Source organism: Amycolatopsis sp. NPDC114484, assembly GCF_055633755.1.
The window spans coordinates 168,817-215,209 of sequence record NZ_JBVKDQ010000016.1; the positions used below are offsets into that span (position 1 = coordinate 168,817).

A 46,393-nucleotide genomic window follows, 5' to 3' on the forward strand; every position below is an offset into this window, starting at 1 on the left:
GCTGGCGAATTCGCGCACGGTCTTCGCCACGCAGGAACGGCAGGCGCAGAACATCACGGCGTTCGCGTCCGGGTTGAAGACGATCGCCGGTCAGCTGAAATCCTCGGACCCGGCTATCCGCAAGGTGATCGACGAGGCTCCGCAGCTGAGCCGGCAGATCAGCGACGTGCTCGCGACGTCCGGGACCGACCTCGGGGTGCTGTTCGCAAACTCGCTCACCACCGCGCAGGTCACCTCGATGCGCAAGGACGCGCTCGAGGAGCTTTTGGTGGCGTACCCGGTGATCTCGGCGTTCTCGCCGACGACCTCGCCGGACGGCACCGGGCATCTGGGCGTGGTGTTCAACTTCTTCGACCCGCATTCGTGCACGAAGGGGTATGAGGGCACGAAACAGCGTCCGGCCAACGACACGAGCGAAGCACCGGTCAACATGAACGCTTACTGCGCGGAGCCGCCAGGCAGCCCGACTGAGGTGCGGGGCGCGCAGAACGCGCCGTACGCGGGGAAGCCGCCCGCGATTCCGGCTGCGCCCAAGGCTTCCGCGCCTTCGGACCAGGGTTCGCAGCAGCTGCTGCCGGGTCTGCTGGGGCAGCTGACCGCGCCGCTGAAGGGCGGGCTCGGGGCGTTGCTGGGCGGTTCGTGATGGCTGACTCGGCTGAGGTTTCCGAGCCGCCCTTCCTGACTGCACGGGTGCTGACCGCACTGGCCGTGGTCGCGGTGCTGGCCGCCGCGTGGTTCGGCTGGTCGTGGTGGAGCGCGGCGCAGGACGACAGCCTGGCCCGCGGCCGCGCCCGGGACGCCGTGCTGGCCGCCGCGAGCACGGATCTGGTCACGCTCAACACGATCGACTACCGCACCAGCGCGGTCGACGTGGGCCGCTGGATCGACGTGACAACCGGACAATACGGCAAGGACCTGTCCGGTGACCGGCAGATGCAGATCGACCGCGCCAAACGCACCAAGACCGTTTCGACCGCTTCCTTGGTGCAGGCCGCCGTCACTGACCTGAACCCTTCGGCAGGCACGGCAAGGCTGATCGCGGTCTTGAACGTCCGCGTGAGCACCGGCGATGGCGCGCCTTCGGCGAAACAGGCCCGGCTGGCCGTGGACTTCGCGCGAGACGGCGACGTGTGGAAGATCGGCGGCATCCAGGCGGTGGGCTCGTGAACCGGCGGACGATCGCCGCTGGCGTGACCGCGGTCGCGCTGGCGTGCGCGGTGTGGTTCGGAGTGCAAGCGTCGCTGCTGCAACCCGAAGACGACGAGGCGATGGTCGACCCCGTCGCGACGGCTCAGGTCACCGACCAGGTCAGCGCCGCGGTCAAAGCTGTCTTTTCGTACGACTACGCGAACCTGGACCGAACCGCCCGCGCTGCGGCCGACGTCCTCACCGGCTCAGCGATGAGCCAGTACCAAAGCCAATTCGCCGCGGCTCGCCAACGCGCGACGAATGAGAAGCTCGTCCGGACGACGACGGTTCGCGCGATCGGTGTCCGTTCGTTGCACGGTGATGACGCGAGTCTGTTGCTTTTCCTTGACCAGCAAACGATCCTGCCGGGTGGTGGCGCGCCTCAGTCGTCGGTCGGCCAACTGTCGGTGACCGCGCATCGCACCGATGGGCAGTGGAAGATCACGGCGTTGGATCCGCTGTAGCCGTCCGGTCGCGGCTCGCCTGCGTGCGACGAGCGAGAAGCTCGTCCGGACGACGACGGTTCGTGCGGTCGGTGTCCGTTCGCTGCACGGTGACGATGCGAGCTTGCTTCTTTTCCTTGACCAGCAAACGATCCTGCCCGGCGGCGGCGCGCCTCAGTCGTCGGTCGGCCAACTGTCGGTGACTGCGCATCGCACCGATGGGCAGTGGAAGATCACCGCGCTGGATCCGCTGTGACCGCCCGGCCGAGCAGTTCGCTCACTTCCTTCGCGAGGGACACCGACGCCTCGATCTCGACCTTGCGGATGGACACGCTCTCCACGAGAAAGCCGAACGGCATGCCGAGCTTGCGGCAGAAAGCGGCCAGGTCGCGGGCGTTCGCCAGGCACTGTTCGTACGACTCGGCCAGCGTGTCGTCCGCGTGGCGCAGGGAATTCTCCAGCCAGCGCGGGACCCCGACGCCGAGCCACTTGAGGAAGGCCAGCGTTTTCGCCGAACCGCAGACCGAGAGGGTGAACAGGACCGGCTTGGGTTCGAGCTGCTGCTCGCGGCAGGCGTAGAAGTAGTCGGAGACCATGCTCTTGGCCGCGTCGGCGCTGTAGATCACCTGCGAGATGAAGTACGCGCAGCCGGCTCGCTGTTTGGCGATCAGTCGCAGGTGCTCGTCGGGCCGTTCGGTGATGGCGACGCCGCCGAGCAGCAGGTCCGGGCGGACTTCGCGGCGCAATGCCTGCGCCTCGGACAGCCGGGTGCGGACCTCTTTGCCTTGTGAGGAAGCCCCGACGAAGACGGACAGCACGCGCTCGGTGTCGGCGGTCCGCAGCCAGGTCCGCAGCTCGTCCCCGGGGTACTTGCCGACGCATCGGTAGATGACCGCCGGACGCTCCCACTCGCTGAGATAGTCCGCGTGGTAGGCGGCCGGGTCGAGGGTCGGCAGGTAGGGGAACGGCCGCTCGTCGGGATTGCGGTCGCTCTCGTCGTCGATGTCGTAGAGGGCGAGCCCGTCGACGTCGAGGTCGCGCAGCCGCGCCAGCGTGGCGTCGGTGATCTCCCGGATCCGCTCGGGGGAGTTGCTGAGGCGGGGCGGGGTGATGCCGAAGAGGAGGACACCGCTGCCGGAGTCGGTCAGCTTTGCCCGGAGAGTGTGGTCCGCCATGGTTCGAAAACTAGCAGCGCGCCTCAGCCCGCGAAGGGACCGCCTGGTCCGAACACCTGCTTCGCGAACCGTTCTCCCACCAACCGATGCGTAGCCGCGTCCGGATGCAGCGCGTCCGGCAGCGGATGGGCCGCGAAATCCTCTTCCCCGTACAGCGAAAGCCCGTCCACGTAATGCAACGCCGGGTCCTTCCGGGCCGACACGATCTGCGCGAGCTCCTTCCGGATCACCTTCAACGTCAGCTTCCCCTCCGCCACGGAGGCCGGATCGCCGGTCGCCTTGAACCGGAGCGTCCCGGTGCTGAAATCCGGCGCACCGGGCCCCGGCGTGTCCTCGTGGATCGGGCACAGCAGCGCGGAAACCACCACCAGCGGAGCGTCCGGATGCCCCTCCCGGATCGTGTCCAGGAACCCGTGCACCGCCGGGCCGAAAGCGCGCAGCCGCATCAAGTCCGCGTTCACCACGTTGATTCCCAGCTTCACGCTCACCAGATCCGCGGGCGTGTCCCGCATCGCCCGCGCGGTGAACGGGTCCAGCAGCGCGCTCCCGCCGAAGCCCAGGTTGATCAGGTCGACCCCGGCGGCAGCGGCGGCCAGCGCGGCCCACGTCTGGGACGGGCCTGCCGCACCGGAGCCGTGGCTGATCGAGCTGCCGTGGTGCAGCCAGACCGCTCGCGCGGGCGGCAGCGGAGAAATCGGGGCCGTGGTGCGCAACGCGACCAAGCGGGTGGTTTCGTTGTGCGGCAACCAGATCTCGACGTCCTTGACGCCCGAGGGCAGGTCGGAGAACCGGACCGTGCCGGGCGGGCCGGGGCGGGTCTCGCCGGACGCGGTCATCATGTCGAGGATCAGTTCGTCGCCGCCGGAGACCGTGGCGGAGCCGCCCGGCCGTCCGTTCAGCACCAGGTCGTAGACGCCGTCCGGCAGCGGCGGCACGCCCGCGTAGCCGACCTTCGTGCGGTGGGTGTCCAGTTCGATGGCCGTCGATTCGGTGCGAAACGCCAGCCGCACGCCGGACGGCTGGGTCTCGGCCAGCGCGAGCCTGCTGTCGGTGTTCTGCGCCCGCGCCCGTGCGGTGAGCCGGTGCGGCAGCAAGCCTTGCGCCGTGCGTTCCAGCTCAAGCGCGCCGCGCACGAACTCTTCGCCGATCTCGGTGGTGATCCACTGCATGCCGCCGAGTCTGCCGTCCGCGGCCGCGCGCCGCCAACGGGATATCAGCCGTCCCAGACCCCGGCGCCCTGGCGCAGCACCGCGACCGGCGCGGCTTCGGCGGTCGGCCACAGGTCCAGCACGTACCGGAAATGCTCGCCGAACTCGTGGTCGTGCCATTCGGCGTCCGGCGGGCCGCTTTCCACATAGGACACTCGGACCCGGTACCGCCCGGGCGGCACCGGGATCCGGTGCTCCTGCCGGGCGTAATCGGCGGGACCGGCCAGCGTCGCCACGCCGCGGGGGACGTCGAGATCGGCTTCCACGACGTGGGACGCGTCCGGGGACACCGGCGGTATCGCGGTGCTGACCGCCACGTCGACCTCGACCCAATCGGAGCGCGCGGTCGCCACGGAGAGCGACGAGGGCTCTACCGCGACGCGGTGCGCGGACACCGCCTCGTCGGTCCATCCTCCGTCGCCGGGACGCCAGGCGTCCTTGTCCCGCAAGGAGAACTGCCGTTGCTCGGCATGCACCAGGTACCGCACGGGCCCCACGCTAGCCCACGTGAGCCGGGGGTCACCCGAACTGGCTTGCGCGAGCGGTTTAGCGTGGTGGTATGACCACAGCTCCTGTCGACGTCGACACCGCCCGTCGCGACTACGCTGCGCTGGTCGAGCGCGGCCTGTCCCTGGACATCACCCGCGGCAAGCCGTCGCCCCGGCAGCTCGACCTCTCCGCAGATCTCCTGACGCTGCCGAACGGCCAGTACAAGGCCGAGGACGGCACGGACACCCGCAACTACGGCGGGCTCAAGGGGCTGCCGGAGCTGCGCCGCATCTTCGCCGACGCGCTGCAGGTGCCCGTCGAGCAGCTGTTCGCCGCGGGCAACTCCAGCCTGGAGCTGATGCACGACACCATCGCGCAGGCGATGCTCAGCACCCTGCCGGGCGCCGCGCGCCGCTGGGCCGACGAGCCCCGGATCGCGATGCTGTGCCCGGTGCCCGGATACGACCGGCACTTCGCGCTCGCCGAGCGGTTCGGCATCGAGCTGATCCCGGTGCCGATGACCGAAACGGGCCCGGACATGGACGTCGTCGAGCGGCTCGTCGCCGAGGACGCCGCGGTCAAGGGCATCTGGTGCGTGCCGAAGTACTCCAACCCGACCGGCGTCACCTTCAGCGCCGAGACCGCCGGGCGGCTGGCCGCGATGCCGACCGCCGCGCCGGACTTCCGGATCATCTGGGACAACGCCTACGCGGTGCACCACCTCACCGGCGACGAGCCGGAGCTGGCCGACATCCTGGCGCTGTGCGCCGAGGCGGGGAACCCGGACCGCGCGTTCGTGTTCGGCTCCACCTCGAAGATCACCTTCGCCGGGGCCGGCGTCGGGTTCTTCGGCGCGTCCGAGGCCAACCTGGCCTGGTGGCAGAGCGTGCTCAGCAAGCGCACCATCGGCCCGGACAAGGTCAACCAGCTGCGCCACGCGCTGTTCCTCAAGGACGCCGACGGCGTCCGCGCGCTCATGCGCAAGCACGCCGAGCTGATCGCGCCCAAGTTCGCCGCCGTCGAGCGCATCCTCGCCGAGGAGCTGGGCGACCTGGCGACCTGGACCAAGCCGACCGGCGGGTACTTCATCTCGCTGACCGTGCCCGAGGGCACCGCGAAGGAGGTCGTGCGGCTGGCCAAGGAGGCGGGCGTCGCGCTGACCCCGGCCGGGGCCACCCACCCGCACGGCGACGACCCGGCCGACGCGGTCATCCGCATCGCGCCGACCTTCCCCGAGCTTGCCGAGGTGGAGGAGGCCGTCCGCGCCCTCGCCGTCTGCGTGCGGCTCGCGGTCGCGCAGCGCGCCTGATCTCTGGTTCCAGGACTTCGGCCGCGCTGACTGTCCATAAAGGACGTCGGCGGTGGCGAAATGCTCGATTGACTGTCGCGTGACCGGGTTCTTAAGGTCTGTGAGGGGAACCCTGGGGGAATCAGATTCCCCCAGGGTTCCCCTCACAGACCGCAACCCCGGCGTCCTGGCTCGGGGCATCGTCGGTCTGGGCAGGCCCTTAAGTTCCTGGCAGCTGGTTCCGTGCCGCCGCCACCCGCTACGGTGGCGGCGGCACGGTCGTATCCAGGGGGCACGATGCGGGTTTTGATCGCAGGCGGCGGAGTCGCGGGCACGGTCACGGCGATGGCGTCGCAGCTCGCCGGGCACGAGCCGGTCGTGTACGAGGCGCATCCCAGCGGGGGAGCGGACGCGGGCGCGTTCCTCGTGGTGATGCACAACGGCATGAACGCGTTGCGCGCGATCGACGCCGATACCCCAGTGATCGAAGCGTCCTTCGCCTCGACCGGCATGGAAGTCGTCGGCCCGGACGGAACCACGCTCGGCGCGCACGATTTCGACCGCGAACTCGACGAACCGCGCACCCTCACTCGCGCCGCGCTTTACCGTGCGCTGCAACAGGAAGCGGAGCGTCGGGGCATCCAGATCGTCCACGGCAAGCGCCTGGTCTCCGCCACCGGCGACGGCACCGCGACTTTCCAAGACGGCACCACCGCGTCCGGCGATCTCCTCGTCGGCGCGGACGGCCTGCATTCCGTGGTCCGCACCCTCATCGACCCGCGGGCCGAACCGCCGCGCTTCACCGGCTTGACCGTGGTCTACGGCTACACCCGCGCCGAAGGACTTCCCGCCGCCCCCGGCATTTACCGGATGTTCCGCGGCAGCCGCGCCGCGTTCGGCTGCACCACCGACCCGGACGGCGCGACGTTCTGGTTCGCCCGCGTCCCCGATACGGAACGCACACGAGCCGAAATCGCCGCCGTCACCCCGGAAGGCTGGCGTGAGTTCGCCCACGCCGCCTTCGCGGACGACCCGCTGCCGTGCGCCGAGATCGCGGCCGCGACCGGCGACGACGTGCACGGCGGCCACTCCTACGACCTGCCCACGACCCGCGTGTGGTCGACGCCGTCGATGGTCCTGGCCGGGGACGCCGCGCACGCGGCGTCACCAGCGGCCGGACAGGGCGCGTCGATGGCGCTGGAAGACGCGGTGGTGCTCGGCCAATGCCTGCGCGACCTGCCGGACGCGCCCGCCGCGTTCGCCGCCTACGAACGGCTGCGCCGGGCCCGGGTCGAGAAGCTCGTGGCCGCCAGCGCGGGCGAGGACGTCGGCGGCGAGCGAGGCTGGGCATACCGGCATCATCTGGACTGGAGTGCGCGAATCACAGCGTGAGCGCCTCGCCGACGATACGATCCGCGCATGACTCAAGCCGCGCCACCGCAACAGCAGCCGCAGTTCCCGATCCTGCTGTCCACGATGAACGATCTGCCCGGGTACCGCGTGGTCCGCGTGTTCGGCGAGGTCTTCGGGCTCACCGTCCGCAGCCGCAACATGTTCTCCAACATCGGGTCCGGGTTCAAGGCGATGGGAGGCGGCGAGCTCAAGGGCCTCACGAAGCTGCTGTCCGACTCGCGCCACGAAGCCCTCTTCCGGCTGTGCCAGGAAGCCATGCAGCACGGGGCCAACGCCGTGCTCGCGCTGCGCTTCGACTGCAACGAGATCGCCGGCACCGCGAGTGAAATCGCCGCGTACGGCACCGCAGTGTACGTGGTCCCGGACGGCGCTCAGCAGCAGGCTCCGCAACAGCAACAGCAGCAGGCCCCGCAGCAGCAATACGCGCAGGCGCCGCAGCAGCAGTACCAGGCCCAGCCGCCGCAGGCCTGAGCCCCACGACAGGCTTGCCCGTGCGTCCAGCTGTTTCGTGGATGCACGGGCAACTAGCGTGCGAGGCCGGAAACCGCCCTCGCCGTCCCGGATAGCGTTCTCCGGGTGAGCAACCCGTTGATCGCGGAGACGAAGGACTCGACCAAGGCGTATTCGGGCATCACGCTGCTCGAATCGGGCGAGATGGTGAAGTCCGGCATCGAATCCGGCGACTGGGCGTCGATCGCGATGGGGGCGGTCGGGGTCGCGCTGGACGTGCTGTCGACCGCGATGGACCCGTTCGGGTCGATCCTGGCGGCGGGCGTCGGCTGGCTGATCGAGCACGTCGGGCCGCTGAAGCAGGCGCTGGAGGCGCTGACCGGCAAGGCCGACGAGATCAAGGCGCAGGCCGAGACGTGGCAGAACGTCGCGAAAGAGCTCGAAAGCATCGGCAAGGACCTGACCGCCTGCGTCGAGAAGGACTTGCAGAGCTGGACCGGCGAAGCGGCCGACTCCTACCGCGAGCGGACCAAGGACGTCGCGAACCTGCTCGGCGCGGCGCAGAAGGGCACCGAGGGTGCCGCGTCCGGGGTGAAGACGGCGGGTGAGGTCGTCGCGGCCGTCCGGATGCTGGTGCGCGACATCATCGCGCAGCTCGTCGGGCACCTGATCAGCTGGGCGCTGCAGGTGCTGTTCACAGCCGGGATCGGGATGGCGTGGGTGCTGCCGCAGGTGGTCGGCGCCGTCGCCAAGACCGCCGCGCAGCTGGCCAAGATCACCAAGCAGCTGGTCTCCGCGCTCAAGGCGCTGATGCCGTTGCTGAAGAAGGCGGGCGTCCTGTTCGAGGACGCCGCGAAGGCGCTGAAAGGCATCAAGGGCGGCAAGGCCAAGCCCTCCGGCGCGCCGAAGAACCTCGAGACGAAGCCGAAATCGGAGCCCAAGCCCGAGCCCAAGCCGGAGAACGAGAAGGGCGGCGGGGAATCGACCACCGCCTCGGGCGATCACTCCGGGCCGCCGAAGGGCGACACCAAGCCGCAAGGCGACCATTCCCAGCCGCCGAAGGACGAAACCAAACCGCAGGGCGACCACTCCGAGCAGCCGAGGGGCGGGGAGCCGGCACCGTCGGACCGGAGCGGCAATCCGGGCGAGTCCGGCAAGACGCCGCCGAAGGACGACCCGAAAGCGGCCGACACCCGGGGCGGCGCGGACGAGTGCAAGACCGCCGGGGACCCGGTCGACGTCGTGCGGGGCTCCGTCCTGATCGAAGACGTCGACCTCGAACTGCCGAGCCCGCTCGTGCTCGAACGGCTGCACGTCTCGTCGTACCGGTCCGGCCGCTGGTTCGGCCCGAGCTGGACGTCGACGGTGGACCAGCGGCTCGAAGCCGATTCCGAAACCGTCCGGTACTACGCGGCGGACGGCCGGATCCTGGTGTACCCGCGAGCCGTCGCCGGCGAGCCGGTGCTGCCGCTGGAAGGCCCGCGCCGCCCGCTCACCGCGACCGGCGACGGCGGATACCTGCTCGCCGATCCGGTCAACGGCACGGAATCGCGCTTCGGCCCCGGCCGCGGCGGCGTCTTCCCGCTGCGGTCGGCGACCGACGCCGCGGGCGCCCGGATGGACGTCGAGTACGACGACCTCGGCGCTCCCCGGCTGCTCCGGCATTCGGCGGGCTACCGCGTCGCGCTGGACGTCGAGGCGGGCCGCGTCACCGCGATCCGGGTGCTCGGCGACGGCCAGGAACCGGTGCTGGTCCGCAGATTCGGCTACGACGACCGCGGCCGGCTGGTCCGGGTCTTCAATTCCTCAGGCCTGGCAACGCAATACGACTACGACGCCGACGGCCGCGTCACGGGCTGGCAGGACCGCAACGGCATCTGGTACCGCTACCTCTACGACGCCGACGGCCGCTGCGTCCGCACGGTCGGCGACCGGGGCGTGTACGACGGCGAGTTCGCCTACGACCGCGAGCAGCGGATCACCCGCTACACCAACGCGCTCGGCCACGTCACGGAGTTCCACTTCAACGAGTTCTCCCAGCCGACCAAGGACGTCAGCCCGCTCGGCGCGACCACAGTGTCCACCTGGGACCGTTACGACCGGCTGCTGTCGCGCACCGATCCGCTCGGCCGCACCACCGGGTTCGAGTACACCGCCGAGGGCCTGCTCACCGCGGTCGTCCGCCCGGACGGCAGCCGCGCGCAGGTCAGCTCCGCGCCGGACGGCACGCTGACCGTCACCGTCGAGACCGCCGAACGCAGTTGGCGGCGCGTTTACCCGCCGGGCACCGCGCCGGATCTGTTCACCGCCCAAGCCGGGATCGCCGCGACCGAATTCGCCCAGGACCGCCAGCTGACCGGGGGCGAGCCGCCGCGCTCCGAGCCCGACCCGGTGGAGCGCGACCAGTTCGGCCGCCCGCGCGTGGTGGCCGACGGCACCCGGTTCGGCTGGACGGTCGACGGGAGCCAGGCCAGCCGGACCGGCCCGTCCGGGCGGCACGAGGAATGGCGTTACGACGCCGAAGGAAACCTCGTGGAACGCACCGACGCCCGTTTCGAATACGGCCCCTTCGACCTGCCGGTCGCGAAGATCGACGCCACCGGCGCCCGCACCTCCTACGAGTACGACACCGAACTGCGGCTCGTCCGTGTCACCGACCCGGCAGGCCTGACCTGGAGCTACACCTACGACGCCGACGGCAGGTTCGTCGCGGAAAGCGACTTCGACGGCCGCGAGCGGCGGTTCGCCTACGACGCGGCAGGCCAGCTCGTGCAGTCGGTCGACGGGCTGGGCACGGTCACCGAGTACCGCTACGACTCGCTCGGCAACGTGATCGAGCGCCGCACGGACAGCGGGACCATCCGCTACGAGTACGACCCCGTCGGCTTCCTCGCGCGCGCCACCGAGGGTTCCTGCGTGCTGGAGATCGAGCGCGACGAGGACGGCCGGGTGGTCCGGGAATCGGTCGACGGCCGCGCGGTCGCGTATGTCCACGAGCCGTCCGGAATGCGCCGCACGACTCCGTCCGGCTCGGTCAGCGAGTGGAGCTTCGACGACGCCGGGAAGGCGGTCGCGCTGTCGACCGCCGGACACGAAGTGCTTTTCCGACACGACGAAGCGGGCCACGAGGTCGAACGCGTCCTTGGCGGAAACACTGTGCTGGCACAGGCTTTCGACGCCGAACACCAGCTGGTCGCGCAGACTTTGGCCGCGGGCAGCCAGATCCGGCAGCGGCGCGAGTACCGCTACCGTCCGGACGGCCAGCTGGTCGGCGTGGACGACACTCTGTCCGGCTCCACGCGCTACCAGCTCGACACCGTCGGCCGCGTCACCTCGGTGGCTCGGCGCGACGGCCAGGAGACCTACCAGTACGACCCGTCCGGCAACATCCGGCACGCGCGGCTGCCGTTCGCCGAAGCGGACTCCGGTTCGCGCGGCTACACCGGAAACCGGCTCGCCGCGGCCGGCTCGGTGCGGTACGTCCACGACGGACAGGGACGGCTCGTCGCCCGCCACGAGAACTCGCGCACCTGGACCTACCGCTGGGACGCGCAGGATCGGCTGCTCGCCGTGGAAACCCCGGACGGCGTGCGATGGCGCTACCGCTACGACCCGCTGGGCCGCCGCATCGCCAAACAACGCTGGCTGCCCGGCGCGGAGGCCCCGGCCGAGGAGACCCTGTTCTCGTGGAGCGGGCAGCTGCTGGTCGAACAGGAACACCGGCTGGCCGGGTCCGCCCCGCTCACGCTGACCTGGGATCACCTGCCCGGAACCGTGCGCCCGGTGACGCAGACCGAACTGCTGGGCCGCAGCGCCCGGTTCTTCTCGTTCGTCACCGATCCGGTCGGCACGCCGGTGGGTTTGGTGGACGCCTACGGCACCGTCGCCTGGCGCGCGTCCGGGTCGCTGTGGGGCCGCACCCGTCCCGGCGGCACGCCGCTGCGGTTCCCCGGCCAGTACGCCGACGACGAGACTGGCTTGCACTACAACGTTTTCCGCTACTACGACCCCGGCACCGGGCGCTACCTGAGCCAGGACCCGCTCGGCCTCGCCCCGGCCCCGAACCCGGCCTCCTATGTGCCCAACCCGCTCGCCGACGCCGATCCGCTGGGACTGGGCAACTGCCTGGGCAGGGAGAAGTCCGGCCCGAACGACGAAGCGCGCCCGAACGAAACCCCGGGCGGCGGGAACAATGCCGGGCACGTGCAGGACACCAACCCGTCGTCCGCGCCGCCGCGCGAACCCACCCCGCCGCCGCGCGAGCCGACGCCGCCGCCGAGGGAACCGGCTCCGGAGACGACCACGGCGTCGTCCGCGCCTCCTCCGCCCCCGCCTCCTCCGCCCGCGAAGGCGCCGGGCCCGCCTCCTCCGCCCCCGCCCGGAAAACCGCCGGTCGCGCCTCCGCCGCCTCCGCCCGGCGGTGCGAAACCGCCGGCGAACCGGCCGGCGCGACCCCCGGCCGCACCGCCGCCCAAGGAAACCCCTCCGCCGTACAAGACGAAGACCGGGGACGAGGCCAAGGCCGAAAAGGAACGGGTCGAGACGAAGATCGACGAGACCCTGGAAAAGGTCCCGCTCAAGGATCGTCCGCCGGTGCTGCGCATCCCGGACGACCCCAAATTCACCGCGAGCACGAAGGTGTCGGAACTGCCGGATTACCTCAAGCACAATCTCCGGCCGGGCGACAACGACAAGACGCTCGGCGAAATGCTGGGGCACCAACGGTCCGAGATCATCGGCCCGGACGGCAAGCCGACCGAATTCGGCCGGGAAGCGAAAGCCAGCGACCTCGTCGACATGCAGGGCGGGGCCGGATACAACCCGCGCGACAACGTGATCTGCATGGATCCGCGCAAAAGCGACAACGAGATCGCGCACGAGCTGGGGCACGCGCAGCAGAACGAGCACGGCGGCTACACCAAGAACAACACCAACGGTTCACTCATCGAGTACCACAACGTGCTCAAGAACGAGAACCTGGTCAACGACGGTCTCCGCGACAACTACACGCTCAAGCCGGGCACGAAGCCGAAGCCGGGCGAGACCTACGAGAACATGGTCGACGAGATCAACCACATGCCGAACAAAGAGGTGCGCGAGCGCAACCAGGCGATGCTGAAAGAAATCGAAGAAATGCTGCAAGAACCTCGTTATCAGCCGAAGGCGGACAAGATCCGCGAAAACCTCATGCTGGAGTACTTCAACAACCCGAAGCTCGCGGAGCCGGTCCCGATGTGACAAAAGAAAACGGGCCCGCACCGGCGATCGGTGCGGGCCCGTTTTCGCGGGACTGGGCTACTTCCGGTACAGCGCCTCGATGTCGGACGCGTAGTTCTTGTTCACCACGTTCCGCTTCAGCTTCAGGCTCGGCGTGATCTCGCCGCCCGCCTCGGTGAAGTCGTTCGCCAGCACGGTGAACTTCTTGATCGACTCCGCGTGCGACACCTGCTTGTTCGCCTCGTCGACCGCCGCCTGGATCTCCGCGCGCAGGTCCGCGTCCTCGGCCAGTTCGGACACCGTCGCCGCTTCCGGCTTGCCGTGCTGGGACTTCCAGGCCGGGAAGTACTCCTCGTCGATCGTCACCAGCGCGGCGATGAACGGCCGCTGATCGCCGACTACCATCACCTGGCTCACCAGCGGCGCGGCCTTGATGGTGTCCTCGAGGCCGGACGGGGCGACGTTCTTGCCGCCCGCCGTCACGATGATCTCCTTCTTGCGGCCGGTGATCTTGAGGAACCCCTCGGAGTCCAGTTCGCCGAGGTCGCCGGTGTGGAACCAGCCGTCGGTGAGGGCTTCCGCGCTCGCCTCCGGGTTGTTGTAGTACCGGCCGAACACGACGTCGCCCTTCAAAAGGACTTCGCCGTCCTCCGCGATGCGGACCGAGGTGCCCGCGACCGGACGGCCGACGGTGCCGACGCGGAACGCCGCGCTGGTGTTCACGTTCGCCGCGGCGGACGTCTCGGTGAGGCCGTAGCCCTCGAACACCGGCACGCCAATGCCGCGGAAGAAGTGCGCCAGGCGCGCGCCCAGCGGGGCCCCGCCGGACACCGCGGCGATGCAGCGACCGCCCAGCGCGGCGCGGAGCTTGCCGTACACCAGCTTGTCGAACACCAGGTGCTTCGCGCGCAGGCCGAGCCCGGCGCCGCCCTTCTCCTGTGCCTCGCTGTACGCGACCGCGGTGGCTTCGGCGGCGTCGAAGATCTTGCCCTTGCCGTCGGCGTGCGCCTTCTGCTTGGCGGTGTTGTAGACCTTCTCGAACACGCGCGGCACGGCGACCACGAACGTCGGCCGGAAGGTGCCGAGGTCCGGGACCAGGTTCTTCACGTCCGGCGTGTGGCCGAGCGTGACCCGGGCGGTGAGCGCGGTGACGGCGATCGCGCGGGCGAGGATGTGCGCCAGCGGGAGGAAGCACAGCAGCGAGTTGCCCTGCTCCATCAGCTCCGGGAACGCCTCGATGTCCGCGCGGATCTCGGCCAGCAGGTTCCGGTGGGTCAGCTCGACGCCCTTGGGCCGCCCGGTGGTGCCCGAGGTGTAGACGATGGTGGCCGTCTCGTTCGCGGTGACGCCGCGGCGGCGGGTGTGCAGGTCCTCGTCGGAGACCTCGGCGCCCAGCGCGGTCAGCTCGTCGACCGCAGGGGAGCCGTCCTCGATCTGCCAGGTGTGCTCGAGCGTGCTGAGCCGCCCGCTGATCTCGTCGACCGCTTTCCGGTGCGCGCCGGTCTCCACGAAGACGGCCTTGGCGGCCGAGTCGGAAAGGATCCAGTACACCTGTTCGGGCGACGAGGTCTCGTAGATCGGGACCGTGACCGCGCCCGCGGCCCAGATCGCGAAGTCGATCAGCGTCCACTCGTAGCGGGTCTTCGACATCAGTGCGACGCGGTCGCCGTGCCCGACCCCTGCCGCGATCAAGCCCTTGGCCACGGCCGCGACCTGGTCGGCGAAGTCCTTCGCGGTCACGTCGAGCCAGGTGCCCTCGACCTGCCTGCGGAAGCTGACCACGTCGGAGAACCGCTCCGCGTTCGCCCAGACGACATCGGCCAGATTCTCGTCGTCGGTCACCGGCTTCCCGGCGGGGGCGCTGTATTCGCGCACGTGGACCTCCGTGTTCGACGCGTGCGGTTACCCGCCAGTCAACTTAGCGTGCAGTAGACCTTAAGACCATGCTGGCACGGGGCGCGCGGCGAGGTCGTGACATCGTGTCCGGGTGCACGCACCGCCAGCTCTCGATCTCGTCGACGAGACCTTCCTCGTCGTGCCCCCGTCCACCGTCGCGGCGGCCTTCGCCGACCCGCGTTCGTGGCGGCGGTACTGGCCCGACCTGGAGTTGCGGGTCTACACCGACCGGGGGGACAAGGGTCTGCGCTGGACCGTCACGGGCGCCTTGATCGGTACCATGGAGGTCTGGCTGGAACCTGTTCTCGACGGCACCGTGCTGCACTACTTCCTCCGGGCCACGCCGGCCGGTCCCGGCGGCGTCCCGCGCGAGCTGAGCCCGCGCGAACTGCGCCGCGAGTTCGACCGGCGGGCGCGCGCGGCGAAGGACGTGGCGCTGAGCCTGAAGGAGATCCTCGAGGACGGGCGCGAGCCGGGGATTCCGCCCCGGACCGTCGAGTAGGAGGCTCTTGTGCGGGTTCACGTCGTTTCGGACGTGCACGGCAACGCCGACGCGCTGAAGCGGGCGGGGGACGGGGCGGACGCGCTGGTCGTGCTCGGCGACCTGCTCGACTTCGTCGACTACCACGACCACGACAAAGGCATCATGGGCGTGCTGTTCGGCGCGGAGAAAGTCGGCGAGTTCGCCCGCCTGCGCCGCGAAGGCACCAGGGACGAGACGGTCGCCTACTCGCGCACGCTGTGGGCCACCCTGGACGATCCGGCCGCCGCGGTCGACGAAGCTGTTCGGGAGCAGTACTCCACGCTGTTCGCTTCGATGACCGCGCCGACGTACGCGATCCCCGGCAACGTCGACGCGCCGTCAGCCTGGCCGGAGTTCGCCGGGGAAGGCGTGCACCTGGTCGACGGCGAGGTCGTCACGATCGGCGGCCTGCGGTTCGGCTTCGCCGGCGGGGCGGTGCTGCCGGACGGCGTGCTCCCGCGTCCGCGCAAGGGCGCGGCCTGGCGGCCGTACCTGCGGGCGCGCGAGGAGTTCGACGCGGCGGTCTCGCTGCTGGACCGGGTCGACGTGCTGTGCACGCATATCCCGCCGGCAGTGCCCGAATTGACCTACGACGTGGTCGCGCGACGCGCCGAACTCGGTTCGAAGGCGCTGCTGGACTTGATCCTGCGGCAGCGCCCGCGCTGGTCGGTGTTCGGGCACGTGCACCAGCCGCTGGCCGCGCGGCGCCGGGTCGGGCACACCGAGTGCCGTAACGTAGGTCACTTCAAGGAGACCGGCCAGCCGTACGTGCTGCGCTGGTGACTGTGCTGTCCGGCTACGCTTCGTCCCATGGCCGAGCAGTCCACGCAGTCCATCGAGGTCGACGCCGAGCCCGCGCGGGTGATGTCGGTGATCTCCGATTTCCCCGCGTACCCGGAGTGGGCCAAGGCGGTCCGCGAGACCGAAGTGCTCGCGGCCGACGACGCGGGCCGGGCGAAACAGGTGAAGCTGACCCTCGACGCCGGGCCGATCAAGGACGTGTACACGCTCGAGTACGACTGGGACGATTCCGGTCTCGGCGTCAGCTGGCATCTGGTCAAGGGCCAGATGCAGAAGGCGCAGAACGGCCGGTACGCGCTCGAACCGCTCGGCGGCGGGCGCACCCGCGTCACCTACACGCTGTCGGTCGAGCTGGCGCTGCCGATGATCGGGCTGCTGCGGCGCAAGGCGGAGAAGATGGTCATGGACACCGCGCTCAAGGAGCTCAAGCGCAGGGCTGAGGGCTAGATGCGCATCCTGCTGTTCACCGGCAAGGGGGGTGTCGGGAAAACGACGCTCGCCGCGGCTACCGCTGCCGCGCTCGCCGGCCGCGGCAGGAAAACGCTCGTCGTGTCCACCGACCCGGCGCATTCGCTCGGCGACGCGTTCGGCACGCCGCTGGGAGCCGAACCCTCCGAAGTGGACATCCGCGGCGACGGCACGCCCGCTGGTCTCTGGGCGGCGCAAGTGGATTCCCGGGCGCTGGCCGACCGGACCTGGCACGAGCTGCGCGGCGAGCTGCGGAAGGTGCTGGCCGGAGCCGGTCTGGACGTCCTGGACGCGGAAGAGCTGACCGTGCTGCCCGGCGTGGACGAGCTGCTCGCGCTGAGCGAGGTGCGGCGGCTGGCTTCGCAAGGTCCGTGGGACACCGTGGTGGTCGACTGCGGTCCGACAGCTGAAACGCTGCGCTTGCTTTCGCTGCCGGAAGCCGTGTCGGGCTACCTGGGCCGGGTTTTCGGCAACCGGCGCGTCGCGGCGTCGGTCCGGCAGCTCGGCGCACATCTCGACGCGCTGCGCGAACTGCTCACCGACCCGCGCGTGACGACCGTGCGGCTGGTGCTCACTCCGGAGCGAGTGGTGGTCGCCGAGGCGCGGCGCACGCTCACGTCGCTGGCGCTGCGCGGCATCGCGGTCGACGGCCTGATCGCCAACCGGCTGATGCCCGCGCCCGGGTTCTGGCGCGGTTCGGCGGCGAAGTGGCTGCGCACCCGGCGGGAGCAGCAGGACGCGGTCCTGGCGGAACTCGCCGAGGCCGGATTCGGCCCCGGCGAGCTGGCCCGCGTCGAGCACCGGGCGAGCGAACCGGTGGGGGCGGAGGCGCTCGCCGAACTGGCCCGCGAGCTGTACGACGGCCGGGATCCGTTGTCCGGCAACGGGAAACCGGTCACCCCGCTGCTGTCGGTCGCGGCCGAAGGAGACGGCTTCCGGCTGCGGGTCGCGCTTCCGCTGGACCAGGACTCGGCGGTCGACCTCGCCCGCGTGGACGACGACCTGGCGATCACCGTGGACGGCTTCCGCAGGCTGGTCGCACTGCCCGAGACGCTGCGCCCGTGCCGGATCACCGGCGCGGAATCCGACGCCGACGGCCTGGTGGTCAGCCTGGCCGGGAACCGGGGATCCGGGTGAGCGAAGAACACAGCGACGACCACGCGGCCGGGTCCCACGCGGACGGCCTGAAGCTGGCCGAGGAGATCCGGCTGCTGGTCGAGATGGTGATCGAACGCGCCGCGCCGTGGCTGGAAGGCGTCATGGCCGCCGGGCACGGCACGCCGGGGGAGCCGGGCGCCGGCGGTGTGGAGGACAGCACTTCGGGATGCGGGTGGTGCCCGCTGTGTGCGATCGTCGCCGTCGTGCGCGGCGAGCGGCCGGAGTTCGTGGCCAGGGTCCTCGAACAGGCTGCCCAGCTCGTCGCGCTGCTGCGGGCGGTGCTCGCGGACCGCTGGGAGCCGGACGAGGGAGTGCACATGCCCGGGTTCCGGCCCGCCGCGCATCCGCCTGCCGCCGCGGCGGCGTCCTCTTCGGAACCGTCGTCGCGGGTCCAGCACATCGTCGTCCGCAAGCGCGCGGACTGGCAGCCGGAGCGGGAGAACTGATTGCTGACCGTAGGGGTGGACGTCGGCGGCACCAGCGTGCGCGCCGGCGTCGTGGACGAGCGCGGCTCACTGCTCGACACGGCGCGCGTCGGGACGCCGAGCGAGGAGAACGCGCTCGAAGACGCCATCGCCGGGGTCGTCGAGAGCCTGCGCAACCGGCACGAGGTCGCGGCGGTCGGCCTGGCGGTCGCCGGTTTCGTGACCCGCGACCGGCGCTCGGTGATGTTCGCGCCGCATCTGGCCTGGCGCAACGCACCGGTCGCGGACCGGATCGCGAAGCGGGTCGGCCTGTCGGTGACGCTGGAGCACGACGTCAACTCGGCGGTAGTCGCCGAACACCGCTTCGGCGCGGCGCGCGGGGCCGGTGTGGCGGCGCTGGTGGCGCTGGGCACCGGAATCGGCGCGGGCCTGCTGCTGGACGGCGAGATCTATCGCGGTGCGCACGGAGTGGCGCCGGAACTCGGCCACCTCACCGTGGTGCGCGACGGACGCGCTTGCCCGTGCGGGAAGTACGGCTGCTGGGAGCGGTATTGCAGCGGGACCGCACTGGCCGCGACCGCGGTCGAGCTGCTGGCGCGGTATCCGGGCCGTTCTACCGTGCTGTCGCGCGAAATCGCCGGTGACCCCGGGTCGGTCACCGGCCGCCGAGTGGCCCGCGCGGCTCGCGACGGCGACCCGATCGCCTTGCGCGCCATGGCGGAACTCGCGAAGTGGCTGGGCGAGGGACTCGCGCTGGTGGCGGATGTCTTCGACCCGGAGATCATCGTGATCGGCGGGGGAGTTTCGGAGTCCGCGCCGTTGTTCATGGACGAGGCCCGGGAGCACTACTCCGGGGCGATCACCGGGGCGCGGCACCGTCCGCTGGCACGGATCCGGACCGCGCACCTGGGGGACGACACGGCGATTGTCGGTGCGGCGGCCCTGGCGATGGACACGTTGTAGAGCCGGTGGGTGCTGATTCCGGTTTTCGGCGAGTCCGCCGCGCACGAGGTTCGTAACCCGTCGCTGCCGGGGCGGTCTTCGGGTTCTGACCGGCATAGGCACTCGCGAGGTTCTGTGGAAGGCTGGGCGGGGTGACGCCGATGACCGCCAACCGTTTCGTGCGGTGTTCTTGCGGCAGGCAGCACTGGGGCGCGTTCGGCGCGGCCGGGTTGTTGTTGTGCGATCCCCGCCGGGGCGTGCTGCTGCAGCAGCGTGCGTGGTGGGTGCACGACGGCGGCACGTGGGCCTTGCCCGGTGGCGCGCTCGAAGTCGGCGAGACTGTGCACGAGGCCGCGGCCCGGGAGGCGTGGGAAGAAGCCGCCATTCCGTCGTCGGCGTTCCGCGCGATGTCAGCGTCGGTGCTGGACCACGGCGAATGGCAGTACACGACCGTGCTCGGACTGGCCGACAGCACGTTGCAAGCTCAAGTCGCGAACGAGGAAAGCGCCGAGATGCGCTGGGTCCCGCCGGACGAGGTGGCCGCGCTCGACCTCCACCGCGATTTCGCTGCCGCGTGGCCGGTCCTGCGCGAGCAACTGGGCCGGGAACTGGTCCTGGTGGTCGACGCGGCGAACGTGATGGGCTCCCGCCCGGACGGCTGGTGGCGCGACCGCCGAGGCGCCGCGGAACGACTCCGCGACCAGCTGAACGGCCCCGTCGAACGCGGCCTTCGCGACGACGTCGTCGGCATCGGCGCGGGCCCGGCGTGGTCCTGGTGGCCCCGGGTGGTGCTGGTCGTCGAGGGCAAGGCCAGGGGAGTGGAACCGATCCCGGGCGTCGAGGTCGTCTCGGCGGACACTGACGGCGATTCGAAGATCGTCGAGGTGACTGCCGCCGCCCGGCAACGACTGGACGATCACGTCGTGGTGGTGACGGCGGATCGCGAGCTGCGCGGCCGGGTGGGGGAGCTTGGTGCGCGGGTGCTCGGCCCGGGAACCTTGTTGCGGGAGTTGGACAGCTAGGCGGCGCAGCGCGGTCTTGGTTGCTCCGCGCCCGCTTGGCGGTGTTCCGGACGTTTCCCTGGGGTTCGCGAATTCTGAAGTGGAGAACGGCGGGAACAGAAGCGCGGTGCGCTATGACGGGGTATCTGCGCGCTTCGATTCGGTGCCGGACGGGTTGGCTGACTTCGGCCGGATCAGGCGTCTGACGTGGACCTCGCTGCGGTCAGGACGGCGGTCATGGTGCGAGTCGCCGTGCGATCGCCGAGCAGGTCGGTGTTGTCGGCGAATTGGTCGACAGCACCGATGAGCGGGAGATCGCGGAGTCCGGGGTCGGTGATGCTGTCGAGGAGCGCCTGGCTGAATCGTTCGGCGTGCAGGACCTGGAATGGCCTGTCGTGGTAAGGGCGGGTGTCGGGGTCGAGCGGCTCGGTCAGTCCGAGTTGGTTGTGCAGCTTGGCGATGGCCGAGTACGCCGCGGCGAGATGGTCTTCCCGTTCGTGCCAGGCAGTGGCGGCGAGCGCCGCGGTCAGTGCCGGGGCGACGGCGGCGGCGAAGGGAAGCTGGGCGAAGGCGCTGCCGAGCCATTTGCTGTAGGGCGGGTAGCGGCGGTGCATGAGCAGGCTCAGCCGCACGAGGTCACGGACGAGGCGAGCGGCGACGACGGCCGAGCCGAGTTCGTCGCCGACTTCTCCGCACCGTCCGACGAACGCTTCTTCTTGGGAGATCCGCTGCCATTGGCAGGCCAGCACGTAGCGCCAGATCTGCTCGGGATACCAGGCGAGCTGGGAACGAGCGGAGGCGAGTTCGCCCGTGTGGTCGTGAAAGACCGCGCCGGCGGTGATCTCGGCCAGGGTCTGGGCGGGGGTGGACAGCCAGTCGGATGTGGTGACGGCGTCGCGCGGATCGAATCCCAGGTGGTCGGCGAACCACGCGTCGAGGCTGGTGACGTCGACGCGGTGGAAGACCGGCCCGTCGGTGACCGCCATGAGACGCACGTGCTCGTTCTCGGTGGGGGCGAAGTTCGTGGGGTAGCCGAGGAACGTCTTGGGCAGCTCGTCGCTCAGCGCCGTGACGAGGTCGTGAGCGTGCTGGTCCGCGTCGTGGGGGTGCAGGAACAGTTGCAGTCGCGGTCCCCATTCGTGGTCGGCGGACCGGGCGGTGTCGAAGCCGAGGACCTCGGAGCCGGCGCCGATCCGCGCGGCGGTGTGGGGCAGGTCCCCGAAATGCGCGCAGACCAGCGGCCGTACTGCCTCGTGGTAGAAGCGGCGCGACAGTTCCAGTCCCGGGATGAACGAGTGACCCATGGGTGGCATGGTGGCGCGCGAGGCGTGCTTGCCGCGACTGGATATCGCCGGTGTCGGGCAAGGTTCGTGGAGTCAGGCGGGTCGAGGACCGTGGTGCAGCGCTCGGCACCGGCGACGGACAGGCCGCAGAGTCGGCGCATATCGCCGCCGGTGGCATGGACTTCGTGGAGGGATACGGTCCTCCCGCCGGATCTGGGTGGGCCAGGGGATGCTGGCCTCGCCCAAGTGCAGCCGCCCATCGCGACTGATCGCGAGTCGCGTGGCCGGAAACCCTGTCGCGGGAGCCGAGCGGCTACCGATTCTCCTGACCTTGCCGCTCCACCGCCGCCTTTGTAGCTGGCCGGGAATCTCCTTGCTGGGTAAGAGATCGGGCGGCTGGACAGTCGCGGTCTTCCCGCCCTCGCCGACGCCTGGCGAGGGCGGGTGATCGCGTCGCGGCGATCACCGGTCACACGGTCTTCACCGCCCCGGCGTCGACAAGATGGTCCGCCCCGGTGACGCTCGCGGCCAGCGGCGACGCGAGATACGTGATCAGCGTGGCCACCTCCTCCGGCTCGACAAACCGCCCGGTCAGCATCCCGGCGCCCGCCGGAACCGCGGCCAGCAGATCCCCGTGGGACATCCCCATCGAGGACGCCAGCTCGGCGCCGTAGCTGTCCGATCCTTCCCACAGCGCAGTACGAACCGGCCCCGGCGAGACGGTGTTGACCCGCACTCCCCGCGGCCCGAACTCCTCCGCCAGTGCCTTCCCGAACGCGGTCAGCGCGGCTTTCGCGGTGGTGTAAGCGATCGGACCCGAATGCGGGATCCGCGCGCCGTTCGACGACACCGTGACGATCGCACCCCGGCTTTCGACCAGATGCGGCAGCGCGGCACGAGAAGCCCGGACCGCGGCGAGGAAATTCAGCTCCACCAGGTCCGTCCACTGCTGATCCGTGATCGACAAGAAACCGCCAGCCTGCCCCTCGCCGCTGTCGCCCCCGCCGACGTTGTTCACCAGGACGTCCAAGCCGCCGAGTTCAGCGACGGCCTGTTCGATCAGCCGGGCCGGGCCCTCCGGCGTGGAGAGGTCCACCGCGACGGCCACCGCGCCGGTTTCCTTCAGCTCCGGCGTGATCGTCCGGGCCGCGGCCACCACTCGCATCCCCTCGCCGATCAGTGCGGAGACCGTGGCCAGTCCGATTCCCCGGCTCGCTCCGGTGACCACCGCGGTCTTGCCGGTCAGCTGCATGTCCATCTGAAAACCCCCAAAGTCGAGTCAATGACGATGCACTTAAGCTAGCAGTTGCAACACTGGTGACGCAACTAAGAACCGAGTGGCAACCATGGCGTAAACTGAGCAGCATGGAGAAACGGGCCCTGCGCGCGGACTCGGAACGGACGGCTCAAGCGATCCTCGAGGCCGCCGAACGGGTGCTCAGCGACAACCCGGCGGCGACGATGGAGCAGATCGCCGAGGCGGCGGGCGTCTCGCGGACGACCGTGCATCGCCGGTTCGCCAGCCGCGACGCGCTGGTGGACGCGATGACCCTCTGGGCGACGCAGCAGTTCCACGACGCGCTCGCCAGCGTCCGGCCCGACGTCACGCCGCCGCTGGTCGCGCTTTACCAGGTGACCGCGAAGGTGTTGAGCGTCAAGCTCCGCTGGGGGTTCGCGATGAACGCGCACCCGCAGGAAGACGGCGTCCTGACCCCGGACGTGGTCGCCCAGTGCGACGTCTTCTTCCAGCGCCTGGAGGAGAGCGGCACGCTGCGGCCCGGCGTCGACCTGGTCTGGGCGCGCCGCGTGTACTGCGCGCTCATCCACGAAGCGGCGCAGGACCAGGACTCCGCCGACCCGGACGTGCTGGCGACCCGCGTCGTCGACACCGTGCTGGGCGGTTTCGGCAAACCCGGGCTGACGGTCGGCTAGGGAAGCCCGTCCCCGGCGAGTTCGGCGACGATCTTCGCGATCCGGCGCTCGCGGGTCTCGGCACGCTTGGCCGAGGTGACGGCTTCGGCGCGTTCCCGTTGTGCGGTAAAGGAAAGCTTGTCGAACGCGGCCCGCGCGCCCGTCCGGTCGGCCAGCGCCGAGGCCAGATCGTCCGGCATCTCGACCGTCCGCTCGGCGAGATCGGCTTCGAGCGTGACCTCGACGGTCTCCCCGGCCGCGACCCCCGCCGCCTCCCGGTTCGCCGCGCTGAGCGGCAGCATGAACTCGCCGGAGTAGACCGCGACCGTGCTGCGGTAGGTGTGCGGCCCGACGGTCACCCGGACCTTCGGCCGCCGTCCCTGGCCGAGCGCCTCGACAACCGCGGCCGGGACCCGGAAGCCAGTGGCGGTCTTGCCGTTGAGCTCGACGAGCGTGCTGAACGTATGCGACATCGCTGCCTCCCAGACCCAGCTAAGCGTGCGGGACGCCGTCGCGCATCTCGGTGACCAGCGCGGCGACCACGGCCTTCAAAGATCCGTTGTACTGCTTCGCGACCGCTCGCTGCCGCTGATAGCTCGCGCCGACCCGGAGAATGTTCTCGACATCGCGCAGCTCGCGGACGCAGTCCAGCCGTCGCGCGACTGGTTCGAGCCGGTCCAGCAGTTCGGCGAGGTCTTCGGTGACGAGGCGTTCGCGGCCGGCGGCGTCGAGGATGACGATCGCGTCGAGGCCGTAGCGCGCGGCGCGCCACTTGTTCTCCTGCACGTGCCACGGCGGCAGCACCGGCAGGGTTTCGCCCTTGTCGAGGCGCGCGCTGAAGTCGTCCACCAAGCACTGCGTGAGCGCCGAAATCGCGCCGACCTCCTGCAGCGTCGGCAGCCCGTCGCACACGCGCATTTCGATGGTGCCGAAATGCGGGGCCGGGCGGATGTCCCAGCGGATCTCGGAAAAGTGGTCGATCACGCCGGTGGTGAACATGTCCTCGACATAGCCCTCCAGCTCCGCCCATTCGCGGAACTGGAAGGGCAGCCCGGCGGTAGGCAGCTGCTGGAACATCAGCGCCCGGTTCGAGGCGTACCCGGTGTCCTCGCCGGACCAGTACGGCGAGGACGCGGACAGCGCCTGCAGGTGCGGCGCGTAGCGCAACAGCCCGTCGAGCACCGGCAGCACCTTGTCCCGGTGATCGAGCCCGACGTGGACGTGCACGCCGTAGATCAGCATCTGCCTGCCCCACCACTGGGTGCGGTCGATCAGCTTGGCGTAGCGCTCCTTGTCGGTCACCTTCTGCCGGTACCACGAGGAGAACGGGTGCGATCCGGCGGAGAACAGCTCGACGCCCAGCGGGTCGGCGACCCGGTGCACCTCGTCCAGCGCCTCGGCGAGGTCCTCTTTCACCTCGCCGACCGTGCGGCAGACGCCGCTGATCACCTCGATCGTGTTGAGCAGCAGCTCCTGTTTGATCCGGGGATGCTCGGCCTTCCCCTCCGGGCAGACCGCGGCGAGCAGTTCCTCCGCGACCGACCGCAATTCGCCGCTGCGCCGGTCCACCAGCGCGAGTTCCCATTCCGCGCCGACGGTGGAACGCCGGGACGCCTGGAAGTCGATCCGCATGCCCGTCCGGTCAGACCTGGGCGCCGTTGCTGGGGTCCGCGCCGGGCGGCGGGCCCTGGCGCACGCGCAGCAGGAGCAGCGCGATGCCGGTGGCGAGCGAGAGGATGCCGAGCGGCGTGGCGAGCGCGGGCCCGACCCCGATCAGGTTCGGCACGATCAGCAGCAGGAGCCCGACGACGAAGAACAGCAGCACGATGAACGCGCCCTTGCGCCAGCGCGGCAGCGGCGGCGGCTCCGGCGGCACGTAGTGCTCGTCGTCCTCGGCCGGGTCGCCGGAGAACATCGTGGTGTCCCAGTCGCTGCCGCCGGTCCGCCAGCCTTCCGACGGCGGCGCGGGCCGGGCGGGCGGGTCCGCGGCGGGCTTCGGCTTGGCCTTGCCCGCTTCGGGTTCGGCTCCGGGGGACGCCTCGGGCTCGGCGGGCGCGGGGCCGGCGCTGGAGAACGGGTCCTCGTCCAGGAACACGCCCACGCCCTCGGCCCGCAGGTCGGCGACGATCTCGGCGAACGTGGCGTCGACGTCCTCGGGTCCGTCCGCGCCTTTCCCCCGGTTCATCCGGCACCCACCTGTCCCGCCCGCAGCTTCCGGGCGAAGTCGACACTGCGGCTGAAGATCAGTTCCGCGTCGTGGTCCTGCGTCGCGACGTGGAAGCTGTTCTCCAGCACCACCTCGGTCACGTCCGTGCTCGAGATGCTGTCCAGAACGATCTGCGAGTTCTCGGGTTCGACGACGTGGTCGACCCGCGAGTGCAGCAGCAGCACCGGCTGCGTCACCTTCGCCAGGTCGGCCCGCACGATCTTCCACAGCTTCGCGAGGCTCGCCGCGGCCCGCACCGGGGTGCGCGGGTAGGCCAGCTCGACCTCGCCGGGCTTCGCGATGTCGTTGCCGATCGCGCGGATCGACGGGACCACCCGCGACAGCAGCGGCAGCACCTTGGCGTCGAGGCTCAGCCGCGTGACCGACGGGTTGACCAGCACGAGGCCGGAAATGTCCGCGCCGAACTCCTCGGCCAGGCGAAGGGTGAGCGTCCCGCCCATCGACATCCCGCCGACGAACACCTGGTCGCACTCCGCGCGCAGCGCCAGCAGCGCCTCGCGGACCGTGCCGTACCAGTCCTCCCAGGTCGTCCGGTTCAGATCGCGCCAATGGGTGCCGTGGCCGGGCAGCAGCGGGCAGCGCACGGCGAAGCCCTCGGCGGCCAGGTGCTCTCCCCAGGCGCGCATGCCGTCGGGCGTCGCGGTGAATCCGTGGCAGAGCAGGAAGCCGGCCCCGGAGGAATCCGGGTGGGAGAACGGTTCCGCGCCGGCGAGCACGCCCATCACGAACGCCCTTCCGAATCGAAGCGGTGGAGTCCTCCCATGCTCTCACGACGGAGCCGGGTTGTGGGCCCCACTCCGGAAGCGAGGATCCTTCCGGTCCCGCTGTGAGATCGGTCGCTGCCGCCGGGTGACCGCCCGCTCTCGCGTTGTGCGGGCCGGTGCTTGTTCCGTACCCTGACCTGCCGGGGCCCGCGCGGGCAGGAAAGGACTGGAACCCGGTGCTGTACTTGCTGATGAAGTGGGTTTTCATCGGACCGCTGCTGAAGACGCTGTGGCCCACCAAGGTCGTCGGCGCCGAAAACATCCCCGAGACGGGTGGCGCCATCCTCGCCGGGAACCACCTCGCGGTCGCGGATTCGTTCTTCATGCCGCTGCGGGTCAAGCGCAAGGTCACCTTCCCGGCCAAGTCGGAGTACTTCACCGAGCCCGGGTTCAAGGGCCTGCTCAAGAAGTGGTTCTTCACCGGCGTCGGCCAGTTCCCCATCGACCGCTCCGGCGGCAACGCCGCGCAGGCCGCGCTCGACACCGCGATCCGGCTGGTCAAGGACGGGCACCTGCTCGGCATCTACCCCGAGGGCACCCGCTCCCCGGACGGGCGGCTGTACAAGGGCAAGACCGGCGTCGCCCGGATCGCGCTCGAATCGCGCGGCGTGGTGGTCCCGGTGGCGATGGTCGGCACGGACAAGGTCAACCCGATCGGCTCCAAGATGTGGTGGCCGCGGCGGCTCGAGGTGCGCTTCGGCAAGCCGCTCGACTTCTCCCGCTACGAGGGCCTGGCCGGCGACCGGTTCATCGAACGGTCGATCACCGACGAGATCATGTACGCGCTGATGGAGCTGTCCGGCCAGGAGTACGTGGACATCTACGCGGCCAAGGCCAAGGAATTGCTCGCCGCCGAGGCGGCCGGGGTCAAGCCAGCCGTGCCGGCTCAGCCGAGTGGTCTTGACGCCGATCGGGTGCCGGAGACGAAGGCCGGATAGCGCCCCACTAGAGTTCCCCGGTGCGTTTTTTCTACGACACCGAGTTTATTGAGGACGGCGTGACGATTGACCTGGTGTCGATCGGTGTCGTTGACGAGCGCGGACGCGAGTTCTATGCCGTGTCCACTGATTTCGACCCCGGGAGGGCCGGGGCTTGGGTGCGGGAGAACGTGCTGCCCAAGCTGCCTTCCCCGGCGGATCCGGCTTGGCGGAGCCGCGAGCGGATCCGGGCGGATCTGCTGGAGTTCTTCGGGAAGCCGCCCGGGGGGATCGAGCTGTGGGCGTGGTTCGCGGCTTACGACCATGTGGCGCTGGCGCAGTTGTGGGGGCCGATGCCCGCGTTGCCTCGGCAGTTGCCCCGGTTCACCCGGGATCTGCGGCAGCGGTGGGAGGACGCGGGGAAGCCCAAGCTGCCTGCCGCGCCTGGGGATCAGCATGACGCGTTGGCTGATGCTCGGCATAACTTGCAGCGGTGGGGGGTTATTGAGGAGGCGTTTCGGCGGAGGTGAGGGGCGGGCGGGGCGGCTCGTCGCCTGGGGGCGACATTGCGCCCTGGTTTTAGTGGGGGCACCCCGAAGCTGATTGTGATGACGGACGGCGGGTGCTTGTCAAGGCGGGAAAGATGCCTTGACAAGCACCCGCCGTCCGCATTTTTGGCTTCGTATCGGGGTGCGGGGGTGGTGTGGGTGCATGGTTGGTTGGGTGCGTGGGCTGCGGGTGGGGGCGCGCGGTTTGGGGGTGTGGTGAGTTGGGGGTCGCGGGTGTCGGTGGGGCGGGTGGTCTGTGAAGGGCTCCTTGAAGGAATCTGATTCCCTCGAGGGGGCCCTCACGGACTTTGGCTGGGTGTTCGGGGAACCTTGAGGGAATCCGAGTCTCTGAGGGTGGTCCTCACGGACTTTGGCTGGTCGTGAGGGGAACCCTGAGGGAATCAGAGTCCCTGAAGGTGGCCCTCACGGACAGCTGGCGTCTGTGAGGGCCACCTTGAGGGAATGGGAGTCCCTGGAGGGACCGGGGCGGGGCGGCGGGGCCGGGGGTCAGCGGCGGGTGCGGACTGCGGCGGCCAGGGTGTCCAGCAGGGCTTCCGTCGTGTCCCAGTCCATGCAGGCGTCGGTGATGGACTGGCCGTAGGTCAATTCCGACGACTGTCCCAGCACCAGGTCCTGGCGTCCGGCCACCAGGTTGCTTTCCAGCATCAGGCCGGCGATTCCGCGTTCGCCCGCGGAGATTCGGCTCGCCAGGTCGCGGACGACTTCCGACTGGCGGACGTGGTCCTTGTTGCTGTTGCCGTGGCTCGCGTCGATCACCAGGCGTTCCGGCAGGCCGGATTTCGCCAGGCGGGCGAGGGTTTCCTCGACGCTGGCCGGGTCGTGGTTCGGGCCGGCGGTGCTGCCTCGCAGGATTACGTGGCAGTCCGGGTTTCCGGAGGTCGTCACCAGTGCGGCCAGGCCGTCGACGTTGATGCCGGGGAAGACGTGCGAAGCGGCGGCGGCGCGGGTCGCGTCCACGGCTACCTGGATGTCGCCTTCCGTCGAGTTCTTGATGCCGACCGGCATGGACAGGGCGCTGCACAGTTGCCGGTGGACCTGGCTGGCCGCCGTGCGGGCGCCGATCGAGCCCCAGGTGACGATGTCGGCGATGAACTGCGGGGTGATCGGGTCCAGGAATTCGCAGCCGACCGGCAGGCCCAGTTCGGAGACGTCCAGCAGGAGTTTCCGGGCCAGGCGCAGGCCCTTGTTGACCGCGAAGGTGCCGTCCAGGTCCGGGTCGTTGATCAGGCCCTTCCAGCCCAGCGTCGTGCGCGGCTTTTCGAAGTACACCCGCATCACGATGTGCAGGTCTTCGCGCAGCGATTCTGCCTTGGCGGCCAGGCGGCGGGCGTAGTCGAGGGCGGCTTCGGGATCGTGGACCGAGCACGGGCCGACGATCACGGCGAGGCGGTCGTCGCGGCCGTCGAGGATGTCGACCGTTTCCGTGCGGCCGGTTTGCACGACCTTCGCGACGACGGCGTCGACGGGATGGTCTTCGCGCAGCAAGGCGGGCGAGATGAGGGGACTGACCGAGGTGGTGCGGCGGTTGTCCAGCGTGCTCGCGTCGGCGGGGGCGGCGACGAGGCGGGTGCTCATGAGCGGGTGGTTCCTTCCTGGTGGACACCGACCCGCGGGGGATTCGCCGAGCCGGTTCGAGATCCGGCTCGGGGGTGGAGGTCAGCGCAGGTTCACGCCGCCGTGCCCACCCGGGGCCGGCTTCGCAAACCAGAAATAGCGCTGCACGGGCCCAAGGTAACACACCGCCGGGAGACCCCGGCCTGGACCGGATTGGGCAGGTGGTCCGGCCTGCACCGATCCAGATGAAAGCCGCTACGCTGTCCGCGGACTGTGACTGCACTCTCCCTGCGAGGAAAGACGGAGGCAACAGATGCGTGTCGGTGTGCTGACGGGGGGCGGCGACTGCCCCGGCCTGAACGCGGTCATCCGCGCGGTGGTCCGCAAGGGCGTCGAAGTGCACGGCTGGGAGTTCGTCGGCTTCCGCAACGGCTGGCAGGGCCCGCTGACCGGCGACAGCCGGCCGCTCGGCCTCGCCGACGTCGAGGACATCCTCACCCGCGGGGGCACCATCCTGCGGTCGTCGCGGACGAACCCGTACAAGGTCGACGGCGGCGTCGACAAGATCCGCGAGGTGCTCGCCGACCAGGGCGTGGACGCGCTGATCGCGATCGGCGGCGAGGACACCCTCGGCGTCGCCAAGCGGCTGACCGACGACGGCATCGGCGTCGTCGGCGTGCCCAAGACGATCGACAACGACCTCGGGGCCACCGACTACACGTTCGGCTTCGACACCGCGGTCTCCATCGCCACCGAGGCGATCGACCGGCTGCACACGACGGCCGAATCGCACCACCGCGCGCTCGTCATCGAGGTCATGGGGCGGCACGCGGGCTGGATCGCGCTGCACTCCGGCCTCGCCGGCGGCGCGAGCGTGATCCTGGTGCCGGAGCGGCACTTCTCCGTCGACCAGGTCGTGCAGTGGGTCGAGCGCCGCTTCGAAAAGGAGTACGCGCCGATCATCGTCGTCGCCGAGGGCGCGCTGCCCGAGGGCGGCGAAGAGGTGCTGGTCACCGGCGAGAAGGACGCCTTCGGGCACGTCCGGCTCGGCGGCATCGGCAACTGGCTCGCCGACGAGATCACCGAGCGCACCGGCAAGGAATCGCGCGCGGTCGTGCTCGGCCACGTCCAGCGCGGCGGCACCCCGACCGCGTACGACCGGGTCCTCGCGACGCGCTTCGGCCTGCACGCGGTGGACGCGGTCGCCGACGGCGACTTCGGCGTGATGGTGGCGCTCAAGGGCACCGACATCGTCCGCGTGAAGCTGTCCGAGGCGACTGCCGAGCTGAAGACCGTTCCGCTGGAGCGCTACCAGGAAGCCGAAGTCTTCTTCGGCTGAGTTTCCCGGGTAGGGGCAACCCCGCCACGGTGCCGGGGGCGTGCGGTATTCCGCGCGTCCCCGGCTTTTTTCTACCCTCGGCTCGTGCGAATCTTCCTGGCGGGCTTGACGATGCTCTCGGTGACCGCCGTTCCTCCTTCCACTGTGGACGGTGTGTGGCGGACGGACGGGTACGGGCAGCTGGTCCAAGTGTCCGGCGGCGAGCTGACGACCTACGACGTCACCGAGGCCAGCTGTTTGCCCGGCACGCTTTCCGGAACTGGCGACGGCACAAGGTTTTCGACGAACGAGGGCTCCGTCGTCACCGTCCGGCCGGGCCGGATGAGTTTCGACGACAACCTGGGCGTGCGGTCGTTGCGCCGTGTCCCTGGGGGATTGCCGCCCGCGTGCCGGGCTTCGGCTGCTGACCTGTTCGACGTTTTCTGGCACAGCTTTGCCGAGAACTACCCGTTTTTCCGTGCGAAAGGCGTCGACTGGAAGTCCGAAGGGGACACTGCCCGTCGCGAGCTCGCCGCGCATCCGGACCGGCTCGTCGACGTCCTATGCGGACTGATCCGCCCGCTGCGCGACGCTCACGTCGGCTTGCTCGCGCCGGGTCGGCATTGCTCTTCACCTCGGCCTGGCACCCCGGATCTGAAAACGACTGTCCCGCGCGCGATCGCCGTCGCCGACGCGAACCTTGGCGCACCGATCCACAACTGGGCGGACGGGGCCATCTCCTACGCCGATCTGCCGGACGGTCGCGGATACCTGCGGATCAGCGGATTCCATGACTACGCCGACACTTTCGCCGCCAGCAGCAAGGTCCTGGCGACAGCGCTGGACCAGATCTTCACCGCCGACCGGGTGCACGCGCTGCGCGGCCTGATCCTCGACTTGCGCGTCAACGGCGGCGGGGACGATCCGCTGGGCCTGCAGGTCGCCGCCCGGCTGACGGACGTCCCGCACTTCGCCTACGCCAAACGCGCCCGCAACGACCCGGACGACCCGACGCGGTTCACCGTGCCGCAACCGTTCTTCGTGCAACCCGCCGCGGCACCGCGCTACACCGGTCCGCTGACGGTGCTGACCGGCAGCCTGGACGTCTCAGCGGGGGAGACCTTCCTGCAGGCGCTGCTGAACCGGCATCCGCGGCCAGTCCTGATCGGACAGTCCACCCAGGGCGCCTTCTCGGACATGCTGGAGCGGACGCTGCCGAAACAGGGCTGGAAGGTGGCGCTGCCGAACGAGGAGTACCTCGACCGGCGCGGCCGCACGTACGACGGCACCGGCATCAGCCCGGACCTCGAGGTCCCGGTTTTCGCCCCGGACGACCTCGCCGCCGGGCGGGACCCGGCGCTGGCCGCCGCCCGCCGGTAGGGTGAGCGCATGGGGTCGGTCAAACAATTCCAGGTCACTTTCGACTGCGCGGAACCCGCGCGCGTCGCCCGCTTCTGGTGCGAGGTGCTGGGGTACGTCGAGCCGCCACCGCCGGAAGGGTTCGCCGACTGGGCAGAGTTCGACCGTTCTCTGCCGCCCGAGGAGCAGGGCGCGTGGGCGGCCTGCGTCGATCCGACTGGTGTCGGCCCGCGGCTGTACTTCCAGCGCGTGCCCGAAGGCCGCGTGGTGAAGAACCGGGTGCACTTGGACGTGCGCGTGGGCACCGGTCTTGTCGGAGACGAGCGGCTTGCGGCCCTGGAGGCCGAGGCCGAGCGGCTGGTCGCGCTGGGCGCGTCGATCGTGCAGGTGCTGCGCGCCGACGGCGTGAACGAGTCCTGCATCCCGATGCAGGACGTCGAAGGCAACGAGTTCTGCGTGGACTGACGACCTCGCCGTGCCGTGACTGAGCCACGGCACGGCGACGCTGTCAGATCAGGAGACGGACACGTTGGCCGGAGCGGTGAACGAGCCGCCCGACACCTGGTAGATCTGCGACACGGTGAGGCTGCCGCCCGCCGGGACGGTGTCGTGGCCGGTGATCACGACGTGCCCGGTGGACCCGGACGCGGTGCCCGGGTTCGTGTTCGACAGCGATTCGTTCGAAGGCAGGTCGAACGACAGCGTCCAGCCGTTCGCCGCCGACGCTCCCGCGTTGGTGATCGTGAAGTGCGCGAAGGCGCCGAACCCGTAGTCGTAGTCGGTGGTGAACTTCGCGGTCAGCTTGCCCACCGGGGCCGTCGTGACGGTCCAGGTGAACGGAGCCTGCGCGGTCGCTCCGGCCGAATCGGTGGCCGTCACGGTGACCTTGCTGGTGCCCTCGGCGCTCGGCGTGCCGGTGATGGAACCGGTCTTGCCGTCGATGGCCAGTCCGGCCGGGAGGCCGTCCGCCGAGTAGGTGTAGGGCGAGGTGCCGCCGGAAGCGCTGACCTTCAGCGAAACCGCCTTGCCCACCACGCTGTTCTGGTTGCCCGGGTTGCTGACGCTGAGCTTGCCGTTGGTGCCGCCGCCGGGGGTCAGGCCGGTGACGCCGTGCGGGGTGCCGAGGCCGGTCGGGCCGTCCCAGCCGGTGCCCGCGTCGCAGATCACCGTGCCGCAGCTGCCGTTGCTGCCCGAGGTGACGTCGGTGAAGTCGCCGGGGTGCGCGTACGGGTAGGTCGCGGCGTTGTCGCCGTCCTTCGGCGTCCCGGCGAGCGCCCAGATGCCGGCGACGATCGGCGTGGCCAGGCTGGTGCCGCCGTACTGCGACTGCTGGCCGTTGACGTAGATCGTGATGCCGCTGTTGGGATCCGCGTCGGCGGAAATGTCCGAAGTGGCCCGATTGTCGCAGGCGGTGCTGATCCCGTTCTGGAAGGCGGGCTTGCCGAACTTGCTCGAACAGCCGCTGCCCGCCTTGTTCCAGGCGGTTTCGGAGTAGCCGCCGCCGGACGCGGTCAGCGTGGTGCCGCCGACCGCCACCACCTCGGGCGAGGTGGCCGGGTATTCGGCCTGGGCGCCGCTTTCGCTGCCCCAGTCGCCGGTGGCGCCGAGGATCGCGACGCCCGGGTGGTTGTAGTGCTGCTCGGCGTCCGAGGGGATCGCGCTTTCGTGGTCGGCGTAGCTGTTGGACACGATCTTCGCGCCGAGCCGGACCGCGCTGTCGACGGCCGCCGCGAGGTCGCTGTCCTCGTTGCTGTTGCCTTCCACCAGCAGGATCTTGCAGTCCGGGCAGAGCGCGCTGACCGCGTCCACGTCGATGGCCATCTCGGTCGCCCAGCCCGAGTCGGTCTTGGTCGGAAGCGTGCTCGTGCCGTCCTGGCCGACCACGGTCAGGCAGCCGTTCGCCTTGGTGCAGGAGCCCAGGTCCCAGTGCGACCGGAAGTCGTTGAGGTCCTTTTCGATGCCGGGGTCGTCGAAGGCGTCGACGATCGCGACGGTGGTCCCGCCGCTCTTCAGCCCGGCGACACCGTAGGCTTTCTGCAGGTCGGCCGGGCTCATCGCGCTGGCCGGCCGGGCACCTGCCGAGACCAGTCGCACGGCCTGGCATTTCGCGTAGCCCTCGGGTGCGTTGGCGCACGACGCCGGGCTCAGCTGCGGGCTGGCGTCGGCGGCGGGGGTGAAGGTCGCCGCCACCCCGGCCCCCAGAGCGAGCGCCGCACCGGCGGCAGCCAGCCGTCTCAAGGTCATTCCCACACGCATCATCGCGTCCTTCCTGGTACGCCGCTGCCCGGAAGACGGGCGAAAAGCGGTGCCGCCATTGGATTTCACCGAGGCGGCGGGAACCAGGAACAACCGGCACAACCGGCTGTTGTGCCGGGAGGAGGAACCAGACCTTCGGAGGATGTTCCGCGCCCCTGGGCGAGCGACCATGGACCGGCGGGAGGTGCGGGACATGCCGGACGGCGCGACGGAAACGTTCGACCGGACGCTGGTCCGGTTGCGCCGGGCGGCCGGGCTGACGCAGGAACAACTGGCGCAGCGCTGCGGGCTGAGCACTCGCGGCGTGGGGAATCTCGAACGCGGGCAGCGGCATCCGCGGCGGGTCACCGTGCAGCTGCTCGCCGACGGTCTCGCGCTGCCCGAGGACGGCCGTGCCGAACTGCTCGCGGCCGCCCGGCGCGGCAGGCAGCGCCCGCCGGAGCACCCGGTCCCGCCGCCTCGTCCGGCACCGGACCTCATCGGCCGCGTCGAGGAACACGCCTTGCTGGACAAGCACATTTCCGGTACGGGCAGGCCGTTTCTGGTCTTCGCCGGACAGACCGGCATCGGCAAGACCCGGCTGCTGACCGAAGCCGCGACGCTGGCCGAGACCCGGGGCACGGTGGTGCTTTCCACGGCCTGCTCCCGGCACGGCGGAGAGCCGTACGCGCCGCTGTCGGAAGCGTTCGCCCGGCACGGGGCCGAGCATCCCGCCGGACCCGGACTGGCGTTCCTGCTGCCCGAACAACGCACCGCCGAACCGGCTCCGCCCCGCTGGCTGATGTTCGCCGAGGCAGCCCGGTTTCTCGACACGCTCGCCCGGCGCCGTGGCGTGCTTGTGATCCTGGACGACCTTCAATGGGCCGGTCCGGACGGGCTGGCGCTGCTGGCTTCGCTCGTCCAGGACGTCCGGCCGGACCGGGTCCGCTTCCTCGCCGCCTACCGCGACACCGAGATCGCCGCGGCCGAGCCGTTGGCCGACACTCTGCTCGATCTGTACCGGAAAGGCTTGCTGACACAGCATTCCCTGGCCCCGCTGGCGGACGACGACGCGACGACGCTGTTGCACCACAGCGCCGGGACCGAGGTGGGACAGTCCGCTCGGGAGCGGGTGCTCCGGCTGGCCGGCGGTCTCCCGTTGTTCCTGGTCCAATTGGGACACGTGCTGGGCAGATCCGGCAAACCGCCCGCGGAACTGCCGTGGGGGCTCGCGCACGCGGTGCGGCGGCAACTCGGTTCGCTGCCCGAACGCACGGCCGAGGTGCTGACGCTGCTGGCGGTCGGGCAGCAGCGGATGGACCCGGACGTCCTTGCCGCGGCTGCCGGGCTGGACCCGGCGGAGTTGTCGGAGGTGCTGGCACCCGCGCACACCGCGCGGCTGCTGGACGAGAACGCCGACGGTGTCCGGCTGACCCACGAACTGGTCGCCGAGGTGATGAACGGAGACCTGCCGCCAAGCCGCCGGCATGTGCTGCACCGCAGACTGGCCGAGGCATTGGGCGGCGCGGCCGCGGCGTATCACTACACGCACGCGCAGGACACCGAACGCGCCGCGCAGACTTTGCGGCACGCCGCGGAGAACGCCAGCAGGCAAGCCGCGCACGACACGGCCGCGCAGCACCTGGGCGCGCTGGTCGATCTGCTGGACCGCACCGGTTCCCAGGCCGAGGTCGCCGAAGCGGCCGAAGCCTGGGCGGACGCACTCGCCGCTGCTGGCCGTTACGACGCCGCACTCGCCGCCGCTGAGCGCGCGCTTTTGGTGTACCGCAAGGAAGGCGACGAGGAACGGCAACGACTGGTGATCGCCCGGATCGGCTATCTGCATTACCAACGCGGCACTCCGCGCGAGGGACTCGCCCGGATCGCGCCGACGCTGACGGAGGACCGACCGGGAGGATCGGCCGTACGGCTGCGGCTTGCTCGCGCTGCCAATCTCTATCAGAGCACGCGCTATCGAGAGTCCGTCGAGGTCTCCACCGCCGCGATCGTCGCCGCGGAAGCGGTGGGGGACGAGCATGGTCTCTCCGGCGGGCATCTGCGGCGTGGCCTGGCATTGCGGCTGCTCGGCCGCAACGAGGAAGCACTGGCCGATCTGCACACGGCTGCTGCCACCGCGGAACTGTGCGGCGACCGGGAAATCGTCGTCCGCGCCCTGACCGGGGTCGCGGTGCTGCACCACTACCGCGGCGAACTGGCCCGGGCGGACCGGCAGTTCGAGCGGATCCTCCGGCTGGCCGAGGAACTCGGCGACCGGGAACTGCTCAGCCGAGCGGTGTGCAACGTCGGCGCGAGCGCGGTCTACGTCGGCCGCTGGGGCGACGCGCGGCGGCGGTTCAGCCAAGCGCTGGAACTCGCGGGACACGGCAGGTCGCCTATGTGCGGCGCGATGGCCCTTATCGGCCGGGGTGCATTGTGGTCAGCCTGTGGGCGATTCTCTGCGGCAGCCGAGGACCTGACGAAGGTGATTCGTCTGGGTCACGAAAGCGACAATGCCGACATCATCTGCAACGCTTCCGCGCAGCTGGCGGAAAACGACGTGCGTGCGGGCCGTCCCGAGCGAGGGGTGCGCCGGTTGCTGCCGTTGCTGGCGATGCAAGGGGAGCGGAGTTGGCAGATGACCGATGCGCTGCCGTTCCTCGCCGAGGCACAACTGGCGGCTGGCGATCCGGTCGCCGCTGGGGAGACCGCTGCGGAGGCTGTTGCCTGTACTGAGCACATCGACCACATCCTCGCTCGCACGGATGCATTCCGGGTGCAGGGCCTTGCTTTCCTTCGCCGTGGATCCCTTTCGTCGGCGGAGGAGAGCATGGAGGAGGCGCGCTCGTTGGCTGAACGGGTGGCTTCGCCGTACCTGCTTGCCCGCGTGAGCGCCGCGCAAGCTGGCCTCTCGGACCGTCGGGGTGATTGTGCTGCTGCGGCGAGGGACCGGGGGAGGGCGGAGGAGTTGTTCGCGGCTTTGCGGCGGGATGCCTTGGCGGAGGACTGATCGGACTGTCCACAGAGGGCGGTTCCACTGCCGGAAAACTCGGGTGCCCCGGCAGGCTTCGGTTTCTACACTCGCTGGAATGGACAGCTGGCCGGACCTCCTGAACGTGGTCGACGTCGAAGCGACCTGCTGGGAGAAGCAACCGCCGCCCGGCCAGGTCGGCGAGATCATCGAGATCGGGCTGACGGTCGTCGATCTGCGTGCGGGCGAGCGGGTGGCCAAGCACCGGATACTGGTCCGTCCGGCCCGGTCCGAAGTGAGCCCGTTCTGCACGGAGCTGACGGGGTTGACCCAAGCCGAGGTCGAAGGCGGCCTGTCGTTCCGGGAAGCCTGCCGAACGCTGGCAGTGCGGCATCGCGCGGCGGAGTCGCCGTGGGCCAGCTGGGGAGACTACGACCGCAATCAGTTCCTCCGGCAATGCCGCCACACCGGAACCGAGTACCCGTTCGCTGGACGGCACACCAACGCGAAGGTCGCCTTCACCGCGGCCTACGGCCTGCGTCGCCGGCTTGGAATGGCCCAAGCCCTTGCCGTCGCGGGTCTTCCGCTGGAAGGCCGGCACCATCGCGGCGACGACGACGCGTGGAACATCGCCGCGCTGGTACTGGACATCGCGAAGCGCGGGGCATGGCCGAACGGTTAGATTCGCGCCAGTTCGTCCAGAATTCCAGCCGCTTTCGCGATGTCCTCAGTCAACGGCCGATCCTCCAGCCGTTCGTCCAGCACCTCGACCGCGGCCGTGAACGCCGCCCGCACCGGGAGATCCACCAGCTCAGCCTTCCGGATCCGCAATGCCCGCACCGCTGCCACCAGCTCGCACGCCAGCACCTGCCGGTAAGCAGCCGCCGCCGCGGTGGCCGCCCGCGCGGCCTGGGTCGAGAAGCTCGCGTGATCCTCGATCCCGCGTGACACCACCGCGGTCCCGAGCGTCGCGGGCAACGCCGCCTGCCGCAGTTCGGTGAGCGCGTCGTGCGCGACGTACTCCAGGATCATCACCCCGGAACTCCCCGGCGGCCCGACCGCGAGAAACGGGCGCAAGCCAGTGAATTCCGGTTCCACGAGGTCGCCCAACCGAGCCACGGACAACTCCGCGACCTGATGCACCGTCGCGCGGGCTTGGTCGAGCGCGGTCGAGACGTACGCGGTGTGGAAGTGCGCGTGGTGGTACGCATCGCCGTGCACCGTAGAGATCATCGGATTTTCCGTGCTGGCATTGATTTCCACCGCGAGCACGTCTCGCAGATAGTGGATCGCGTCCAGTGCGGGGCCTTGCACCTGAGGAAAAGCGCGCAACCCGAAGGGATCCTGAAGCCGACGCCCCGGCTTCGGCGTGCCGTGCATGCCCAACAGGCGACGCATTTCAGCCGCGCACGCCACCTGCCCGGCGTGCGGACGTGCTTCGTGCACAGGTGTCGCGTACGCCTCGGGGTTGCCGTCGAGAGCCACGTACGTGAGCGCGGCGACGGCGTGGCTCGCGCGGGTGAGCGTGTCCAGGCTCATCGCGGCGAGAGTTGCTTCGGCGAGCGTCGCGGCATTGCTGCTCATGAACGCCAACGCGTCGCCCGCGTACACCGGAACCGGTGGCACCGCACCGATCGCCCACTCGCGTTCCCCGGCCAGCGCGAGCGCGGTTTCCGCGAGCGGAGCGAGGTCGCCGGTGCCGATCGCGCCCAGCCGGTGGACCACGGGCAGCGCACCGCTGCGCACGGCTTCGGCGAGCGCGCCGATCAGCTCCGGGCTGATTCCGGACCGGCCGGTCAGCAGTTGATTGAGCCGGATCAGCAGCATCGCGCGGATATGTCCGTCCGGCAGCAGGTCGCCGCTGCCGCCGGCGTGGCTGCGCAGCAAGCGAAGGCCGTGCTCGGCGGGCTCGTCCACCGCGTCGTCCTTGTTCGCGCCGACGCCGGTGGTGCGGCCGTAGACCACTCGCCGGGTGCTCAGGTCCTCGGCCAGTTTCCACGAATGCTCGGCGGCGCGCATCGCCGCGATGGACACGTCGATCGCCAGCGGGCCTTCGGCGTGCGCCGCCGCGACCACGTCGGCGCACCGCAGGGTCCGGCCGTCCACTCGGATCACGGCGTGCTCCTCATTCGGTTTCGTCCAGCCGCTGTTCGAGCGCGTCGAGCCGGTCCGCCCAGAACTGCCGGTAGGGCGCGAGCCAGGCGTCCACTTCGGCCAGCGGTTCGGCGCGCAGCCGGTAGCAGCGGCGCTGCGCGGACACCCGCACGGTCACCAGCCCCGCCTCGCGCAGCACGCGCAGGTGCTTGGACACGGCGGGCTGGCTGAGCCGGAGTTCGGCCACCAGTTCGCCGACCGACCGCTCGCCTTCGAGCAGCAGGTCCAGCAGCGCGCGGCGGCGGGGTTCGGCCAGCACGTCGAAGGTCTGCATCACCCCGGAAATCTGCCTCGCGGGGCATATGCCTGTCAAGGAATGCGAGTACCGCCGAATGTCCGGTTTGTGGTCTAAACCATTGACCTGGTGGTCTAGTCCACTTACGGTGCATTCGTCCCCACCGTTACCGCTTCGTCACCGACGGTGACTCCTGAAGGGAGCAACGATGCTTCGCTTGCGCAGAAAACGCCTGCTGGCACTGGCCGGCCTGGCGACCGCGGCGTTCGCCGCCGCGGCCGCGCTCGTCCCCGCCGCTTCGACGGCCGCGCCCGCGAGAACCGAGGCCGCGGCCGGGAAAGTGGTCGGCTACTTCACCGACTGGGGCATCTACGACCGCAACTACCACGTGAAGAACATCGAGACCTCCGGCTCGGCGAACAAGCTCACGCACATCAACTTCGCCTTCGGCAACGTCACCAACGGCGGCTGCGCGATCGGCGACGCCTGGGCCGATTACCAGAAGACCTATGACGCGGCGGGCAGTGTCGACGGCGTCGCCGACACCTGGGACCAGCCGCTCGCGGGCAGTTTCAACCAGCTCAAGAAGCTGAAGGCCAAGCACCCCGGGCTGAAGATCATCTGGTCGTTCGGCGGCTGGACCTGGTCCGGCGGCTTCGGGCAGGCCGCGAAGAACCCGGAAGCCTTCGCGAACTCCTGCTACAACCTCGTCAACGACAAGCGCTGGGCCGGCCTGTTCGACGGCATCGACCTCGACTGGGAGTACCCGAACGCGTGCGGCCTCACCTGTGACACCAGCGGTCCCGACGCGCTGAAGAAGCTGCTCGCGGCAGTGCGGGGAAAGTTCGGCTCGTCGAAGCTCGTCACCGCCGCGATCACCGCGGACGGCAGCAACGGCGGCAAGCTCGACGCCACCGATTACGCGGGCGCCGCGCAGTACGTCGACTGGTACAACGTGATGACGTACGACTTCTTCGGCGGCTGGGCCGCGCAGGGACCGACCGCGCCGCACTCGCCGCTCACGTCGTACAACGGCCTTCCCACGCAGGGCTTTTACTCGGATGCCGCCATCCAGAAGTTGAAGTCGAAGGGCGTTCCGGCCTCGAAACTGTTGCTGGGCATCGGTTTCTACGGCCGCGGCTGGACCGGCGTCACGCAGAGCGCGCCCGGCGGCACCGCCACCGGACCGGCTCCCGGCAAGTACGAGCAGGGCATCGAGGACTACAAGATCCTCAAGACGAGCTGCCCGGCGACCGGAACCGTCGCGGGCACCGCGTACGCCAAGTGCGGTTCGAACTGGTGGAGCTACGACACCCCGTCGACCATCGCGGGCAAGACGTCGTACGCGAGGTCCCAGGGCCTCGGCGGCACCTTCTTCTGGGAGCTGTCCGGCGACACCTCGAACGGCGAGCTGATCACCGCGCTCGCCAAGTAGCCCGTCCGATGCGGCCGGGGCGCCGATTCTGTCGGTGCCCCGGTTTATCGTGCTGCGGGTGAAGTTCAGCGGATTCGGGGAGCACGCCGTCGAGTTCTACGACGGGCTGCTCGCGGACAACACCAAGGCCTACTGGGACGACAACGTCGCGATTTACAAGGAGCACGTCCGGGCTCCGATGGAGGCGCTGCTGGCCGAACTGGAGCCGGAGTTCGGCGCGGGCTTCGGCGAGGCGAAGGTGTTCCGGCCCTATCGCGACGTGCGGTTCGCCAAGGACAAGACGCCGTACAAGACGCACTGCGGCGGCGTGATCGAGTCCGGCCGCGGCGGGGGAGCGTATTACGTCGAGGTGGGCCCGGCCGGGCTGCGCGTCGGCGGCGGCTGCTTCCACCTGGCCTCGGACCAGCTGGCCCGGTACCGCACGGCGGTCGACACCGAACTGCACGGGCCCGCGCTGGAGAAGATCCTGGCGAGCTTGCGCAAGGCGGGCTGGGAAATTCTCGGCGACCGGCTGAAGTCCAAACCGCGCGGGTTCGCCGAGGACCATCCGCGCCTCGACCTGCTGCGGCACCGTTCGGTGTACGCCGTCCGCGCCTGGGAGCCGGACGACTTCCTGCATGAGCGCGAGGCACTCGACCGGGTCCGGAAATCATGGCGCCAGCTGCGGAAGTTCAACGAATGGGCGCGCGACCACGTCGGGCCGAGCGAGCAGCCGCGCCGCTGAACCGGGCATCCCCCGCACGGGTGGTTCCGGGCCGCACAGGGGTGCGCGGCCCAGCGCCGCGGCCCAGCGCACGCCGGTGCCCGGAACTGAATCCTTCCCGCGTTCTTCCCCCGGAGTTTCGGGATCGGTACAGACGCGAGCGGCCCAAGCGACTAGGCTCTCCGGACGTGAGCCGACGCGCGAAGATCGTTTGTACATTGGGTCCCGCGACCTCCACGCCGGAGAAGATGCGGGCACTCGTCGACGCCGGGATGGACGTCGCGAGGATGAACTTCAGCCACGGCAGCCACAGCGACCACAAGCAGGTCTACGACCTGGTCCGGTCCGCGGCCGCCGAAACCGGCCGGGCGGTGGGGATCCTCGCCGACCTGCAGGGACCGAAGATCCGGCTGGGCACGTTCGCCAGCGGATCGGCGGAGTGGCACACCGGGGACGTCGTCCGGATCACCGTCGAGGACGTCGCCGGAACCCACGACCGGGTCTCGACCACCTACAAGGGACTCGCCAAGGACGCCAAGCCGGGCGACCGGCTGCTGGTCGACGACGGCAAGGTCGGCCTGGTGGTCAAGGACGTCGAGGGCCCGGACGTCGTGTGCGAGGTGACCGAGGGCGGCCCGGTCAGCAACAACAAGGGCGTGTCGCTGCCCGGGATGGACGTCTCGGTGCCCGCGCTGTCCGAGAAGGACATCGAGGACCTGGAGTTCGCGCTGCACCTGGGCGTCGACTTCATCGCACTGTCCTTTGTGCGCTCGCCCGCCGACATCGACCTCGTGCACCAGGTCATGGACCGCGTGGGCAAGGGACGGCTGCCGGTCGTCGCGAAGATCGAGAAGCCCGAGGCGGTCTACAACCTCGAGGCCATCGTGCTGGCCTTCGACGCGGTGATGGTCGCCCGCGGCGACCTCGGCGTCGAACTGCCGCTCGAGCAGGTCCCGCTGGTGCAGAAGCGCGCCATCCAGATCTGCCGCGAGAACGCGAAGCCGGTCATCGTCGCCACGCAGATGCTGGAGTCGATGATCAACAACTCCCGCCCGACCCGCGCCGAGGCGTCCGACGTCGCGAACGCGGTCCTCGACGGCGCGGACGCGGTGATGCTGTCCGGCGAGACGAGCGTCGGCCGGTACCCGATCGAAACGGTCCAGACGATGGGCCGGATCGTCGAGGCCGTCGAGACGGATTCGCCGGTCGTGCCGCCGCTGTCGCACGTGCCGCGCACCAAGCGGGGCGTGATCTCCTACGCCGCCCGCGACATCGGCGAGCGGCTCAACGCCAAGGCGCTGGTCGCGTTCACCCAGTCCGGCGACACCGTGCGCCGCCTCGCGCGGCTGCACACGCGGCTGCCGCTGATGGCGTTCACGCCGGAGCAGAGCGTCCGCAGCCAGCTGGCGCTCACCTGGGGCACCACGACCCAGATCGTGCCGCGCGTGGACTCCACCGACCAGATGATCCAGCAGGTCGACCACGCGATGCTCGAAATGGGCAAGTACCAGCGCGGCGACCTCGTGGTGATCGTCGCGGGCTCCCCGCCCGGGACCGTCGGGTCGACCAACCTGATCCACGTCCACCGGCTCGGTGAAGACGACCACGCATAAGGGACGTGCCGGACCTCGGTTGCATAGGGTTCCGGCATGACTGAGATGGCCAGGGAAGCCGCCACCGGACTCGACACGAGCACCGGTGGCGGCGGGCAGCCGGTGCTGGACAAGCTCGTCGCGCTGCTGGACCTGGAGAAGATCGAAGAGAACATCTACCGCGGCGTCTCGCCCGCGCACTCGCCGGTGCGCGTGTTCGGCGGGCAGGTCGCCGGGCAGGCGCTCGTCGCGGCGGGCCGGACCGTTCCGGAGGAGCGGCGGGTCCATTCGCTGCACGCGTACTTCATCCGCGGCGGCGACCCGAGCGTCCCGATCGTGTACGAAGTGGACCGCATCCGCGACGGCCGCTCGTTCACCACCCGGCGCGTGGTCGCGGTCCAGCACGGCAAGGCGATTTTCTCGCTGTCCGCGTCGTTCCAGAAGGACGAGCCGGGCATCGACCACGCCGAGACGATGCCGCCGGACGTGCCGGATCCGGAGTCGCTGCCGACCTTCCCCGAGCTGACCGCGGGCTACGGCCTGCGCTTCAGCGAGCACCCGCGGCCGATCGACATCCGCTACATCGGCGAACCGCCGTGGGTCACCCGCACCACCGGCGAACGCCCCACGCACCACCGCGTCTGGATGCGGGCCGACGGCGTGCTTTCCGACGACCAGCTGCAGCACGTCTGCGTGCTCACCTACGCCTCGGACATGACCCTGCTCGACTCGGTCCTCGCGCGGCACGGCGTGTACTGGGACGTCGACAAGGTGCTCGGCGCGAGCCTCGACCACGCGTTGTGGTTCCACCGTCCATTCCGGGCGGACGAGTGGTTCCTCTACGACAGCACCTCGCCGAGCGCCTCGGGCGCCCGCGGGCTGGCCACCGGCCGGTTCTTCACCCGCGACGGCTTGCACGTCGCCACCGTGGTCCAAGAAGGACTGCTGCGGGTCCGGTAAGGACATCCGGCCTACGGGTGACCACTCAGAGTGGCTGTCTGCAAGGAAATCGTCGGAAACTGCCACACTCCCGTGGCGAAATTGCGCGGGAAAACACGTCTGAGTAATACCCGCGAGACGAAGGAAGGTGCCCGGGACCGGTCGGGGGTCGGTCCCGGACACCTGGTCGTCCGCTTTAGCGCGGTGTCCGCGAATAGCCGGGACGGCCGTCGTCTACGCTGCTCAGGGCCGTCGGCGCGGCTGGATTCGCGTCTCGGCCCGCAGGATGCCAGAGTACAAGCGCACTCTGCATAATGCAGGTCGGAACCACGTGTCGGCATCTCCCCGGAGCGACGGCGGGAATTCCCCGGTGTGATTACTCCACTGACAAGTCGATCACCTGGTTAGATATGCGGTGCGGGCAACAATACGACCGGAGGTGCTGCCGTGGCGAGAGGCCAGGGACCGACCGTTCGCCGCCGGCGCCTCGCGAGCGAGCTGCGGAGGCTGCGCGAAGCCGCCGATCTCACCATCGACGAGGTCGGCGAGAAGCTGGAGTGCTCGGCGTCCAAAGTGAGCCGCATCGAGACCGGCCACGTCGGCGTCACCCCGCGCGACGCGAGGGACATGCTCGCGCTGTACGGCATCACCGGCGACGAGCAGGAAGCGCTCGTCCAGCTGGCGCGTGAAGCGCGCAAACGCGGCTGGTGGCACGCCTACAACGAAGTCTTCACCGGCACCTTCGTCGGCCTCGAAGCCGACGCGAGTTCGCTGCGCGCGTTCCAGGCGCTGCTGGTTCCGGGGCTGCTGCAGACCGAGCGCTACGCGTTCTCGGTGATCCGCGCACTGCGCCCGGACGCCGAAGAGGCCGAGACCCGCCGCCGGGTCGCCGCGCGGATGGCGCGCCAGCAGCTGCTGGCCGACGACCCGCCGGTCGAGTACTGGGCGGTGATCGACGAGGCGGTGCTGCACCGCGTGGTCGACAGCGCCGAGGTGATGGCCGAACAGCTGTACCGGATGAGCGCGATGGCCGAGAAGCCGAACGTGACCGTCCAGGTGGTGCCGTTCGGAGCCGGGGCGCACCCCGGCATGGAGGGACCGTTCCTCATCATGGGCTTCCCCGAGCAGGCCGATCCCGACGTGGTCTACGTCGACGACAGCACTTCCAGCGGCCTGTACCTCGAACAGCCCGAAGACGTCCGGCGCTACGCGCTGATGTTCGACCACCTGCGCGCAGCAGCGCTGAAACCGGACGATTCGGTGGCTCTGATCACCGACGCGGCCGGCCGGTTCGCCGAACAGGCCGCCGCGGTTCAGGAACCGAGGAAAACCAACCCGAGACAGTGAGGATGTGGGGACCATGATGGCCGACCTTTCCGGTGCCCAGTGGCGCAAGAGCAGCTACAGCGGCGGCGGCAACGACTGCGTCGAGGTCGCCTTCGTCGCAGGCGGCGCCGCGGTGCGCGACTCCAAAGACCCGGAAGGCGGGGCGTTCCGCCTGCCCGCCGCCGCCTGGCAGGGGCTGCTGGACGCGGTGCGCGGCCAGGGACAGGCTTGACCCGTTCGCTCGGCTGATCGCTGCACTAAGACCCCTTACCCCGCTCGACCTGGACTTCCCTAGTCGAAAGCGCGGGTAAGGGGTCTTTTCGCGTCCGGGTGTAGGCGATCACCTGATGTCCGGGAGGGGCCCTCAGCACGAAAGTGGTCTTCAGCAAGGAACCACGACCCGCTGGGGAGAGAACAATGAGCGACTACAACTGGGACGCCACCCGCGCCGAGGTGGACTACCGGATGGCCGAACTGCGCCGCGCCGCCCGCCAGGCCCGCCTGAGCCGCGGCAACCGCGTGGTCCGCTGGGTGCGCGCACACCGCATCACGAACGTCGAGGTGCCCCGCCAGCAAAGGCGGACCGCGACGGTACCGGAGGCAAGGGCGCGACATAGCGCTTGAGCCCCGGGCCCGGGCCGGGGACGGTAAGGGGGTCGGGCGGGGCGGCAGGCCGGAACACGGGTTCCGGGGCGGCCGCTCCGCCCGCCGGACCACCTGGCCCGCGGTGCCTGCTGGGGCGGAGTTTCCGTTCCGTTCGCTGGACGGATCCGATCCGCGACGCTTGCTGGGGTGGAGCTTCTGTTCCGTTCGCCGGGC

Annotated in this window: 44 protein-coding genes (1 of these 44 cut by a window edge); 30 read left to right on the top strand and 14 right to left on the bottom strand. The window is 70.0% G+C overall.

Annotated elements, in window-relative coordinates; all coding sequences use genetic code 11:
- The 4 genes from ACZ7SW_RS32825 to ACZ7SW_RS32840 form a co-directional block, all read left to right on the top strand.
- Positions 1 to 643: the 3' portion of an MlaD family protein gene (locus ACZ7SW_RS32825; protein ID WP_470234237.1), read on the top strand. The gene continues 599 nt to the left of window position 1, outside the view; the window shows 643 of its 1,242 coding nt (coding positions 600-1,242); its start codon lies beyond the left edge, outside the window; its stop codon occupies positions 641 to 643.
- Positions 643 to 1,167 carry a hypothetical protein gene (locus tag ACZ7SW_RS32830; RefSeq protein ID WP_470234238.1) on the top strand — a complete coding sequence of 175 codons (525 nt, stop codon included), beginning with the start codon at positions 643 to 645 and terminating at the stop codon, positions 1,165 to 1,167. The genes ACZ7SW_RS32825 and ACZ7SW_RS32830 overlap by 1 nt, the downstream gene beginning before the upstream one ends.
- Positions 1,164 to 1,652, top strand: a complete 489-nt coding sequence (locus tag ACZ7SW_RS32835; RefSeq protein ID WP_470234239.1) for a hypothetical protein — start codon at positions 1,164 to 1,166, stop codon at positions 1,650 to 1,652. The genes ACZ7SW_RS32830 and ACZ7SW_RS32835 overlap by 4 nt, the downstream gene beginning before the upstream one ends.
- Before the next feature lie 103 nt (positions 1,653 to 1,755).
- Positions 1,756 to 1,887 (top strand): hypothetical protein, encoded by a 132-nt coding sequence (locus ACZ7SW_RS32840; protein ID WP_470234240.1) that lies wholly within the window; start codon positions 1,756 to 1,758, stop codon positions 1,885 to 1,887.
- Here the strand turns inward: ACZ7SW_RS32840 and ACZ7SW_RS32845 are convergent.
- The 3 genes from ACZ7SW_RS32845 to ACZ7SW_RS32855 are packed head-to-tail and all read right to left on the bottom strand — an operon-like array spanning position 1,865 to position 4,502.
- Positions 1,865 to 2,806, bottom strand: coding sequence for a methylenetetrahydrofolate reductase (locus tag ACZ7SW_RS32845; protein ID WP_470234241.1), 942 nt, complete (start codon positions 2,804 to 2,806; stop codon positions 1,865 to 1,867). The two genes, ACZ7SW_RS32840 and ACZ7SW_RS32845, sit on opposite strands and share 23 nt — an antisense overlap.
- A gap of 23 nt (positions 2,807 to 2,829) precedes the next feature.
- Positions 2,830 to 3,975, bottom strand: coding sequence for a GDSL-type esterase/lipase family protein (locus ACZ7SW_RS32850; RefSeq protein ID WP_470234242.1), 1,146 nt, complete (start codon positions 3,973 to 3,975; stop codon positions 2,830 to 2,832).
- 44 nt (positions 3,976 to 4,019) lie between these two features.
- Positions 4,020 to 4,502 (bottom strand): hypothetical protein, encoded by a 483-nt coding sequence (locus tag ACZ7SW_RS32855; protein WP_470234243.1) that lies wholly within the window; start codon positions 4,500 to 4,502, stop codon positions 4,020 to 4,022.
- Between the two features lie 71 nt (positions 4,503 to 4,573).
- On the opposite strand from ACZ7SW_RS32855, the gene ACZ7SW_RS32860 reads away from it, so the two are divergent.
- From ACZ7SW_RS32860 to ACZ7SW_RS32875, 4 genes are all read left to right on the top strand, one after another.
- The gene (locus ACZ7SW_RS32860; protein WP_470234244.1) at positions 4,574 to 5,812 is read left to right on the top strand and encodes an aspartate aminotransferase type Ic; all 1,239 of its coding nucleotides are present in this window, start codon (positions 4,574 to 4,576) and stop codon (positions 5,810 to 5,812) included.
- Positions 5,813 to 6,088: 276 nt separating this feature from the next.
- Complete coding sequence (locus tag ACZ7SW_RS32865) at positions 6,089 to 7,183, top strand: FAD-dependent monooxygenase (protein ID WP_470234245.1); 1,095 nt, start codon at positions 6,089 to 6,091, stop codon at positions 7,181 to 7,183.
- Positions 7,184 to 7,210: 27 nt separating this feature from the next.
- The gene (locus ACZ7SW_RS32870) at positions 7,211 to 7,675 is read left to right on the top strand and encodes a YbjQ family protein (protein WP_470234246.1); all 465 of its coding nucleotides are present in this window, start codon (positions 7,211 to 7,213) and stop codon (positions 7,673 to 7,675) included.
- Between the two features lie 105 nt (positions 7,676 to 7,780).
- A complete protein-coding gene (locus ACZ7SW_RS32875) occupies positions 7,781 to 12,892 on the top strand; it encodes an RHS repeat-associated core domain-containing protein (protein WP_470234247.1) in 5,112 nt (1,703 codons plus the stop codon).
- 57 nt (positions 12,893 to 12,949) lie between these two features.
- Here ACZ7SW_RS32875 and ACZ7SW_RS32880 read toward each other — a convergent pair whose 3' ends face one another.
- Complete coding sequence (locus tag ACZ7SW_RS32880) at positions 12,950 to 14,746, bottom strand: AMP-dependent synthetase/ligase (RefSeq protein WP_470234248.1); 1,797 nt, start codon at positions 14,744 to 14,746, stop codon at positions 12,950 to 12,952.
- A 112-nt stretch (positions 14,747 to 14,858) separates the two neighbouring features.
- Here ACZ7SW_RS32880 and ACZ7SW_RS32885 point away from each other — a divergent pair, with 112 nt between their 5' ends.
- The 7 genes from ACZ7SW_RS32885 (at position 14,859) to ACZ7SW_RS32915 (ending at position 20,106) form a co-directional block, all read left to right on the top strand.
- Positions 14,859 to 15,269 carry a polyketide cyclase / dehydrase and lipid transport gene (locus tag ACZ7SW_RS32885; RefSeq protein ID WP_470234249.1) on the top strand — a complete coding sequence of 137 codons (411 nt, stop codon included), beginning with the start codon at positions 14,859 to 14,861 and terminating at the stop codon, positions 15,267 to 15,269.
- 9 nt (positions 15,270 to 15,278) lie between these two features.
- Positions 15,279 to 16,073 (top strand): metallophosphoesterase family protein, encoded by a 795-nt coding sequence (locus ACZ7SW_RS32890; protein WP_470234250.1) that lies wholly within the window; start codon positions 15,279 to 15,281, stop codon positions 16,071 to 16,073.
- 27 nt (positions 16,074 to 16,100) lie between these two features.
- Complete coding sequence (locus ACZ7SW_RS32895; RefSeq protein ID WP_067595182.1) at positions 16,101 to 16,538, top strand: SRPBCC family protein; 438 nt, start codon at positions 16,101 to 16,103, stop codon at positions 16,536 to 16,538.
- The gene (locus ACZ7SW_RS32900) at positions 16,539 to 17,696 is read left to right on the top strand and encodes an ArsA family ATPase (protein ID WP_470234251.1); all 1,158 of its coding nucleotides are present in this window, start codon (positions 16,539 to 16,541) and stop codon (positions 17,694 to 17,696) included.
- An 83-nt stretch (positions 17,697 to 17,779) separates the two neighbouring features.
- Entirely contained in the window at positions 17,780 to 18,163 is a 384-nt protein-coding gene (locus ACZ7SW_RS32905; protein WP_470234326.1) for a hypothetical protein, read from the top strand.
- 15 nt (positions 18,164 to 18,178) lie between these two features.
- On the top strand, positions 18,179 to 19,105 hold the full coding sequence (locus ACZ7SW_RS32910) for an ROK family protein (RefSeq protein ID WP_470234327.1): 927 nt from the start codon (positions 18,179 to 18,181) through the stop codon (positions 19,103 to 19,105).
- A gap of 131 nt (positions 19,106 to 19,236) precedes the next feature.
- Positions 19,237 to 20,106 (top strand): NUDIX domain-containing protein, encoded by an 870-nt coding sequence (locus ACZ7SW_RS32915; protein ID WP_470234252.1) that lies wholly within the window; start codon positions 19,237 to 19,239, stop codon positions 20,104 to 20,106.
- A 173-nt stretch (positions 20,107 to 20,279) separates the two neighbouring features.
- Here ACZ7SW_RS32915 and ACZ7SW_RS32920 read toward each other — a convergent pair whose 3' ends face one another.
- Together ACZ7SW_RS32920 and ACZ7SW_RS32925 are read right to left on the bottom strand one after the other, a co-directional pair.
- On the bottom strand, positions 20,280 to 21,389 hold the full coding sequence (locus tag ACZ7SW_RS32920) for a DUF4037 domain-containing protein (RefSeq protein ID WP_470234253.1): 1,110 nt from the start codon (positions 21,387 to 21,389) through the stop codon (positions 20,280 to 20,282).
- Between the two features lie 448 nt (positions 21,390 to 21,837).
- A complete protein-coding gene (locus tag ACZ7SW_RS32925; RefSeq protein WP_470234254.1) occupies positions 21,838 to 22,626 on the bottom strand; it encodes an SDR family oxidoreductase in 789 nt (262 codons plus the stop codon).
- A gap of 107 nt (positions 22,627 to 22,733) precedes the next feature.
- Between ACZ7SW_RS32925 and ACZ7SW_RS32930 the strand changes: the two genes are divergently transcribed.
- On the top strand, positions 22,734 to 23,300 hold the full coding sequence (locus ACZ7SW_RS32930; RefSeq protein ID WP_470234255.1) for a TetR/AcrR family transcriptional regulator: 567 nt from the start codon (positions 22,734 to 22,736) through the stop codon (positions 23,298 to 23,300).
- On the opposite strand, the gene ACZ7SW_RS32935 is transcribed toward ACZ7SW_RS32930, so the two are convergent.
- From ACZ7SW_RS32935 to ACZ7SW_RS32950, 4 genes are read right to left on the bottom strand one after another with little or no spacing between them, the layout of a single operon-like run.
- Positions 23,297 to 23,752, bottom strand: coding sequence for a YdeI/OmpD-associated family protein (locus ACZ7SW_RS32935; protein WP_470234256.1), 456 nt, complete (start codon positions 23,750 to 23,752; stop codon positions 23,297 to 23,299). The genes ACZ7SW_RS32930 and ACZ7SW_RS32935 overlap by 4 nt on opposite strands.
- A gap of 19 nt (positions 23,753 to 23,771) precedes the next feature.
- The gene (locus ACZ7SW_RS32940; RefSeq protein WP_470234257.1) at positions 23,772 to 24,911 is read right to left on the bottom strand and encodes a glutamate--cysteine ligase; all 1,140 of its coding nucleotides are present in this window, start codon (positions 24,909 to 24,911) and stop codon (positions 23,772 to 23,774) included.
- Positions 24,912 to 24,921: 10 nt separating this feature from the next.
- Positions 24,922 to 25,464, bottom strand: a complete 543-nt coding sequence (locus ACZ7SW_RS32945; protein WP_470234258.1) for a hypothetical protein — start codon at positions 25,462 to 25,464, stop codon at positions 24,922 to 24,924.
- Positions 25,461 to 26,228, bottom strand: a complete 768-nt coding sequence (locus ACZ7SW_RS32950; protein ID WP_470234259.1) for an alpha/beta hydrolase — start codon at positions 26,226 to 26,228, stop codon at positions 25,461 to 25,463. The genes ACZ7SW_RS32945 and ACZ7SW_RS32950 overlap by 4 nt, the downstream gene beginning before the upstream one ends.
- 218 nt (positions 26,229 to 26,446) lie before the next feature.
- Here ACZ7SW_RS32950 and ACZ7SW_RS32955 point away from each other — a divergent pair, with 218 nt between their 5' ends.
- Together ACZ7SW_RS32955 and ACZ7SW_RS32960 are read left to right on the top strand one after the other, a co-directional pair.
- On the top strand, positions 26,447 to 27,208 hold the full coding sequence (locus tag ACZ7SW_RS32955) for a lysophospholipid acyltransferase family protein (RefSeq protein ID WP_470234260.1): 762 nt from the start codon (positions 26,447 to 26,449) through the stop codon (positions 27,206 to 27,208).
- 20 nt (positions 27,209 to 27,228) lie between these two features.
- On the top strand, positions 27,229 to 27,717 hold the full coding sequence (locus ACZ7SW_RS32960; RefSeq protein ID WP_067595152.1) for a polyadenylate-specific 3'-exoribonuclease AS: 489 nt from the start codon (positions 27,229 to 27,231) through the stop codon (positions 27,715 to 27,717).
- Positions 27,718 to 28,242: 525 nt separating this feature from the next.
- On the opposite strand, the gene ACZ7SW_RS32965 is transcribed toward ACZ7SW_RS32960, so the two are convergent.
- Entirely contained in the window at positions 28,243 to 29,331 is a 1,089-nt protein-coding gene (locus ACZ7SW_RS32965) for a 3-deoxy-7-phosphoheptulonate synthase (protein ID WP_470234261.1), read from the bottom strand.
- 292 nt (positions 29,332 to 29,623) lie between these two features.
- Between ACZ7SW_RS32965 and ACZ7SW_RS32970 the strand changes: the two genes are divergently transcribed.
- The 3 genes from ACZ7SW_RS32970 to ACZ7SW_RS32980 all read left to right on the top strand — a co-directional run bounded on the left by ACZ7SW_RS32970 (position 29,624) and on the right by ACZ7SW_RS32980 (position 32,452).
- Positions 29,624 to 30,649: a 6-phosphofructokinase gene (locus ACZ7SW_RS32970; RefSeq protein WP_470234262.1), complete on the top strand. Its 1,026-nt coding sequence runs from the start codon at positions 29,624 to 29,626 to the stop codon at positions 30,647 to 30,649.
- An 84-nt stretch (positions 30,650 to 30,733) separates the two neighbouring features.
- Positions 30,734 to 32,008, top strand: coding sequence for a S41 family peptidase (locus ACZ7SW_RS32975; RefSeq protein ID WP_470234263.1), 1,275 nt, complete (start codon positions 30,734 to 30,736; stop codon positions 32,006 to 32,008).
- Between the two features lie 9 nt (positions 32,009 to 32,017).
- Entirely contained in the window at positions 32,018 to 32,452 is a 435-nt protein-coding gene (locus ACZ7SW_RS32980; RefSeq protein WP_470234264.1) for a VOC family protein, read from the top strand.
- A 48-nt stretch (positions 32,453 to 32,500) separates the two neighbouring features.
- Here the strand turns inward: ACZ7SW_RS32980 and ACZ7SW_RS32985 are convergent, their stop codons facing one another.
- Positions 32,501 to 34,246 carry a putative Ig domain-containing protein gene (locus ACZ7SW_RS32985; protein ID WP_470234265.1) on the bottom strand — a complete coding sequence of 582 codons (1,746 nt, stop codon included), beginning with the start codon at positions 34,244 to 34,246 and terminating at the stop codon, positions 32,501 to 32,503.
- 166 nt (positions 34,247 to 34,412) lie between these two features.
- Here ACZ7SW_RS32985 and ACZ7SW_RS32990 point away from each other — a divergent pair, with 166 nt between their 5' ends.
- The gene (locus ACZ7SW_RS32990) at positions 34,413 to 37,229 is read left to right on the top strand and encodes an AAA family ATPase (protein WP_470234266.1); all 2,817 of its coding nucleotides are present in this window, start codon (positions 34,413 to 34,415) and stop codon (positions 37,227 to 37,229) included.
- 79 nt (positions 37,230 to 37,308) lie between these two features.
- Positions 37,309 to 37,872: a 3'-5' exonuclease gene (locus tag ACZ7SW_RS32995; protein WP_470234267.1), complete on the top strand. Its 564-nt coding sequence runs from the start codon at positions 37,309 to 37,311 to the stop codon at positions 37,870 to 37,872.
- On the opposite strand, the gene ACZ7SW_RS33000 is transcribed toward ACZ7SW_RS32995, so the two are convergent.
- Entirely contained in the window at positions 37,869 to 39,305 is a 1,437-nt protein-coding gene (locus tag ACZ7SW_RS33000) for an aromatic amino acid ammonia-lyase (protein ID WP_470234268.1), read from the bottom strand. The two genes, ACZ7SW_RS32995 and ACZ7SW_RS33000, sit on opposite strands and share 4 nt — an antisense overlap.
- A gap of 10 nt (positions 39,306 to 39,315) precedes the next feature.
- Positions 39,316 to 39,618 (bottom strand): ArsR/SmtB family transcription factor, encoded by a 303-nt coding sequence (locus ACZ7SW_RS33005; protein WP_182890918.1) that lies wholly within the window; start codon positions 39,616 to 39,618, stop codon positions 39,316 to 39,318.
- A gap of 169 nt (positions 39,619 to 39,787) precedes the next feature.
- Between ACZ7SW_RS33005 and ACZ7SW_RS33010 the strand changes: the two genes are divergently transcribed.
- The 7 genes from ACZ7SW_RS33010 to ACZ7SW_RS33040 all read left to right on the top strand — a co-directional run bounded on the left by ACZ7SW_RS33010 (position 39,788) and on the right by ACZ7SW_RS33040 (position 46,198).
- Positions 39,788 to 41,014 carry a glycoside hydrolase family 18 protein gene (locus ACZ7SW_RS33010; protein ID WP_470234269.1) on the top strand — a complete coding sequence of 409 codons (1,227 nt, stop codon included), beginning with the start codon at positions 39,788 to 39,790 and terminating at the stop codon, positions 41,012 to 41,014.
- Between the two features lie 58 nt (positions 41,015 to 41,072).
- Positions 41,073 to 41,738: a DUF2461 domain-containing protein gene (locus ACZ7SW_RS33015; RefSeq protein ID WP_470234270.1), complete on the top strand. Its 666-nt coding sequence runs from the start codon at positions 41,073 to 41,075 to the stop codon at positions 41,736 to 41,738.
- Positions 41,739 to 41,905: 167 nt separating this feature from the next.
- Positions 41,906 to 43,330: a pyruvate kinase gene (gene pyk, locus ACZ7SW_RS33020; protein WP_470234271.1), complete on the top strand. Its 1,425-nt coding sequence runs from the start codon at positions 41,906 to 41,908 to the stop codon at positions 43,328 to 43,330.
- A gap of 36 nt (positions 43,331 to 43,366) precedes the next feature.
- Positions 43,367 to 44,269: an acyl-CoA thioesterase gene (locus ACZ7SW_RS33025; protein ID WP_470234272.1), complete on the top strand. Its 903-nt coding sequence runs from the start codon at positions 43,367 to 43,369 to the stop codon at positions 44,267 to 44,269.
- Positions 44,270 to 44,695: 426 nt separating this feature from the next.
- On the top strand, positions 44,696 to 45,595 hold the full coding sequence (locus ACZ7SW_RS33030) for a helix-turn-helix domain-containing protein (RefSeq protein ID WP_470234273.1): 900 nt from the start codon (positions 44,696 to 44,698) through the stop codon (positions 45,593 to 45,595).
- Positions 45,596 to 45,608: 13 nt separating this feature from the next.
- Positions 45,609 to 45,806 carry a DUF397 domain-containing protein gene (locus ACZ7SW_RS33035; RefSeq protein ID WP_470234328.1) on the top strand — a complete coding sequence of 66 codons (198 nt, stop codon included), beginning with the start codon at positions 45,609 to 45,611 and terminating at the stop codon, positions 45,804 to 45,806.
- Positions 45,807 to 45,991: 185 nt separating this feature from the next.
- Positions 45,992 to 46,198: a hypothetical protein gene (locus ACZ7SW_RS33040; protein ID WP_370939002.1), complete on the top strand. Its 207-nt coding sequence runs from the start codon at positions 45,992 to 45,994 to the stop codon at positions 46,196 to 46,198.
- The last annotated feature ends 195 nt before the right edge of the window (positions 46,199 to 46,393 follow it).

What these genes read in the sequence shown, in the direction of transcription:
- ACZ7SW_RS32830 (WP_470234238.1), top strand. Translation starts at nt 643, where the DNA reads ATGGCTGACTCGGCTGAGGTTTCCGAGCCGCCCTTCCTGACTGCACGG.
- ACZ7SW_RS32845 (WP_470234241.1), bottom strand. Translation starts at nt 2,806, where the DNA reads ATGGCGGACCACACTCTCCGGGCAAAGCTGACCGACTCCGGCAGCGGT.
- ACZ7SW_RS32850 (WP_470234242.1), bottom strand. Translation starts at nt 3,975, where the DNA reads ATGCAGTGGATCACCACCGAGATCGGCGAAGAGTTCGTGCGCGGCGCG.
- ACZ7SW_RS32860 (WP_470234244.1), top strand. Translation starts at nt 4,574, where the DNA reads ATGACCACAGCTCCTGTCGACGTCGACACCGCCCGTCGCGACTACGCT.
- ACZ7SW_RS32865 (WP_470234245.1), top strand. Translation starts at nt 6,089, where the DNA reads ATGCGGGTTTTGATCGCAGGCGGCGGAGTCGCGGGCACGGTCACGGCG.
- ACZ7SW_RS32870 (WP_470234246.1), top strand. Translation starts at nt 7,211, where the DNA reads ATGACTCAAGCCGCGCCACCGCAACAGCAGCCGCAGTTCCCGATCCTG.
- ACZ7SW_RS32895 (WP_067595182.1), top strand. Translation starts at nt 16,101, where the DNA reads ATGGCCGAGCAGTCCACGCAGTCCATCGAGGTCGACGCCGAGCCCGCG.
- ACZ7SW_RS32900 (WP_470234251.1), top strand. Translation starts at nt 16,539, where the DNA reads ATGCGCATCCTGCTGTTCACCGGCAAGGGGGGTGTCGGGAAAACGACG.
- ACZ7SW_RS32905 (WP_470234326.1), top strand. Translation starts at nt 17,780, where the DNA reads ATGGTGATCGAACGCGCCGCGCCGTGGCTGGAAGGCGTCATGGCCGCC.
- ACZ7SW_RS32920 (WP_470234253.1), bottom strand. Translation starts at nt 21,389, where the DNA reads ATGGGTCACTCGTTCATCCCGGGACTGGAACTGTCGCGCCGCTTCTAC.
- ACZ7SW_RS32925 (WP_470234254.1), bottom strand. Translation starts at nt 22,626, where the DNA reads ATGGACATGCAGCTGACCGGCAAGACCGCGGTGGTCACCGGAGCGAGC.
- ACZ7SW_RS32930 (WP_470234255.1), top strand. Translation starts at nt 22,734, where the DNA reads ATGGAGAAACGGGCCCTGCGCGCGGACTCGGAACGGACGGCTCAAGCG.
- ACZ7SW_RS32935 (WP_470234256.1), bottom strand. Translation starts at nt 23,752, where the DNA reads ATGTCGCATACGTTCAGCACGCTCGTCGAGCTCAACGGCAAGACCGCC.
- ACZ7SW_RS32940 (WP_470234257.1), bottom strand. Translation starts at nt 24,911, where the DNA reads ATGCGGATCGACTTCCAGGCGTCCCGGCGTTCCACCGTCGGCGCGGAA.
- ACZ7SW_RS32945 (WP_470234258.1), bottom strand. Translation starts at nt 25,464, where the DNA reads ATGAACCGGGGGAAAGGCGCGGACGGACCCGAGGACGTCGACGCCACG.
- ACZ7SW_RS32950 (WP_470234259.1), bottom strand. Translation starts at nt 26,228, where the DNA reads ATGGGCGTGCTCGCCGGCGCGGAACCGTTCTCCCACCCGGATTCCTCC.
- ACZ7SW_RS32965 (WP_470234261.1), bottom strand. Translation starts at nt 29,331, where the DNA reads ATGAGCACCCGCCTCGTCGCCGCCCCCGCCGACGCGAGCACGCTGGAC.
- ACZ7SW_RS32970 (WP_470234262.1), top strand. Translation starts at nt 29,624, where the DNA reads ATGCGTGTCGGTGTGCTGACGGGGGGCGGCGACTGCCCCGGCCTGAAC.
- ACZ7SW_RS32980 (WP_470234264.1), top strand. Translation starts at nt 32,018, where the DNA reads ATGGGGTCGGTCAAACAATTCCAGGTCACTTTCGACTGCGCGGAACCC.
- ACZ7SW_RS32985 (WP_470234265.1), bottom strand. Translation starts at nt 34,246, where the DNA reads ATGATGCGTGTGGGAATGACCTTGAGACGGCTGGCTGCCGCCGGTGCG.
- ACZ7SW_RS32990 (WP_470234266.1), top strand. Translation starts at nt 34,413, where the DNA reads ATGGACCGGCGGGAGGTGCGGGACATGCCGGACGGCGCGACGGAAACG.
- ACZ7SW_RS32995 (WP_470234267.1), top strand. Translation starts at nt 37,309, where the DNA reads ATGGACAGCTGGCCGGACCTCCTGAACGTGGTCGACGTCGAAGCGACC.
- ACZ7SW_RS33005 (WP_182890918.1), bottom strand. Translation starts at nt 39,618, where the DNA reads ATGCAGACCTTCGACGTGCTGGCCGAACCCCGCCGCCGCGCGCTGCTG.
- ACZ7SW_RS33010 (WP_470234269.1), top strand. Translation starts at nt 39,788, where the DNA reads ATGCTTCGCTTGCGCAGAAAACGCCTGCTGGCACTGGCCGGCCTGGCG.
- ACZ7SW_RS33025 (WP_470234272.1), top strand. Translation starts at nt 43,367, where the DNA reads ATGACTGAGATGGCCAGGGAAGCCGCCACCGGACTCGACACGAGCACC.
- ACZ7SW_RS33035 (WP_470234328.1), top strand. Translation starts at nt 45,609, where the DNA reads ATGATGGCCGACCTTTCCGGTGCCCAGTGGCGCAAGAGCAGCTACAGC.
- ACZ7SW_RS33040 (WP_370939002.1), top strand. Translation starts at nt 45,992, where the DNA reads ATGAGCGACTACAACTGGGACGCCACCCGCGCCGAGGTGGACTACCGG.